Source organism: Kitasatospora sp. MBT66 (assembly GCF_000710405.2).
GTDB lineage: Bacteria > Actinomycetota > Actinomycetes > Streptomycetales > Streptomycetaceae > Kitasatospora > Kitasatospora purpeofusca.
The window spans coordinates 311,476-364,917 of the sequence record NZ_JAIY01000005.1; the positions used below are offsets into that span (position 1 = coordinate 311,476).

Below are 53,442 nucleotides of genomic sequence, written 5' to 3' on the forward strand. Positions count from 1 at the left end.
CACGCCGGGCGGCAGGTACGCGCTGCTGCAGCCCACGGTGACGGACCTCGGCAACACCGTGGTGTTCGCGAGCCTGACGACCGGCGGTGAACTGCACGTCCTCCAGGAGGGCGCGGTGACCGATCCGTCGGCCGTGGCCCAGTACCTGGCGGAGAACCGCATCGACTTCGTGAAGGTGGTGCCCTCGCACCTGGCGGCGCTGGGCGCGGCAGCCGGCCTGGCCGCCCTGATGCCGGCCGGGGCGCTGGTGCTGGGCGGCGAGGCGGCGTCGCCGGCGCTGGTCGCCGGACTGCTCGAAGTGGCCGGTGACCGCGGTGTGTTCAACCACTACGGGCCCACCGAGACCACCATCGGCGTGGTGGCCGGCCGACTCGACCGGAAGCCGGTCGCCGCGGGCGTGGTGCCGCTCGGGGTGCCGGTGGCCAACACCCGTGCCTACGTGCTGGACGGGTCGCTGAGCCCCGTTCCGGTCGGTGCGGCGGGTGAGTTGTACGTGGCCGGTCCGCAGGTGGCGCGCGGGTACGTGGGGCGCGCGGGCCTGACCGCGCAGCGCTTCGTGGCCTGCCCGTTCGGCCCGGCCGGCGAGCGGATGTACGCGACCGGTGACCTGGTGCGGTGGACCACCGACGGTGGACTGGTGCACCTGGGCCGTACGGACGAGCAGGTGAAGGTGCGCGGCTTCCGGGTGGAACCGGGTGAGGTGCAGGCGGCCCTGGCCGCCCACGAGTCGGTGGCACAGGCCGCCGTCGTCGTCCGCGAGGACTTCCCCGGCGACAAGCGCCTGATCGCCTACATCGTTCCCACCGCCGCCGCGCGGACGGCCGACGCCGTGCGACTGAGCCAGCTCGTGCTCGTGTTCCTGGCCGAGCGGCTGCCGGGGTACCTGGTGCCCTCGGCGGTGCTGGTGCTGGACGCGCTGCCGTTGACGGCCAACGGCAAGCTGAACCGCGCGGCCCTGCCCGCTCCGGACTACCTGTCCTCCACCGCCGAGGCCGTCGGCCGCGGTCCGGCGACGGTGCACGAGGAGATCCTCTGCGGCGTGTTCGCACAGGTGCTGGGGGTGGAGAGGGTCGGCGTCGACGACGACTTCTTCGCCCTGGGAGGCCACTCGCTGCTGGCGATCCGGCTGATCAGCCGGATCCGGACGGTCCTGAACGTCGAGTTGCCGATCCAGGTGTTCTTCGAGCTGCCGTCGCCGGCCGGGGTCGCGGCCTGGCTGGCCGGATCGGCGGTCACCGAAGGGCGGGCGGCGCTGGTGCCGGCGGAGCGGCCGGAGCGGGTGCCGCTGTCGTTCGCGCAGCGCCGGCTGTGGTTCCTGGGGCAGCTGGAGGGTCCGAGCGTCACCTACAACGCCTCGGTGGCGCTGCGACTGAGCGGAGAGCTGGACCGGGAGGCCCTCGCGGCCGCGTTCACGGACGTGATCGGGCGGCACGAGGCGCTGCGCACGGTCCTGCCCGCGGTGGACGGTGAGCCGTACCAGCACGTCCTGCCGGTGGAGGCGTGCGGGTTCGAGCTCGCGGTGGTCGAGGTGGCGTCGCAGGAGCTGGACGGCGCGGTGGCCGAGGCCTCGGGCTACGCGTTCGACCTGTCGGCGGAGATCCCGCTGCGGGCGACGGTGTTCGCGCTGGCGCCGCAGGAGCATGTGCTGGTGGTGCTGGTGCACCACATCGCGGGTGACGGTTGGTCGACGGCGCCGATGCTGCGGGACGTGTCGGCGGCGTACGCGGCACGGCTGGGCGGTGCGGCGCCGGTGTGGGAGCCGTTGCCGGTGCAGTACGCGGACTACGCGTTGTGGCAGCGGGAGCTGCTCGGTGACGAGCAGGACCCGGACAGCGTGCTGTCCGGGCAGGTGGCGTACTGGCGGGAGGCGTTGGCGGGGGCACCGGAGGAGCTGGAGCTGCCGACCGATCGCCGGCGCCCGGCGGTCGCCTCGTACCGCGGGCACGAGGCGCAGCTGGACGCCCCGGCCGAGCTGCACGCTCGGGTGCTGGAGGTGGCGCGGGAGCGGGGGGTGACCCTCTTCATGGTGCTGCAGGCGGCGCTGGCGGTCACCCTGAACCGGCTCGGCGCGGGCGCCGACATTCCGATCGGGTCGCCGGTCGCCGGTCGCACCGACGAGGCGCTGAACGACCTGGTCGGGTTCTTCGTCAACACCCTGGTGGTGCGGACCGACCTGTCCGGCGATCCGACCTTCGACGAGGTGCTGGAGCGGGTCCGGGAGGCCAGTCTCGGGGCGTTCGCGCACCAGGACGTGCCGTTCGAGAAGCTGGTCGAGGAGCTGTCGCCGGCCCGGTCGATGGCACGCCACCCGCTGTTCCAGATCGTGCTCACCCTGCAGAACACGGGGACGGCGCAGCTGGAGCTGCCCGGTCTGCGCGCCGGACGGGTGTCGACCGGTCTGGTGCTCGGCAAGTTCGACCTGGACCTGAACCTGAGCGAGGCGTTCGACGCCGACGGTGCGCCGGCCGGCCTGCGGGCTGTGCTCCTGGCAGCGGCGGACCTGTTCGATGCGGAGACCGTGCGGCGGATCGCGGGTTGGCTGCTCCAGGTCCTGCAGACGGTGACGGCGGAGCCGGGAACGCGGCTGAGCGCCGTGGAGGTGATGGGCGCGGACGAGCGTCGCCTGCTCCTGGAGGAGTGGGACGGGACGGCGGCCGAGGTGGCCTCCTCGACGCTGCCGGGGCTGTTCGCGGCGCAGGTGGCGCGGACGCCGGACGCGGTGGCGTTGGTGTTCGAGGGTGTCGAGCTCTCGTACGCGGAGCTGGACGCGCGCGCCGACCGGTTGGCGCGGTTGCTGGTGGGGCGTGGTGTGGGTGCGGAGTCGGTGGTCGGGGTGTGTCTGGAGCGCGGCGTCGAGTCGGTGGTGGCGCTGCTGGCGGTGGTGAAGGCGGGTGGCGCGTATCTGCCGATCGATCCGGCGTATCCGGACGACCGGATCGGGTTCACGTTGGGCGATGCGGGTGCGCGTCTGGTGCTGACCGGTGCCGAGTCGGCGGGTCGCCTGGGTGGCTTCGGCGTGGAGGTGGTGGTGCTGGACGAGCCCGCCGTGGTGGGGGAGCCGGCGGCGCTGGACGGCGGCCCGGTGGAGTGTGCGGTGCTGCCGCAGCACCCGGCGTACGTGATCTACACGTCCGGGTCGACGGGTCGGCCCAAGGGTGTGGTGGTGTCGCACGGCAGCGTGACCGGCCTGTTCGCGCAGACCGGGCCGCTGTTCGGCGGGTTCGGGCCGGACGACGTGTGGTCGTGCTTCCATTCGTTCGCGTTCGACTTCTCGGTGTGGGAGCTGTGGGGTGCGCTGCTGCACGGGGGCCGGGTGGTGGTGGTCCCGTACGCGGTGTCGCGTTCGCCGCAGGAGTTCCTGGCGCTGATCGAGCGTGAGCGGGTGACGGTGCTGAGCCAGACCCCGTCGGCGTTCTACCAGCTGGCGGCCGTCGAGGCGGAGCGTCCCGGGGCGGTGGCGTCGCTGCGCGCGGTGGTGTTCGGTGGCGAGGCGCTGGATCCGGGCCGGCTGGGCGACTGGTGGGCGCGTCGTGGCGACGGCGGTCCGCGCCTGGTGAACATGTACGGCATCACCGAGACCACGGTGCATGTGACGTTCCGCGAGCTGTCCCCGGCCGAGGCCGGCGCGGGCAGTGTGATCGGGCGCGGCATCCCGGGCCTGGGTGTCTTCGTGCTGGACGAGTTCCTGCGGCCGGTTCCGGTGGGTGTGACGGGTGAGATGTATGTCGCGGGCGGGCAGTTGGCGCGGGGCTATCTGGGCCGTCCGGGGTTGACCGGGGAGCGGTTCGTGGCGTCGCCGTTCGGGGTTCCGGGTGGGCGGCTGTACCGCACGGGCGACCGGGCGAAGTGGTCGGGCGACGGCGAGTTGGTGTTCGCGGGTCGTGCGGACGAGCAGGTGAAGATCCGTGGTTTCCGGATCGAGCCGGGCGAGGTGCAGGCCGTGCTGGCCGCTCACCCGGGCCTGGAGCAGGTCGTGGTGCTGGTCCGCGAGGACGTGCCGGGCGACAAGCGCCTGGTCGCGTACGCGGTTCCGGCCGACGTCGACCCCGACGCGGACGAACTCATTGCCAGCCTGCGGGAGTTCGCGGGCGAGCGGCTGCCGGCCCACATGGTTCCGTCGGCGGTGGTGGTGCTGGATGTGCTGCCGCTGACGGTGAACGGCAAGGTGGACCGCAAGGCGCTGCCGGCGCCGGAGTATGCGGCGGGTGCGGGTCGGGCGCCGGCGACGGTGCAGGAGGAGCTGCTCTGCCAGGCGTTCGCGCAGATTCTGGGCCTGTCGGCGGTGGGCGTGGATGACGACTTCTTCGCGCTCGGTGGACACTCCTTGCTGGCGATGCGGCTCGTGAGCCGGATCCGTTCGGTGCTGGGTGTGGAGCTGGCGGTCCGGGAGCTGTTCGAGGCACCGACGCCGGCGGGTCTGGCGGGACGGCTCGGGCAGGCCGGTGAGGGCCGGTCGGCACTGCGAGCGGCGGAGCGGCCGGAGCGGGTGCGGTTGTCGTTCGCGCAGCGCCGTCTGTGGTTCCTCGGTGAGTTGGAGGGCGCGAGCGCGACCTACAACACTCCGATGGCCCTGCGCCTGTCCGGGGAGGTGGACCGGGAGGCCCTGGAGGAGGCGCTGCGGGATGTCATCGGGCGGCACGAGGTGCTGCGGACGGTGTTCCCGGCAGTCGACGGTGAGCCGTACCAGCGGGTTCTCGGTGTGGAGGAGTGCGGGTTCGAGCTCTCGGCGGTCGAGGTGGCGTCGGAGGGGCTGGACGACGCGGTGGCCGAGGCGGGCCGGTACGCGTTCGACTTCTCGTCCGAGATCCCTTTGCGGGCGACGCTGTTCGCGGTGAGTCCGGTCGAGCATGTGCTGGTGGTGCTGTCGCACCACATCGCCATGGACGGCTGGTCGACCGCTCCGCTGATGCGGGATCTGTCGGCGGCGTACGCGACGCGGTTGGGCGGCACGGCTCCGGTGTGGGAGCCGCTGCCGGTGCAGTACGCGGATTTCGCCCTGTGGCAGCGGGAGCTGCTGGGCGACGAGCGGGATCCGTCGAGTGTGCTGTCACGGCAGGTGGAGTACTGGCGCAAGGCGCTGGCGGGGGCGCCGGAGGAACTGCCGCTGCCGTTCGACCGGCCGCGTCCGACGGTTGCTTCGCACCGCGGCCACACCGCGGAGCTGGACGTTCCGGCCGAACTGCACGCACGTCTCGTGGAGTTGGCGCGTGAGCGTGGGGTGACCGTGTTCATGGTGCTGCAGGCGGCCGTTGCGGTGACGCTCGGCCGGCTGGGCGCGGGGGCCGACATCCCGATCGGGTCGGCGATCGCCGGGCGTACCGACGAGGCGCTGAACGACCTGGTCGGCTGCTTCGTCAACACGGTTGTCGTGCGGACGGACCTGTCGGGGGACCCGACGTTCGAGGAGGTTCTCGGGCGGGTGCGCGAGGCGGGGCTGAGCGCGCTGGAGAACCAGGATGTGCCGTTCGAGAAGCTGGTGGAGGAGCTGGCGCCGGCGCGTTCGCTGGCCTGGCACCCGCTGTTCCAGGTCGTCCTGACCCTTCAGAACACCGGCCTGGTCACGGACGGCGGTGTGCTGGACCTGCCCGGCCTGGCGGCGGAGCCGTTGTTGCTGGGTCGGGCGGCGGCGAAGTTCGACCTCGATGTGATCGTGGGTGAGGCGTTCGGTGCGCAGGGCGCGCCGGCGGGGATCCGGGGCATGCTGACCGCGGCGGCGGACCTGTTCGACGAGGGTGTCGCGGGTCGGGTCGCCGGCTCTCTGGTGCGGGTGCTGTCGGCGATGGCCGACGACCCGCGGGCCCGGGTCGACGCGGTGGATGTGCTCGGTGCGGACGAGCGTCGCCGGGTGCTGTCGGAGTGGAACGACACCAGTGCGGCCGGACCGGGCCTGATGGTTCCGCAGGCGTTCGAGGCGCAGGTGGCGCGGTCGCCGGAGGCGGTGGCCGTGGTGTCCGGTGGTGTGCCGGTGTCGTACGCGGAGCTGGACGCGCGGGCGAACCGCCTTGCCCACTATCTGGTCGGCCAGGGCGTGGGTCCGGAGTCGGTGGTGGGCCTGGCGTTGCCGCGCGGTGCGGAGATGATCGCGGGGATTCTGGCGGTCTGGAAGGCAGGGGCGGGATACCTGCCGGTGGACGTGTCCCAGCCGGCGGAGCGGGTCGCGTTCACGGTGAAGGACTCGCGGGCGCAGCTGGTGCTGACCACCGACGAGGTGCTGGAGGACCTGCCGTCGGTTGGTGTGCGTCTGGTGGCGGTGGACGGCACGCTGACGGCGATGCAGTTGGCGACGGCGCCGACCACCTCGCCCGGCGTGGCGGTGGATCCGCGGTCGCTGGCCTATGTGATCTACACGTCCGGGTCGACGGGCCGTCCCAAGGGCGTGGCCGTGACGCACGGGGGTCTGGCGAACTACGTCTCCTCGGTGCCGGCCCGGGTCGGTTTCGAGGGCGGTAGGTATGCGCTGCTGCAGGCGCAGGCGACCGACCTGGGGAACACGGTGCTGTTCGCGAGCCTGCTGTCGGGTGGTGAGCTGCACGTCCTGGACGAGGAGGCGGTCACCGATCCGCGTCTGGTCGCGGACTATCTGGCCGAGCACGCGATCGACTTCCTGAAGGTGGTCCCCTCGCACCTGGCGGCGCTGGGCGCGGTGGGCGGTCTGGAGCGGGTGCTGCCGGGCCGCTCGGTGGTGCTGGGCGGTGAGGCCGCCTCGCCGGCGTGGGTGGCGGAGCTGCTGGCGGCCGCCGGTGAGCGGGACGTGTTCAACCACTACGGTCCGACGGAGACCACGATCGGTGTGGCGACCACCCGTCTGACGCCGGGCGGGGTGGTGCCGGTGGGTTCGCCTGTGGCCAACACCCGCTTCTACGTGCTGGACGAGCGCCTCGCCCCGGTGCCGGTGGGTGTGGCGGGTGAGTTGTACGTGGCGGGTGCGCAGCTGGCGCGCGGCTATGTGCGCCGTCCCGGCCTGACCGCGGAGCGGTTCGTGGCTTGCCCGTTCGGCCGTGCCACAGGGGTCTCCCCGGCCGAGGGCGGGGGGAGGATGTACCGCACGGGTGACCGCGCGAAGTGGTCGGACGACGGCGAGATCGTGTTCCTGGGCCGTGCGGACGACCAGGTGAAGATCCGTGGTTTCCGGATCGAGCCGGGCGAGGTGGCCGGTGCCCTGACGGCTCACCCGCTGATCGCCCGGGCGGCCGTGATCGCCCGCGAGGACACCCCGGGGGACAAGCGCCTGGTCGCCTACGTGGTCGCGGACGACCCGGAGGACGTGGACGACACGCTCGCGGACGGCGTGCGGACCTTCGTCGCCGCCCGGCTGCCGGAGCACATGGTGCCCTCCGCCGTGGTGGTGCTGGACGCCCTGCCGCTGACGGGCAACGGGAAGCTGGACCGCGGGGCGCTGCCCTCGCCGGACTTCGCGTCGGCGGGCGGGGTGTCGAGCCGTGGGCCGGTGTCGGTGCAGGAGGAGATCCTGTGCCGGGCGTTCGCCGAGGTCCTCGGACTGGAGAGCGTCGGCGTCGACGACGACTTCTTCGCGCTGGGCGGTCATTCGCTGTTGGCGGTGTCGCTGGTGGAGCTGTTGCGGGCGCGTGGGGTCTCGGTGTCGGTGAAGGCGCTGTTCCAGACGTCGACCCCGGCGGGCCTGGCGGTCGAGGCGGGTGCGGAGCAGGTGGTCGTGCCGGCGAACCTCATTCCCGAGGACGCCACGGAGATCACCCCGGAGATGCTGCCGCTGGTGGAGCTGACCGAGGCCGAGCTCGAGTCGATCGTGGCGAAGGTGCCCGGTGGCGCCGCGAACGTCGCGGACGTCTACCCGCTGGCCCCGCTCCAGGAGGGCATCCTCTTCCACCACCTGATGAAGGCCGGGCGTGAGGGTGAGCGGGATGTGTACGCCGGGCCGACGGTGCTCGGGTTCGACTCCCGCAGCCGGCTGGACTCGTTCCTGGACGCGCTGCAGCGGGTGATCGACCGGCACGACGTGTACCGCACGGCGATCGTGTGGGAGGGCCTGCGCGAGCCGGTCCAGGTCGTGGCCCGGAACGCCGAACTGCCGGTCCGGGAGGTCGTGCTGGACCCGCAGGGTGCGGACGCGGCGGAGCAGTTGATGTCCATCGGCGGTGCCCGGATGGAACTGGACCGCGCCCCGCTGATGGACGTGCACATCGCCGCCGAACCGAAGGGCGACGGCTGGCTGGCCCTGCTGCGCGTCCACCACCTGGTGCGGGACGACACGACGACGGACGCGCTGCTGGGGGAGGTGCGCGCCTTCCTGACCGGGCGGGGCGAGTCGCTGTCCAAGGGGCTGCCGTTCCGCGACTTCGTCGTCCAGGCCCGCCTCGGTGTGCCGCGCGAGGAGCACGAGCGGTACTTCGCCGGGCTGCTGGGCGACGTCACCGAGACCACCGCCCCGTTCGGCCTGCTGGACGTTCACGGGGACGGCACGACCGCGGTGTCGGTGCGTTCCTCGGTGGAGGCCGATCTCACGCTTCGACTGCGGGCAGTCGCGCGCCGGACGGCCGTGAGTCCGGCGACGGTGTTCCACCTGGCGTGGGCGCGGGTGCTGGCCGCGGTGAGCGGCCGTGAGGACGTGGTGTTCGGCACGGTGCTGTTCGGCCGGATGAACGCCGGAGCGGGGGCCGACCGGCTCCAGGGTCCGTGCCTCAACACGCTCCCGGTGCGGGTGCGGGTCGGTGCCTCCGCCGTGGGCGAGGCGCTGGCCGGGATGCGGGAGCAGTTGGCCGAGCTGCTGGTGCACGAGCACGCGCCGCTGGTGCTCGCGCAGCAGGCGAGCGGGGTGGCGGGCGGCAGCCCGCTGTTCACCGCCCTCTTCAACTACCGCAACGGCCGCGGTGCGACGGAGCTCGGCACGGGTCTGGGTGCCGGCCTGGAGGAGGTGCGGATCCTCGCCGCCGAAGGGCGCACCAACTACCCGCTGGTCGCGAATGTCGACGACGACGGGAACGGGTTCAGCCTGACCATCGACGCGGTGGCGCCGGCCGATGCGGAGCAGGTGGGCACGATGCTGCACAGCTGCCTCCTCCAGCTCGTGACCGCGTTGGAGGAGGATCCGCAGTCGCGGTTCGCGGCGCTCGACGTGCTGGGTGCGGATGAGCGCCGACTGGTGGTGGAGAAGTGGAACGACACGGCCCTCGAGGTGGCGCCGTCGACGTTGCCGGGGCTGTTCGCGGCGCAGGTGGCGCGGACGCCGGATGCGGTGGCGCTGGTCTTCGAGGGTGTCGAGCTGTCGTACGCGGAGCTGGACGCGCGGGCGAACCGGCTGGCGCGGTTGCTGATCGGGCGCGGTGTGGGCCCGGAGTCGGTGGTCGCGGTCGTGATGGAGCGCGGCGTGGAGCTGATGGTGTCGCTGCTGGCGGTGCTGAAGGCCGGTGGCGCGTATCTGCCGGTGGATCCGGAGTATCCGGCCGGTCGTATCGAGGCCGTCCTCGCCGATGCCGGGCCGGTGTGCGTGCTCAGCACCACCGCCCTGACCGAGGTGGTGCCGGACGGCGCGGCCCTGGTCGCGGTGGACGATCCCGCGGTGGTCGCGGAGTCGGCGGATCTGTCGGTGCAGGCTCCCGCGGTGCGGGTGCTGCCTGCGCATCCGGCGTATGTGATCTTCACGTCGGGCTCCACCGGGCGTCCGAAGGGCGTTGCGGTGCCGCACGAGGGGATCGTGAACCGGCTCGCCTGGATGCAGGAGATCCCGGGCGCGGCCATCGGTGCCGGGGACCGGGTGCTGCAGAAGACGCCGTTCGGGTTCGACGTCAGCGTGTGGGAGTTCTTCTGGCCGTTGGTGCAGGGCGCGGCGCTGGTGCTCGCCCGTCCGGGTGGGCACCGGGAGCCCGGCTATCTCGTCGAGCTGATCCGGGGCGAGAACATCACGGTGACGCACTTCGTGCCGTCGATGCTGGAGGCGTTCCTGCGTGAGCCGGCGGCTGCCGACTGCACCGGACTGCGGGCGGTGTTCTGCAGTGGTGAGGCGCTGCCGGCGCCGTTGCGGGACCGGTTCCTCGAACTGCTGGCGGGTGTGCCGCTGTTCAACCTGTACGGACCGACGGAGGCGTCCGTCGACGTGACCGCGGCGCGCTGTGCCGTCAGCGACGGTGCGGTGGCGCCGATCGGTGGGCCGGTGGCCAATACCCGGGTGTATGTGCTGGACGGTTCGCTGTCCCCGGTGCCGGTGGGTGTCGAGGGTGAGTTGTACCTGGCGGGTGTGCAGTTGGCGCGCGGGTACGCGGGGCGTGCCGGTCTGACGGCGGAGCGGTTCGTCGCCTGCCCGTTCGGCAGCGGCACGGGGGTCTCCCCGGCCGAGGGCGGCGGGAGGATGTACCGCACGGGTGACCGGGTCCGCTGGAACGCCGATGGCCGGCTGGAGTATCTGGGCCGTGCGGACGAGCAGGTGAAGATCCGCGGCTTCCGGATCGAGCCCGGCGAGGTGCAGGCCGTCCTGGCCGCCCACCCTGCCGTGGCCCAGGTCGCGGTTGTCGCTCGCAAGGACGTCCCGGGCGACATCCGCCTGGTGGCGTACGCCGTTCCGGCCGGCTCGGACACGTCGGCGGACGAACTCGGCTCCCTGTTGCGCGAGTTCGCGGGCGAGCGGTTGCCGGCCTACATGGTTCCGTCGGCCGTCGTGCTGCTGGACGCGCTGCCGGTGACGGTCAACGGCAAGCTGGACCGCAAGGCCCTGCCCGTTCCGCAGCACACGACGGGTGCGGGCCGTGCGCCGGTCGGCGTGCGGGAGGAGATCCTCTGCGAGGCGTTCGCCGAGGTCCTCGGACTGCCGGCGGTCGGGGTCGACGACGACTTCTTCACGCTGGGCGGCCATTCGCTGCTGGCGGTGGCCCTGGTGGAACGTCTGCGGGTGCGGGGTGTGTCCGTGGCGGTGCGGGCGCTCTTCGAGACGCCGACGGTGGCCGGGCTGGCGGCCGCGCAGGCCTCCGAGGGGGTCGTGGTGCCTGCGAACGCCATTCCCGCCGACGCTCGGGAGATCACGCCGGGGATGCTGCCGCTGGTGGAGCTGACCGGGGCGGAGATCGAGCGGGTCGTGGCCGCGGTCGAGGGCGGTGCGGCCAATGTGGCCGACGTCTACCCGCTGGCCCCGCTGCAGGAGGGCATGCTCTTCCACCACCTGATGGCGGACCGGGGCACCGAGGCGGATGTCTACATGCGGCCGTCGGTGTTGGGCTTCGACTCGCGGGAGCGCGTGGACGCGTTCCTGGACGCGCTGCGGGAGGTGATCGACCGGCACGACGTCTACCGCACGGCGTTCGTGTGGGAGGGGCTGCGCGAGCCGGTGCAGGTGGTGTCGCGCCGGGTGGAGCTGCCGGTCCAGGAGGTCGTGCTGGACCCGCAGGGCCCGGACCCGGTGGAGCAGTTGGTGGCCGTCGGCGGGTCCTGGATGGACCTGTCCCGGGCGCCCCTGATGACGGTCCACATCGCGGCGGAGCCGGGTGGTGACCGCTGGCTGGCACTGCTGCGGACCCACCACCTGGTGCAGGACCACACCTCGGTGGACGTGCTGCTCGGGGAGCTCCGGGCGTTCATGTCCGGTCGGGGCGACACCTTGCCGGCGCCGCTGCCGTTCCGCGACTTCGTGGCGCAGGCCCGCCTGGGTACGCCGCGCGAGGAGCACGAGCGGTACTTCACCGAGCTGCTCGGGGACGTCACCGAGACGACGGCGCCCTTCGGTGTGCTGGACGCGTACGGCGACGGCACTACCACCCGCCAGGCACGCCTCACGGTGGACGACGAACTGGCCCACCGGCTCCGTGAGTCGGCGCGGCGCAAGGGCGTCAGTGCGGCCACCCTCTTCCACCTGGCGTGGGCGCGGGTGCTGGGTGCGGTCAGCGGCCGTGACGACGTGGTGTTCGGCACGGTGCTGTTCGGCCGGATGAACTCCGGGGCCGGCGCCGATCGGGTGCCGGGCCTGTTCCTCAACACGCTCCCGGTGCGCGTGCGCTCGGACGGGCAGAGTGTGGGCGGGGCGCTGTCCGGGATGCGGCACCAGTTGGCGGGGCTGCTGGTGCACGAGCACGCGCCGCTGTCGCTGGCTCAGCAGGCGAGCGGATTGACGGGCGGCAGCCCGCTGTTCACCTCGATCTTCAACTACCGGCACAATCAGGCCGGCGCGCGGAACTTCGACTCCGGTTTCGACGGCGTCGGCGTGCTCTCCACACGGGACCTGACCAACTACCCCCTGAGCATTGCCGTCGACGACGATCAGAGGAGGTTCGGCCTGACCGTCGACGCGGTGGCTGCGATCGACCCGCAGCAGGTGGCGTCGCTGTTGCACACCTGCCTGGGCAACCTGGTCGCGGCCCTGGAGGACGCCCCGGAGCGGACGCGGCTGGGACAGGTCGGCGTCCTCGGCGAGGCGGAGCGGGAGCAACTGCTGACCGGCTGGAACGACACGGGCGTTGTTGCTCCTGTGCTGTCGGTGGCGGAGGTGTTCGCGGCGCAGGTGGCCCGGACGCCGGACGCGGTGGCGGTGGTCTGCGGGGACGTGGAGCTGTCGTACGCGGAGCTGGATGTGCGGGCCGGCGCGTTGGCGGGTGTGCTGCGGGACCACGGCGTCCGCGCGGAGTCGCTGGTGGGTGTGGTGATGGAGCGCTCGGTCGAGCTGTTCGTGGCGCTGCTGGCGGTGGTCAAGGCCGGCGGTGCGTATGTGCCGGTGGATGTGGACTACCCGTCGGAGCGGATCGCGTTCGTGCTCCAGGACGCGGCGCCGGTGTGTGTGCTGACCACGCGGGACACTGCCTCGCGGGTGCCAGGGTCGGTGGAAGCGCCGGTGCTGCTGGTCGACGGTGGGCAGGTGCCGGCCGGGTCCGCTCCGGTCGGCGAGGTCGCGGTGGGTTCGGAGTGCCCGGTGTATGTGATGTACACCTCGGGTTCGACGGGTGTGCCCAAGGGCGTGGTGGCCACGCAGCGGGATCTGGTGGAGCTGGCGTCGGCCTCGCACTGGGGTGTGGGGTCGGGGGACCGAGTGCTGTTCCAGGCCCCGCATGCCTTCGACGCCTCCTCGTACGAGGTGTGGGTGGCGTTGCTGTCCGGCGCGACGGTGGTGGTGGCGCCGACGGGTCCGGTGGATGCGAAGGTGCTGCGGTCGCTGCTGGTCGACTTCGCGGTGTCGCACGTGCATGTGACGGCAGGTCTGTTCCGGGTGGTCGCGGAGCAGGATCCGCAGTGCTTCGCAGGTGTGCGCGAGGTGTTGACGGGTGGTGACGTGGTGCCGGTGGGTGCGGTGCGCCGGGTGCTGGAGGCCAGTGCCGGTGTGGTGGTGCGGCATCTGTACGGGCCGACGGAGGTGACGCTGTGCGCCACGCAGCACGAGGTGGGTTCGCCGGAGGCGCTGGGTGAGGTGCTGCCGATCGGCGGGCCTCTGGACGGTACCCGGGTGTACGTGCTGGACGAGTACCTGCAGCCCGCACCGGTCGGTGTGGCCGGTGAACTGTACGTGGCGGGCGCGGGGTTGGCCCGCGGCTACCTGAACCGCCCGGGCCTGACGGGTGAGCGGTTCGTCGCGGACCCGTTCGGCGCGGCGGGCGGGCGGTTGTACCGTACGGGCGACCGTGTGAAGTGGTCGGCGGACGGTCGGCTGGTGTTCGCGGGCCGTGCGGACGATCAGGTGAAGATCCGCGGTTTCCGGGTCGAGCCGGCCGAGGTGGAGTCGGTGGTGGCCGCGCATCGACTGGTGGCGCAGGCCGCGGTGATCGCGCGTGAGGACGCGCCGGGTGACAAGCGCCTGGTCGCGTACGTCGTCGGGGACGGCGAGAGCGCCGAACTGGCGACCACGGTGCGTGAGTTCGTGGCCGGGAGGCTGCCGTCCTACATGGTTCCGTCGGCGGTGGTGGTGCTGGAGGAGCTGCCGCTGACCGCGAACGGAAAGCTGGACCGCAAGGCCCTGCCCGCCCCCGAGTACGCCGCCGGCGCGGGCCGGGCACCGGCCACGGAGCAGGAGGAACTGCTGTGCCAGGCCTTCGCGCGGGTCCTGGGACTCGACCGGGTCGGCGTGGAGGACGACTTCTTCGCTCTGGGCGGACACTCCCTGCTGGCTACCCGGCTGGTCAGTGAGGTGCGGGAGTCGCTGCGGGCCGAACTGCCGATCCGGGCGGTGTTCGAGGCACGGACGCCGGAAAGGCTCGCCGACTGGCTCGCCGGTCAGACCGAGACCCGGAGCACGGCCCGGCCCGCTCTGCGGCCGATGCGCAAGCAGGAGGACCACTGATGATTCCGTTGTCGTCCGCGCGGCGTCGGCCGTGGTTCCCGGGGCAGTCGGAGGGTCCGAGCGTGACCCGCGACATTCCGGCGGCGCTGCGGCCGACCGGGGACGTGGACCGGGAGGCCCTCACCGGCCGGCCCGCCAGTCAGATCAAGACCCAGAGCATTGCTAGGCCCACTCTGCGGCCGATGCGTAAGCAGGAGGACTACTGATGATTCCGTTGTCGTTTGCGCAGCGTCGGCTGTGGTTCCTGAGCCAGCTGGAGGGTCCGAGCGCGACCTACAACATTCCGATGGCGCTGCGGCTGACCGGGGACGTGGACCGGGAGGCCCTCGCCGAGGCGTTGCGGGACGTGGTGGGGCGGCACGAGGTGCTGCGCACCGTCTTCCTGGCCGAGAACGGGGAGCCGTACCAGCATGTCCTCAAGGTCGAGGACAGCGGGTTCGAGCTCGCGGTCGAGGCGGTCTCCCAGGAGTCGCTGTCCGGCGCCGTGAGCGCGGCGCTCGCGTACGCGTTCGACCTCTCCGCCGAAATCCCGGTGCGGGCAACGCTGTTCGCGGTCGGCCAGGACGACCATGTGTTGGTGGTGGTGGTTCACCACATCGCCGGGGACGGCTGGTCGACGGCGCCGTTGGCGCGGGACCTGTCGGTGGCGTACGCGGCACGGTCCGCGGGTCGGGTGCCGGAGTGGGAGCCGCTGCCGGTGCAGTACGCGGACTACGTGCTGTGGCAGCAGGAGCTGCTCGGCGACGAGCAGGACCCGGACAGCGTGCTCTCCCAGCAGCTGGCGTACTGGCGCAGGACGCTGGCCGGAGCGCCGGCCGAGCTGGAGCTGCCGACCGATCGGCCGCGTCCCGCCTCGGCCGGTCATCAGGGTCATGCGGTGGCGGTGGAGCTGTCGGCCGACGTGCACGAGCGTCTGGTGAAGGTGACCAGGGAGCGGGGGCTGACCCTGTTCATGGTGGTGCAGGCCGCGCTGGCCGTCACGCTCAACCGGTTGGGTGCGGGGAACGACATCCCGATCGGGGCGGCGATCGCCGGGCGCACCGAGAAGGCTCTGGAGGACCTGGTCGGGTTCTTCGTGAACACGCTGGTCATGCGCACGGACCTGTCCGGCGACCCGACGATGGCCGAGGTGCTCGATCGGGTACGGGAAGCGGGACTTGGCGCCTTCGCGCACCAGGACGTGCCGTTCGAGCGGGTGGTGGAGGAGTTGGCGCCGGTCCGTTCGTTGGCCAGGCACCCGCTGTTCCAGGTCATGCTCACGGTCCAGAACACGGCGTCGGCGGCGCTGGATCTGGCCGGGACGGGCTCGCTGTCCTCGGCTCCGGCGTCGTCACCGGGTGGGTCGGCGGCGAAGTTCGACCTGGAGGTGAGTGTTGGTGAGGTTTTCGACGAGTGGGGGAGGCCGGCGGGTGTTCGGGGGAGGTTGGTCGCGGCTGCGGATCTGTTCGATGCGGGGACGGTGGAGCGGTTCGCGGGTTGGTTGGTGCGGGTCGTGGAGGCGGTTGTCGCCGATCCGTTGACGCGGTTGTCGGCGGTGGATCTGCTGGGTGCGGATGAGCGTCGGCGGGTTGTGGAGGAGTGGAACGACACGGCGGTCGAGGTGGTGTCGTCGACGTTGCCGGGGTTGTTCGCGGAGCAGGTGGCGCGGACGCCGGATGCGGTGGCGGTGGTGTCCGGGGGTGTTGAGCTGTCGTACCGGGAGTTGGACGCGCGTGCCGATGCGGTGGCGCGCCGGCTGGTCGGGCTGGGTGTGGGTGCCGAGTGCGGTGTCGCGGTGCTGATGGAGCGGTCGGCGGAGTTGGTGGTGGCGTTGCTGGCGGTGGTGAAGGCGGGGGGCTTCTACGTTCCGTTGGACGCCCGGTATCCGCTGGCGCACCGTCGGACGATCGTCGGTGAGACGGGCGCATCGGTGGTGCTCACCGATGCGGGGCTGCGGGACCAGGCGGCCGACCTGGGCCTGACGGTGCTGGAGGTCGTGCCGGACCCGCAGGCCCCGGACCCGGTGGAGCCGGTGGCGGTTTCCGTTGGTGTGGAGGGTTTGGCCTATGTGATGTACACGTCGGGGTCGACGGGTCGGGCGAAGGGTGTGGCGGTGACGCATGCCGATGTGGCGGCGTTGGCGTTGGACGGGCGGTTCGCGGGTGGGGGGTTCGAGCGGGTGCTGCTGCATTCGCCGTACTCGTTCGACGCGTCGACGATGGAGCTGTGGGTGCCGTTGTTGACGGGGCGGCAGGTGGTGGTGATGCCGGCCGGTGATGTCACGGCGGTTTCGCTGGCCGGGGTGGTCTCCTCGTTCGGGGTGACGGCGTTGTGGTTGACGGCGGGGTTGTTCGCCCTGGTGGTGGAGGAGGATCCGGGGTGCCTGGCCGGGGTGCGTGAGGTGTGGGCCGGTGGTGATGTGCTGTCGCCGGTGGCGGTGGGCCGGGTGCGGGCGGCGTGCCCGGGCATTGTGGTGGTGAACGGGTACGGGCCGACGGAGGCGACCACGTTCGTGGCCACGCACACCGCGGTGGACGGCGAGGGTGCGCTGCCGATCGGGCGTCCGCTCGACAACATGCGTGCCTACGTGCTGGACGAGTTCCTGCGGCCGGTTCCGGTGGGTGTGGCGGGCGAGTTGTACGTGGCGGGTGCGGGGCTGGCGCGCGGGTACGTGGCGCGTCCGGGTCTGACGGGTGAGCGGTTCGTCGCGGATCCGTTCGGGCCGGCGGGTGGTCGGTTGTACCGCACCGGGGACCTGGCGAAGTGGTCGGGCGACGGTGAGTTGGTGTTCGCGGGTCGTGCGGACGAGCAGGTGAAGATCCGTGGTTTCCGGATCGAGCCGGGTGAGGTGCAGGCCGTGCTGGCCGCTCACCCGGGCCTGGAGCAGGTCGTGGTGCTGGTCCGCGAGGACGTGCCGGGCGACAAGCGCCTGGTCGCGTACGCGGTTCCGGCCGAGGTCGACACCGACGCGGACGAACTCATGACCAGTGTGCGGGAGTTCGCGGGCGAGCGGCTGCCGCAGTACATGGTTCCCTCGGCGGTGGTGCTGCTGGATGTGCTGCCGCTGACCGTGAACGGCAAGGTGGACCGCAAGGCGCTGCCCGCACCGCAGTTTGCCGTGAGTGCGAACGCCCCGCACGGCGCCGGCTCGATCAGTGCCTTCGAACAGACCGTGTGCGAGGCGTTCGCGAAGGTGCTGAGGTTGGAGAGTGTCGGGCTCGACGACGACTTCTTCGCCCTGGGCGGGCACTCGCTGCTGGCGGTGTCGCTGGTGGAGGAGCTGCGGTCGCGCGGTCTGTCGGTGTCGGTGCGCGACCTGGTCACCAACCCGACCGTGGCGGGACTGCTCGGCACGCTGTCCCTGTCGTCGGTCAAGGACGCGCTCGGCGGCATGCTCTCCATCCGGCCGAGCGGCAGCAAGCCGCCGTTCTTCCTCGTGCACCCCGGAAGCGGGTTGAGCTGGTGCTACCTGCCGCTGGCCCGGCACATTCCGCAGGAGTACCCGCTCTACGGGCTGCAGGCCGACGGGCTCGACGGCACGAGCGGACTCGCACCCCGCGCTGTGGACATGGCCGCGGCGTACATCGAGCAGATTCGTTCCGTGCAGCCGAGCGGCCCCTACCATCTGGTGGGCTATTCCTTCGGCGGGACGGTGGCGCACGAGATGGCGGTGCAGCTCCAGGCCGCGGGTGAGCAGGTGGCCGCGCTGGTCATTCTGGACACCTTCCCGGTGGAGCAGGACGCGGATACCGCCGCGGCCGGCGAGGCATCCCGCAACGCCGGGGAGGCGGACCGGTCCGACGGCCCGGCGGGCTCGTCGACGTCCGACGAGAACGACGGGCTCGTCCGGAAACTCCGGGATCTCCGGGCGGATGTGGGCCGTGTCCTCGGCGGGGTCTCGGACGAGGAGCTGATCCGCATCATGCACGTCTTCGACAACAACACGAAGCTGCAGGCGGAGCACCGGACCGCTCGGTTCGGCGGGGACGCCCTGGTGGTGGTCGCGGAGGAGGGCAAGGCGACCGATGTGCCGTGGGTGCAGCGGTGGGAGCCGTACATCTCCGGGGAGATCACCGAGGTGCGCCTTCCCTGCACGCACCACGACATGGTGCGGCCTCACACGCTGGGCCAGGTGTGGGCCGCCGTCGAGGGGTGGCTGGGCTCGGACCGGTCGTAGCGGTCTCCCACGGGCGCAGCGGTAGGAACGTCGTAGGCGAAGAGGAGGGCCGTCACCCGCACCGCGGGTGGCGGCCCTGCCGTTTCCCCGTTCCGTCCGCCGTCCTCACCGACAGGTGGCCGGTCACGGCCGGCGCGAAGCGAAGCGAAACGAGCTGATCCACCGGAGAGCGGGATGCCGGGAAACCGGCCCGTCCCGTTGGGGAAGGGGTCGGCGGGAACGCCGAAGCGCGGGTGTCGAGGCTGTGAATACAGCCTCGACACCCGCGCTGTTGGTCCGTGAGAGCCCCCCGGGGGGGGCGCGTCAGCGGGAGCTGAACGCCCCGGAGAGGGCCGGGATGTAGGTCGGAATCCGACTCCAGATCTCCGGCGTGTAGAAGTGGCCGCCGGGCAGGACATCGTGCCGGAAGTCACCGGTCGCGAGGTCCCGCCACTGCTCGCCGGCGTCGGGGTCGATCACCGTGTCCGTCTCCCCGGTCAGGATCTGCAGCGGCACGCCGACCTTCGAGCCGGGAACGTAGCGGAAGGTGTCCCGGACCCGGATGTCGGCCCGCATCAGCTCGACCGCGAGTTCCTTCAGGTCCGGGTCGTTGACGACGTGCTCGGGCATCATCCCGTGCATGGTCATCCAGCCGAGCAGCTGCTCGTCGTCGTCCTGCTGGGACGGGGACTCGTTGACGGTCAGTCCGCGGCTGGCCGCGTTGGCGGCGGACACCACGAGCGCCTCGGGCGCCGGGCCGCCGAGCTGCTCGATGCGCACGGTGACGTCGAAGGCCATCCAGCCGCCCATGCTGTGGCCGAGGAGCACATAGGGGCCCTCGGCCGCGGCGGAGAGCACGGCCCGGGTCGTGTCGTCGGCGAGGGCGTCCCAGGTCTGGGCGAAGTCCTCCATGAAGCGGCCTTCCCGGCCCGGGTAGCAGACTGCGGCGAGGTCGACGTCCGCCGGGAGCACGCCGCCCCACTGGTGGTACTGCCCGGTGCCGCCGCCGCAGAAGCCGAGGCAGATCAGGGTGCGGGCGGCGTTCTCGGTTCGGCGGGATCGGACGACGATGAGGTCCTGGGCGGTAGCCATGGGCGGGAGTCCTTGTGATGTGATGGGTCAGGAGGTCTCGGGTGCTGCGACGAGCTTGGCCTCGACGTACCCGGCCAGTTCGCGCAACTGCGGGTGCTGGTACACCTCTTTGGTCCGCACGGCGAGGCCGAGCTCGCGCTTCAGCCGGCCGACGACGCGCAGCGCGACGAGCGAGTGGCCGCCCAGTGCGAAGAAGTTGTCGTCGGCGCTGATCCGGTCCCGGCCCAGGACCTCCGACCAGACCTCGGCGAGCAGCTTCTCGACCGTTCCCCGGGGCTCGACGAACTGCTCGGCGGGTGCCGCCTGCGGCGTGGGCAGCGCCTCCCAGTCGACCTTGCCGTTGACGGTCAGCGGAACGGCGTCGACCGCCACGAAGACCGAAGGGACCATGAACTCGGGGAGCACTGCCGCGCAGTGGTCGCGCAACTCCGCGGCGCTCGGCGGCTCGTCGGCGACGTAGTAGGCCACCAACTGGTCACCGAGCGCGGGGTCCCGGTAGCCGGTCAGCACGGAGGTGGTCACCCGGGGGTGCGAGGAGAGCACGGCCTCGACCTCGCCGAGTTCGATCCGGTAGCCGCGGATCTTGACCTGGCGGTCGGCCCGGCCGAGGAAGTCCAGCGATCCGTCGGCTCGCAGGCGGACCAGGTCTCCGGTGCGGTACATCCTCCCTCCTCGCCCGCCGCCGGGCAGGAGAGGCCCGTCGCCGTTCGCGGCGAACGGGTCGGCGACGAAGCGCTCGGCGGTCAGGGCCGGCCGGTTGAGGTAGCCCAGGGCCAGGCCCTCGCCTGCCAGGTACAGCTCGCCCGACTCACCGGGGGCGGTCACCTGCCGGAGGTCGTCGCCGACCACGTACGCCCGGGTGCCCGGCAGCGGGTGGCCGATGTGCGCCTCCCCACCGGTGATCCAGGCACTGGTGGCGTCCACGGTGCACTCGGTCGGACCGTAGAGGTTCACCGCTTCGAGCAGCCCGTTCGCGGTCGCCTCGGACAGCTCCTGCCAGGTCCGCTCCGGCACCGGCTCCCCGCCCACGAACAGACGCGGCAGCGGGCCGTCGGCACCGCCGTCCAGCAGGCAGGTCCGCACCAGCTCCCAGAGGGAGGGGGTGAGGTCGAGGTCCTGGACGGCGTACGCGTCGAGCAGGGCCCGGAGCTGGACGGGATCGGTGCGCTGGTCCTCGTCGAGGACGGCGATGGTGTCGCCGCGACAGATCCGCGCCCACTGCTTCACCGAGGAGTCGAAGGAGACGCTGGCGTTCCAGCCGACGACCCGCGGCTCCTCGGCGTAGACGCCGGCCCGCTCCAGGGCCGTGACCAGGTCTGCGACGGACCCCCGTCCGACCTGGACGCCCTTGGGCCGACCGGTCGAGCCCGAGGTGTGGATCACGTACGCCGGGGCGAGCGGATCGGCGGCCACCGGCTTCGGGTCGGCGGCCTCGGGGTCGCCGGCCACGGAGTCCGGGTCGACGACGTCGAGACCGGATGCCCGCAGGACGTGACCCGGCGCCCCCACCAGCACCCGGATGCCGGCGTCCTCGGCCATGAACTCCAGGCGCTCGACCGGGTAGCTGGGGTCCAGCGGGAGGTAGGCCGCACCCGCCCGCCACACCGCGAGCAGCGATACGACCAGCTGGGTGGTGCGCGGCAGGCTGACCCCCACCAGGTCGCCGACGCCGATGCCGCGGGAGGCCAGGACACCGGCGAGCTGTGCGGTTCGCCGGTCGAGTTCGGCGAAGGTGAGCTCGCCGTCCGTGCCCCGTACGGCGATCCGGTCCGGGGCGTGCTGTGCGGCAGCGTGGAAGCGTGTTATCAGGTCAACCGGCTTCTGGGCGGGTTCAGTCACGGGAACGAGCTCCTTGTGCACAGGAATTGGGCATGGCGCGGCCGTCGGACCGACCTGGTCCGACGGGCGCCGGTCGGGTTCAGGCGAGCGCGGGCGCGGGCTCCACGGTCGGCCGGCACTCGGAGAGCTCGACCGGGTCGCCCATGGCCACCACGATCTTCCGGTCGCCGCGGAACGGATCCCGGCCGTGTGCGGTCAGGATGTTGTCGACCAGCATCACGTCGCCCGGCTGCCAGGTCTCGCGCACCGTGGCCGCGTCGTAGGCGGCCTGGATGGCCCGGAGGTCCTCGTTGCTCAGCGCGGCCCCGTCACCGAACTCGGTGTTGAACGGAAGACCGTCGCGTCCGAACTCGTCGACCAGCGCCTCCCGCAGGTCCTCGTCCAGCGCCCACTCGTTCCAGAAGAGCAGGTGGTTGAACCACACCTCCTCGCCGCTCGACGGGTGGGTGATGATGCCGGGGCGGATCTGGCTGGTCCGCAGGGTGCCGTCCTCGTACCACCGGTGGCCGACGAGGTTGTCCGCGCAGTAGCGCGCGACCTCGTCCACGTCATCGGTGGCGAACGCGGTCTGCCAGTCGGTGGAGATGTGCTCGGAGTAGCTGCGCGAGAGTCGCCACCCGGCGGTCCGGATCTTCTCGACCACCTGGTCGGGGAGCGCGTCGAGGACCTTCCGGCAGTCCGCGACGGGTGTCGCCCCGCCCTGCGACGGTGCGACCAGGCAGCCGAACAGCAGCCGGCCGGGGAAGGTCAGCGTGTAGCTGTTCTCGTTGTGCATCCGGATCGACTGCGCGGCCGGGAGGTCCGTCGAGGAGAAGACATCGTCGCCGAGCCGGCTGCGGGGAGTGGTCTTCTCCCGGTAGGGCGTCCGCTCGCTGATGAGCATGTCCCGGATCTGCGCGAAATCCTCGATGGTCGCCATCGGCAGACCACGCAGGTAGATCGCGCCGTATTCCCCCAGAGCCGCGGTCAGTTGCGGACGGACATCGTCGAGCCACGCGCGGACCTGTGTCATTCCGGTGAGACCGTCGACCTGCGCCATGGCAGGTTTTCCCTCAACGGCCTTCCATTCGAGCGTATATGACATTCAGTCAGGTCCTTTCCAGTTTCCTCGGACCGGTTGTCGGCCCAATGGTAGGAGGATCGGTTGCGCCGCGCTAAGGCGTTCAACGGGCTGATCGGCAGCCCGTGGACCGGGAGCTCTCAGTCCGCGGGCTGCGGACCGAGAGCTCCCGCGCTCCGCGCCCGGAGCTCTCAGTGCGACATGGCGACGAGGACCCGGCGGCTTCCGGTGAACGGCCTGCGCCCGTGTGCGACGGCGACGTTGTCGATGACCAGGACGTCGCCCTGCCGCCAGTCGACGTCAACGGCCAGCGCCAGGCCCTTCTCGCGGATCTCGAGCACGTACTCGTCGGGGATGGGGGAGCCGTCGGCGAAGGTCACCGACTGCGGAAGCTCGTCCGCGGGGACGATGGCCGCGAGCTCGCGCATGGTCTCCTCGCCCAGCGTCGCGGGGTGCCACTGGTCCGCCTGGTTGAACCAGACGTCCTGGCCGGTGACCGGGTGCCGGAGCGTCGAGGGCCGGACCTGACGCGTCCGCAGCGCATCGCCGGCGGTCCACTCCCAGCTCACGCCCGCCTCGGCCAGCAGCTTCTCGACCTCCGCCCGGTCGTCCGTCTCGAACGTCGCCTGCCAGCTCTTGCCGAAGCCCCTGCCACCGTGCAGGTACTGCCGGTAGCAGACACCGCCGGCGAAGTCCGCACGGATCCGCTCGTCGAGTGCCGCCAGCCAGGAGGCGCCGTCCAGCAGCGGAGTGGCGCCTCCCGTGGCAGCCGGCTGTACGCAGAAGAAGAGCAGCCGGGAGGGCCAGGCGTGGGCGTAGGAGAGCTCGCTGTGCATGGAGATCGCGTACTCGGGCGGGTACTCCGTCGAGGTGTAGACGTTGTCGGAGACCTTGGTCCTGGGTGTGTTGCCGTGCACGTACGCGAGGCGCTCGGGCAGCAGGGCGGGCATCACGTCCGCCAAGCTCGCCTCGGTGATGTCGAAACCTCGGAACAGTAGGGCCTGGTGGCGATCCAGCAGATCGCCGACGGCGACGGAGTCGAGGTACTCCATCAGTCCCCGGGCGGTCGCGTCGGCGCCGGTGCTCTCGGGCGTGAACCGTTGCGGTGCCCAGCCCTGCTGAACGCTCATGGGGGATATCTCCTTAGTGGTCGGGAGGTTGGGCGTCGAGGTGTCCAACCTGCGCCGTTCAACCTGCGCCGTTCAACCTGCGCCGTTCAACCGGCGCGCCAGCGCAGTTGAACGTCGGCCGTGGTGAGCATCAAGGATTGATCAGTCGCGCGGGCCTGCACCATAGTGAAGCGGGACGGCACGGTGGAACCGGGGCTCCTGGGCATCCGGAGGCCGGTGCGGGTGGGCCTGACCCGGCTTGTCGGTGGAGTCCCGTCCGGGAGCCCGGTCGAGGAGTTCCGGCCCCTGCGGCGCGAAGTGCCGGTTCGAGCAGGAACTGCCCCGTCCCGCCGCCCCACGCATTCGGATGCCGCGGACCGTGAACGGACTGTGGATCGAATACCTGATGAGAGAGGGAGTCCGATGACTGATCGGGAGGTGGGTGTGCGGGTGTCGGGTGAGGACATCGAGGGGTGGTTGACGGAGCGGGTGTCCTACTACCTGGAGACGCCGGTGGAGGAGATCGATCCGGGTGTCTCGCTCGCCGAGTACGGGTTGGAGTCGGTGTACGCCTTCGCGTTGTGCGGGGACATCGAGGACACCTTGGGTGTGACCGTGGAGCCGACCCTGGTGTGGGATGTCGACACGGTGGCGGCCCTGACCGTTCACCTGGCCGGCCTGGTGGCCGAACTGCCTGTGGCCTGAGGGGCCTTCAGGGCCTTGGTGCCTCGAAGGGCTCCCAGTGCCCGCGCGGGACCGGCCGCCCTCGGCCGTCCGAGCGCATCCCCGCGACGGAGGCCACGGGCCCTGCGGTCGTCCGACGCGACGACGCACGGGTTCCACCCCGTCGCCCGGTGTGAGACCGCCGCGCTCCTGGAAAACCCCCGTGCCGGGGGCGCGGCAACCAACTCCTCCGGTCCTCGTTCAACTGGCGCACGGCCATGGTTGAACACCCGTGCCGATCATTCGCACCGGGTTGAGCGCCCTGACCATCGCCGGTGGTTGGGGCATAGTGGTCTGCGCCGCCAGGAACCGACGGAGTTCGGCGAGGCCGGATTCCAGGACGTCAGGACGTCAGGACGTCAGGACACCTGGACCGGATCGAGGAACCGTGGGCAGAGCCGCGGCCGAACTGCCTCGTCGCGGCAGTCGAGAACGACACCACTCAGCCGCGCCGCGCGAGCCGCCGCGCTTTTCCGCGCGCCGCCCGGATCGACGCAGCGCCAAGCCCAAGGGGAAGCAATGGCCTTCGAGCTGACCGGCTACCGGAACCTCGGCGACGCGTTCGCCGCGTGCGTCGCCCAAGACCCCGACAAGACCGCGATCACCATCTACCGCGACTCCACCGAGGCCGTGCACGAAAGCCTCAGCTACGCCGAACTCGCCCGCCGGGCCGGCCTGCGCGCCGCCGACCTGGCGCAGCAGCTGGCTCCCGGCGAGCGCGTCCTCATCGCGCTGTCCACCGGCACCGAGTTCGTCGAGCTCTACCTCGCCTGCCTGCTCGCCGGCGTCACCGCCGTGCCCGCCCCGCCGGCGACCGGCTCCAGCAGCGCCGCCCAGCGCGTCGCCGCGATCGCCGCGGACTGCACCCCGGGACTGGTGTTCGCCGACGCCGGGGACCTCGACACGCTCGCCGAGCGCTTCCACGCGCAGGGCCTGGGTCGGGTCCCCGTCCGGGCCGCCGCCCCCGTACCGGCCGGTGAGGTGCCCCTCGCGGCGCTCCGGGGCCGCCAGGCCGACCACGACTCGCTCGCCGTCCTCCAGTACAGCTCCGGGTCCACCGGCACCCCGAAGGGCGTGATGCTCTCCCACGGGAACGTCCTGGCGAACCTCGAGGCCCAGTACTCCGTCGTGGGCCTGAACCGCGACGACTCGTTCGGCAGCTGGATGCCGCTGCACCACGACTTCGGTCTCTTCGTTCAGCTCAGCGGCGCACTCTTCTGCGGCGCGACATCGGTCCTGATGCCGCCGACGGTGTTCGCCCGCAGGCCCGTCGAGTGGTTCCGGATGATGAGCGAACTCCGGACCACCGCCACCTCCGCCCCCAACTTCGCGTACGGCATCGCGCTGCGGCTCATCAAGGACGAACACCTCGAAGGGCTCGACCTGTCGTCGCTGCGCTTCCTGATCAACGGTTCCGAGCCGATCCATGCCCCCACCATCGCCGCGTTCACCAAGCGATTCGCGCAGATCGGCCTGCGTCCCGAATCGGTCGCGGCCGGCTACGGCATGGCCGAGGTCACCGTCTACGCCAGCGGCACCCCCATGGATCGCGAGCCGACCGTCCTGGTCGTCGACGCCCGGCGCCTCGCTGACGCGGACCACCCCGCGCTGGTTCCCGCCCATGACGGCCGCAGCAAGGAGATCACCGGCGTCGGACGCCCCGAGGCCTTCGACGCCCTGATCGTCGACCCCGCCACCCGGCGCCCCCTGTCCGCCGGCGAGGTCGGCGAGATCTGGCTGCGCGGCGACAGCGTCGGCCGCGGCTACTGGGGCAAGCCCGACCTCACCGCCCGTTCCTTCCGGGCCCGCCCCGCCGGCGCCGACGACGCCGAACCCGGCTGGCTGCGCACCGGCGACCTGGGTGCCCTGGTGGACGGCGAGCTGTTCATCACCGGTCGGCTCAAGGAGGTGATGATCGTCCACGGCCGCAACCTCTACCCGCACGACCTCGAACACGAGGCGCGCGCCGCCCACCCCGCGCTGGAGAGGTTCGTCGGCGCCGCCTTCGGCGTCCAGGCCCCCGACGAGCGGATCGTGCTGGTGCACGAGGTCGGCCCGAACGTGTCGGCCGAGGAACTGCGCGCCGCGGCGGCGGCCGTCATCCGCCGCCTCACCGCAGCCACCGGTGCGCCGGTGCGCAACGTCCTGCTGGTGCGGCGCGGCAGTGTCCTCCGCACCACCAGTGGCAAGATCCAGCGCGCCGCGATGCGCGACCGCTTCCTGGCCGGCGAGATCACTGCCCTGCACGCGGAACTCGAAGCGGCGGTACGGCAGTTGACCGCAGGGCCCGAAACCCTGTGACGCCCACCCGGATCGGCACCGCACGCGGGAGCACGCACCGGTAGGCGTGGATGCAGGCCGCGTACGGGCTCGCGGGCGCGGATCGGGTGCTGCGGAGGACACCGTCCTCGGCAGCACCCGTTGCTGGTCACGCGACCGGCGGGCCGGCTCCGGTTCCTTGCGCAGCTTCCCGAGGACCGAACGCGACCTGTAACCACCGCGTGGTGCGGCGCCTGACCGGCAAGCCGGGCCATCGGGCACTCAGCGCGGCCCTGCGGGACGTGATCGGGCGCCACGAGGTGCTGCACCACGTTCCCACTGGTCGGCGCATCCGGCGACGGCGGCGACCGCGGCGAACTCGTGCCCGGCGATCGTTCTTCTCGTCCTGCCCTACCGTCGGCGCGGCACGAGTCCGGTGTCGAAGGCGATGATCGCCAGGTGGACGCGGTCTCGCGCCTCGAGCTTGGCGAACAGACGCGCGACATGGGTCTTCGCCGTCGCCACGCTGATCACCAACCGCTCGGCGATCTCGGTGTTCGACAGTCCCTGTCCGACCAGTGCCAGCACCTCGCGCTCCCGGTCGGTGATACCCGCGATGGGACTCGGGCCCGCGGCGGGCCCGGCGTTCGGTCCGGGGGCCGCGGGGCCGGACGTTCCGGCGAAGTCCGCGATCAGCCGTCGGGTCACGCTCGGCGCGATCAACGCGTCGCCGGCCGCCACCACGCGGATCGCTTCCAGGATCGCGTCCAGGGCCATGCTCTTGAGCAGGAATCCGCTGGCCCCGGCGCGCAGCGCACCGTAGACGTACTCGTCGTGGTCGAAGGTGGTCAGCACCAGGACCTTGGGCGGGTTCGGCTCGGCGGTCGCCTGTCGGGTCGCCTCGATCCCGTCCACGCCCGGCATCCGGATGTCCATCACCACGACGTCCGGCCGCAGTTCACGCACCAGGCGGACCGCCTCGCGGCCGTCGCCGGCCTGGCCGACCACCTCCAGGTCGTCGGTGTTGCCGATCAGGATCGCGAGCCCGACCAGCATCAGCGGCTGGTCGTCGACCAGCAGTACCCGCACGCTCATGCCGGGAGCCTCGCCGTCACCCGAAATCCCCCCTCCGGACGCTGGCCGGCGCTGAACTGGCCGGACAGCAACGTCACCCGCTCGCGCATTCCGAGCAGGCCGAAGCCGCTCCCGCCGGCCGCGGAGAGCTTCGGACGGCCCGGTCCGCCAAGACCGTCGTCCCCGTCGTCCACCACCTCGATCGTCACCCCTTCCGGCTCGTAACCGACCGCGACCCGGCACGTCCGTGCCCTGGAATGCCGCACCACGTTCGTCACCGACTCCTGGATGATCCGGAACGCCGACAGTTCGATCTCCGGCAGCAGTGGACGCCGCTCGCCCCGCCAGGTCACATGGACCCGCACCCCGGCGCCGGCCGTGAGTTCGGCGAGCTGCGGGACGTCGGCCAGGCTGCCGGCCGGCGCCAGCGGAGCGGCCTCCGGCATGGCGTCGTCCGGCTCGGCGCGGCGCAGCGCCCCGAGCATGCGCTGCAGCCCCAGCAGCGTCTCCCGGCTGGTGGTCTCGATGCCGGTCAGCGCCTGCCGCGTCTGCTCGGGCTTGGTCTCCACGACCCGCGCCGCCGCTCCCGACAGCACCGTGATGATCCCGATGCTGTGCGCGACGCTGTCGTGCAGTTCACGGGCGATCCGCAGCCGCTCGGCCATGACGGCGCGGGCCGCGGTCTGCTCCTGCAGGACATCGAGGTATTCACAGCGCTTGCGGTACACCCCCCCGAAGACCCACGCGACCGCGAACCACAACGCGAGCCCCCCGGCCCACTGGGCCGCGTCGCCGATGGACTGCCCGCTGACGTGGATGTCGCTGACGAACGCGGCCGCGACGCCCGCGACGGAGCCGACGGCGGCAGCCTTCGGCCGCCGGGCGGCGAGGTACCCGCTCAGGGCGACGAGCAGGATGAACACGATCAGGGGCCGCGCGCCGAAAAGGTCGCCGAGGGCTGATTCGCCCAGGAACGCCGCGAAGACGGTCGCCGGCAGACGGCGCACCAGCAGGATCGGAAGGGCGAGCACCACGCAGAGACCGATCCTGTGGTAGGTCCCGAGATCGGGGAACCCGAACAGGCCGTCGGCGGGGCTCGGCGTCGTCAGGGGGAGCATCAGCGCGTAGAAGCCGGCGGTGGCCAGCACCACGGCCTGTGATGTCAGCCAGGTCACGCGCTTCGATGTCGAGAGACGCTGGAGCAGCTCTTCCATACGGAGATCGTATTCCGTGGCGTCGGCCCGGTGCGTCGCCCCGGGGATGTATGCGCCGGTACACCGCCGGGCCGACGGCCCGGGGAGGGTTACATCTGCCGGCCGACGCGATGGATCATGGTCCGTTCCTAGGTTCGGGACCATGACGAACCCGCCGATGATCGCTCTCCAAGACGCGACAAAAAAGTATGACGAGGGCCCGCCCGCGCTGGCCGGTGTGACCTTGTCCGTGGCGTCCGGTGAGTGCGTGGCGATCCTCGGCCATTCCGGCAGCGGGAAGTCCACGCTGCTGAATCTGATCGCCGGCCTGGACAAGCCCTCCAGCGGCAGTGTCACCGTCGACGGCACCCGCGTCGACCAGCTCGGGGAGGCCGCTGCGGCGAAGTACCGCCGGGCCTCGATCGGCATGGTCTTCCAGTTCTTCAACCTGCTCGACGACCTGACGGTGCTGGACAACGTCATGATTCCGGCGCAGCTGGCCGGGATGGGCAAGGGCGAGACGAAGCAGCGGGCCGTCGAGCTGCTCGGTTCGCTGGGCATCGACCGGCATGCCAAGGCCTACCCGCAGCGGCTGTCCGGCGGGCAGCGGCAGCGGGTGGCGGTGGCCAGGGCGCTGATGAACAGGCCGGCGCTGCTGCTGGCCGACGAGCCCACCGGCGCGCTGGACTCGGGTTCGGCCGAGGACGTGCGCCAGCTGCTGCTGGACCTGAACAGCGAGGGCCAGACCATCCTGTTGGTGACCCACGACGTGCAGTTGGCCGCGAGCACCGCGAGCCGCACGATCGAGTTGATGGACGGCGCGGTCAAGCGGGACGTCGTCAACAACGGCGGCGGTGCCGGCCCGGCCGCCCGCACGCTGCTGACCCGTCCGGCGGGAGCGGTCGGATGACACTGCGCAAGCCGCCGATGCCCCGGCGCCTCCTGGAGCCCGGATTCCGGGCCGCGGCCCGCCTGCCGCTGGCGGTGGGCCGGTGAGCGCGCTGGGCAAGGTCGTACGCTCCGGCGTGGGCCGGCGTCGGCTCCAGTCCCTCCTCATGGCCCTGACGACGTTCGCCGCGGTGACGTCCTCAGTGCTCTCCCTCGGCCTGCTGACTGTCGTGCAGGCCCCGTTCGAGCACGCTTTCAGTGCTCGGAACGGGGCACACCTGGCGGTCCAGTTCGACAGCTCCAAGGTCACGGCCGCGGAGGCCGCCGCCACCGCGCACGCCGACGGCGTCACCGGGGCGTCCGGGCCGTACCCGATCGCCGCCGCCCTGGACACGACCGTCGGCACGGACTGCCCCAAGACCGATCTCGCCGGTACCGACAACCATCCGATCACCGTCACCACCCGGCCCGACCTGGGCAGTACCTCCGGGATGGACCAGCTGCTGCTGACCCGGGGGCACTGGCCGACCGGCCCGGGCGAGATCGCGCTGCCGTGGCAGCACTACGCCGTCGACTGCTTCGGCAGTTCGGTGGTGTTCTCCTCCCTGCCGGGCAAGCCGTCGTTCAAGGTCGTCGGCTTCGCCGACTCGGTGACCAGCAGCGCGACCGCCTTCGCCACCGCCGACGGTTTCGCGCGGCTGACCGCTGCCGGTGCCAAGGCCGACCGGCAGATGCTCTACCGCTTCGCCAAGGCCGGGACCGACGCCGACGTCGCCGCCGACAAGCAGGCGGTGGTCGCCGCCGCACCGGCCGGCTCGGCCGAGGCCGGGCAGTCGTACCTGACCGCGCGGCAGCAGGTGACCGGTAACGCCAAGGCCTATGTGCCGTTCCTGGTCGCCTTCGGGATCCTCGGGCTGTTCATGTCGGTGCTGATCATCTCGATCGTGGTCAGCGGGGCCGTGGCCTCGGGGATCCGGCGCATCGGGATTCTGAAGTCCTTGGGCTTCACCCCTTCGCAGGTGGCCCGCGCCTACACCGCGCAGGCCATGATCCCGGCGACGGTCGGCCTGGTGCTCGGCACGGCTTTCGGCAACCTCCTGGCGGTACCGATCCTGGACGGGGCCACCAAGCAGCTCGGCGCGGGCAGTGCCACGATTCCCTTGTGGGTCAGCGCCGCGGTGCCGCTGGGCACCCTGCTGATCGTCGGTGTCACGGCTCTGGTCCCGGCGCTGCGAGCCGGCCGGATGTCGACGGTGCGGGCTCTGGTCGTCGGCCGCGCCCCCAAGGCCGGCGGCGGTCGTGCGGCGCAGCGTCTGGCCTCGCGGCTGCCGCTGCCCCGGGCCGTGTCGTTGGGGCTGGCCCAGCCGTTCGCCCGGCCGGCCCGGACCGTGGTGGTCGGCGCGGCGGTGCTGTTCGGCGTGGTGAGTGTGACGTTCGCGGCGGGGCTGGAGTCCGGGTTCAACAAGTACCTGGACACCAGCACCGCAGGCTTCAGCGTCGCGTCGAAGATCGTGATCCCCACGGCCGAGGTAGGCGTGCCCTGGGGTCTCTACGGCCCCAACGACCCGCGCAAGGCGCACCTGGACGCCGCCGAGGTGGCCGCCGCGCTCGCCAGGACCCCGGGCACGAAGGCCGCGTTCGGCTGGGGCGAAAGCGGCGCGACCATCGTCGGCGCCCCGTCCGGCGGCGAACCGACGCAGGTGTACACGATCACCGGCGACATGTCCTGGACGCACCTGGAGCTGCTGTCCGGCCGCTGGTACTCGGCGCCCGGCGAGGCCGTGGTCGGCGACAAGCTGGCCACAGCGGTGGGGATCCACGTCGGTGACAACGTCACCGTGGTGCAGCAGAACCAGCAACTGTCGCTGAAGGTCGTCGGCATCAACTTCAACACCAACGCGGGCGACTACACGGTCATGACGGACGCGGCCGGCTTCAGCGCCGCCGGTCTGACCCCGCACATCGACCAGTTCAACGTCGAGCTGGCCGACAACGTGAACGGATCGGACTGGTCCGCCTCGGCCTCCGCCGCGCTGACCCCGGTCAACGCCTCGGTCCAGCCGCACGGAGACGGAGGCAAGAACATCATTGTGATCACCATGGGCGCCCTGGTGCTCACGCTCACGCTGATGATGGTCGCGGTCGCCGCGCTCGGGGTGCTGAGCATGGTTGTGCAGGACACCCGCGAGCGGGTTCATGACCTGGGGATCTTCAAGGCCCTCGGGATGACGCCCAAGCAGACCGTCGCGATGGTCCTGACCTCGGTGACACTCACCGGCCTGATCGCCGGTCTGATCGGGGTCCCGCTCGGGGTGGCGGTGGAGAAGGCGACGCTGACCCCGATGGGGAACGCGATCGGCCGGCACCTGCCGCCGAGCGTGTCCCACGTCTACACCACCGGGCTGCTCGTCCCCCTGCTGGCCGGCGGGATCGTGATCGCCGTGCTCGGCGCACTGCTGCCGGCCGGCTGGGCGGCGAAGACCCGGACCGCCACCGCGCTGCGGACCGAGTAGGACTGAGTAGGACCGAGTAGGACCGAGTAGGACCGAGCGGCGCAGAGAGTACTTGAAGCCCGAGGGGCACCGGACACATCCGGTGTTCCTCGGGCTGTCGTCGTGCCGGCGTCGAGCCCGTCGTCGCGCCGGAAACCGCGGACGGCGGCGGTGGTGGTCGGGCCGTCCGGACCCGCTGGACGACGCGGGCCGCCTCTCCTGCTGCACGACGCCGCCACCGGCGCCTCGGTCCCGTGCTCAGGGGCTGCACACCCCCGAGCACTGGTACCGTACCGGCGGCCGGGTCGCCCGGCGGGACGGGCGTGGTGCTCGCCGTCCCCCAACCGCGCGCCGGGCTCTCCCCGGCGGCGGTCCGCACCGGCCGGGACCCTGCGGCCGGAGCTGATCATGTCGGACCCGCGCTCCCGCCTGCCCGAGTGAACGATGCCCCGGCGCATCGCCGTGCTCGACGAGTTGCCCCCGAACACCAACGGAAAGATCGACCGACAGGCCGCGGCCGCCGCGATCGCCGATCGGCGTGACCAGCCACCGATCGGTGCGCCCGGCTGCCGAAGGCCGAAAGGAGCGTCATGAGGACCGAGGACCGCATACCGAGCGGGCTGAGCGTCTCAGCCGAGGAATACCGTCATGCCATCTCGCGGCTGCCGACCGCCGTCTCCGTGATCACCTCGGCCGGACCCGTCGGGTGCACGGCCAACGCGGTCATGTCCCTGTCCCTGGACCCGCCCACCGTGCTGCTGTCCCTCGCCACCACGAGCCGGACGCTGGCGGACATCCGGTCCGAGGGGCGTTTCGCGGTGAACGTGCTGTCCTGGTCGGACCGGCGGCTGGTCGCCCAGTTCGCCACCGGCACCGCGGCGGAGCGCTTCGCCGGCGTGCCCTGGCACGAGGTGGACGGGGTGCCCGTACTGACGGAGGCGTCGGTCGCCATGGTCTGCACCGTGCGGGAGACGGTGCAGCTCCTGGACCACGTGCTGATCGCGGGCACGGTGACCTGGGCCCGGGCCGACGACACACCGACGACCGTCCTGTTCGCGAAGCAGCAGTACGCCGTCGGCCCCGGCGCGACGGGAGACGTCCGTTGACGACATCGGCCCATCGCCCGCCGCGGCCGCGGCAGGTCCGCGGAACCCGTTGCCCGGAAAGCCGCGCCACCTGCGCCCGCACCTTTGCCGAAGTCGTCGGGCCCGGTCCGGCGGTGACCGGGGTGCTGAGCGGCACGGAACGCTGACGGCACCGGGACGCCGGGCCGTCCGCGGGCCCGCCGTTCCCCGCCCGGCCACCGGGCCTCCACGGGTCCCCCTCAATCCGGCGGTGTACCGGCAATCAATACGTGGGCTGATGTGCCCGGGGGGCGGCCGACCCTAGCCTCGGATCTGTTCAGCAGGCCGATCACGGGCGGGAATGTCCGGCCCGGACCGCCGCTTCGACCGGAGGGAGTGTCGTGCGCGTGACCGAGTGGGAACCCGGCCGCCGGAGGTGCGGGTCCGTCGACCGCGGGGCCGCGGTGCGGCCGTTCGGCCGGACCGACGGCGGGGCGAAGGGGTTCCGGTGGTCGGCCTGATGGACGCGACCGTCTACGGCGTCCTGGTCGCGGCGGCACTGCGCCGGGCCGCCGTCACCTGGACGAGCAGGGCCTTCCTGGGCCCCCTGGTGCGTCCGGGCGCGGTCTGTCTGGACCTCGGTACGGGATCGGGCCTCGACACCTGGCGGCTGTCCGCGCTCGCCGGGCGGCACGGCCAGGTGCACAGTGTGGAACCGCCGCGCGGCCGGACCCGGTGGATGCTCTCGCTGACCGCCCGGCTCGGCTGCGCCAATGTGGTCGTGCACCGCGCCGCGCGCGGCGGGCCCGCGGAGCCCGGCCCCGGCGGGCCGGGTCCGCGGCCCGGAAGCCGGCACCTGTACGTGATCGGTGGCACCGCGGCGCCGGACACCGGGACCGGTGGCCGCCCGGCCGACCTGACCGTGGACCGGCTCTGTCGCCAGGCGGGCCTGGAACGGGTGGATCTCATCAAGGTGGTCGTCGGCCGGGTCGAGCCCGAGGTCCTGCTCGGCGCCTTCGGCATCCTGCTGCGGGACCGCCCTTCGCTCCTGCTGGAGCTGGACCGGACGAAGCGTTCCACGGGGTACCAGCCGGGATCGACAGGCCTGGTACGCAGTCTGACCACCACACTCGGCTATCGGATGTACCGGTGGAAGCGAGGGGGCTGGCAGAGGGTGAGCACGGTGACGGACGACTGCCGCAGCTACCTCTTCAGTGTGCGGGCCCCGTCCGGTCCCGACCGTTGACGGCTCCGGTCCGGAGGGCGGTGCCGGCGGTAGCCCGGAGTGTCCAACTGCCGCCGGACCGCAGTTGAACGCGTCGTGGGTTCCGCCCCGGTCCCGGCCGACCGCCGCGGTCCGGCACGACGTGCCGAGAGGAGGATTGCGGGCGCCGGCAGGGCTCTCCGTCTCCGAACAGGGGTCGGAACAGAGTGATGTGATGTATCGACAGTCCTGCGGTGATCGGTGACCATGGACACGGTTGTTGAACGGTGGGGCCGGTGAGGATGCTGTGACTGGTGTGATGGGCGTGACGTCCCCTCCCCGGGCATACCGGCGGGGTGGGAAATGAGGGCCGGGTGGCCGGGAGTTCGACGGCGGCTGCCATGGCATGACCCTGTCGGGTGCGTCGCGGAACGGGTTGCGTCGCACCCGCCGTTCGTAGAAGCAGTGAAGAAAAGTCGGATGTCAAACGGGGGAGCGGGAAGTGGAACGGCCTGTTGTCAAAGTCCTGATACCGGTGAACGGCGGTCGGGCCGCGGACTCGTACTGTCCCGTTCGGCCCGCCGCGCCCCCGAAACGGGAGGTCATGGCCATCCCGATCGCGGTCCTGCTGCCCGGCGAGTCACCGCGCTCGGAGGGGCCGGACGCGGAACATGTCGCCAGGCTGGTGGAACTGGAGACGCCGCTCCCGCCGATCCTCGTGGAACGGCGCACCATGCGCGTGATCGACGGTATGCACCGCCTGATGGCCGCTTTCCTGAAGGGCCATGAAACGATCGACGTCGAGTTCTTCGACGGTACCAGCGAAGAGGCCTTTTTGCGGGCCGTTGAAGCAAACATTGCCCACGGTTTGCCTCTTTCCCAGGAGGACCGCCGGACGGCGGCCGCACGGATCGTCTCCACCCACCCACAGATGTCGGACCGCGCCATCGCACGGGCCTCCGGACTGGGTGCGAAGGCTGTCGCCGCCATCAGACGGCGGTCGACCGATGTGAGACAGCAGGTGAACGCCCGGGTCGGCCGCGACGGCAAGATCCGCCCGCTGAACAGCGTGGAGGGCCGGAAGCGGGCCGCCGAGCTGCTCGTCGAACGCCCCGAGGCCTCGCTGCGCGAGGTCGCGCGGCTGGCCGGCATCTCACCGGCCACGGTCGGCGACGTCCGCCGCCGCCTCGCGGCCGGTGAGATGCCCGCGACGGAGCACGCCGGGCCGGACCGCGCGGTCGGGGACACCGTCGTACCGGCCGTCGTGACGGTCCCGTCCGTCCCGCGCCAGACGGCCCGGAAGATGCGGCTGGTCGAACCCGACCCCGCCTCGGTGCTGGAGAAGCTGCTGCGGGACCCTTCGCTGCGGCACAAGGAGGAGGGTCGCCACCTGCTGCGCCTGCTGCGCCAGAACGCGATCGACACCCGGGAGTGGTCGAAGCTGGCGGCGGCGGTGCCGGCCCACTGCGGGGACCTGATCGTCGGCCTGGCGCGTCAGTACGCCGACATGTGGACGGAGTTCGCGCAGGACCTCGACCTCCAGGTCCGCGGCGGGTCCGCGGAGGCGAGCAGTCCGGCCGAGAGCTCCTGTTGACCTGCTGACCTGTTGACCTGCTGAGAAGCGTCATCGGTGCCGGACCGGCGGACCCCGCCGGTCCGGCACCGTCGTTTCCCCGGCCGCCGCCTCGGGCCGCTCCGGGTCGGCGGGTCCCTGCTTGCCGCCCCGGCCGCGTGCGTCGCCCTCCGCGCTGCCCGCTCCTCGTGCTCGCGCGTCGCTGTGTCCCACCGCCCGCTGCCGCCCGCCGTACCGTGTGCCCTGCTCCTCGCCCTCGGCCGGGCGCAGCCGACCGCCGCCGGCTGCGCCCCGCCGATCTCCCTGCTACCGATCTCCCTGCTGCCGATCTCCCCGGTGCCGGCACCGCTGCTGCCGGCACCGCTGCTCGGGCCCGACTACGAGTCCTGGTGGGCGAATTGGGTGTGGTAGAGGGTGGCGTAGAGGCTCTGGTTGGTGAGGAGCTCCTGGTGGGTGCCGGCCTCCTGGATGGTGCCGTCGGCGAGGACGAGGATGTGGTCGGCTTCGCGGATGGTGGAGAGGCGGTGGGCGATGACGATGGTGGTGGTGTTCCTGAGGGTGGTCCTGAGGGTGTGTTGGACGGCTGCTTCGGTCTCGGTGTCGAGGTGGGCGGTGGCTTCGTCGAGGATGACGAGGGGTGGGGTCTTGAGGAGGAGCCGGGCGAGGGAGATGCGCTGCTTCTCGCCGCCGGAGAGGCGGTGGCCGCGGTCGCCGACGATGGTGTCGAGGCCGTGGGGGAGTTGGGTGACGGTGTTCCAGATGAGGGCCTTTTTGCAGGCTTGGGTGAGGTCGTGGTCGGTGGCGTGGGGTTGGGCGTACTGGAGGTTGGCGCGGAGGGTGTCGTGGAAGAGGTGGGCGTCCTGGGTGACGATGCCGATGGTGTCGCGGAGGGACTGGAGGGTGAGGTGCCGGGTGTTGTGGCCGGCGATGTGGATGGTGCCGTGGCTGGGGTCGTAGAGGCGGGGGATGAGGTGGGTGAGGGTGGTCTTGCCGGCGCCGGAGGGGCCGACGATGGCCGTGAGTTTGCCGGCGGGGGCGTGGAAGGTGAGGTTGTGGAGGGTGGGGGCGGTGGGTCGGTCGGGGTGGGGTGCGGTGGGTCGGAGCGAGGCGAGGGTGGTGCGGGTGGTGGTGGGGTAGTGGAAGGTGACGTCGGTGAAGGTGACGTCGGGTGGGGTGGCGGTGGTGAGGGTGCGGGCGTTGGGGGTTTCGGTGATGAGGGGTTCGAGGTCGAGGACTTCGAAGACGCGGTCGAAGCTCACGAGTGCGGTCATGGCGTTGGTCTGGACGGTGGTGAGCTGATTGACGGGTTCGTAGAGGCGCAGCAGGAGGGTGATCAGGGCGACGAGGGTGCCGATCCGGAGGGTGTCGTTGATGACGAGGGTGCCGCCGAGGCCGTAGACCAGCGCCGTGAACATCGCGGTGATCACGGAGACGGTGACCAGGACGGCCCGTCCCTGGACGACCTGGGCCACGACGACGTCCCGGATCCGCCCGGCCTTGCCGCCGAACAGCGCGGACTCCTCCTCCGCGTTGCCGTACAGCTTGACGAGCATCGCCCCCGCCACGTTGAAGCGCTCGTTCATCAGCGACCCCATCTCGGCGTCCAGCTGCATGCCCTCCCGGATGAGCCGCTGGAGTCGGCGCACGATCAGCCGGACCGGCAGCATGAACAGCGGGATCAGTACGAGCGCCACGGCGGTGATCTGCCAGGAGAGGTAGAACATCGCACCGAGCACCAGCACCAGCGTCAGCACGCTGGAGACCGACTGCGACATCAGCGTCGTCACGGCCTGCCGGGCCTGCACCACGTCGGTGTTGAGCCGGCTGACCAGCGCGCCGGTCGGCGTGTGGGTGAAGAAGGCGATCGGCTGCCGCTGGACGTGGGCGAACACCTGGGTGCGCAGGTCGAGGACCAGCCCCTCGCCGGCCCGCCCCGAGCACCACGCCTGGGTGTACAGGGCGGCGGCGTCGACCAGGGCGAGTCCGGCGACCAGCAGGCAGAGCCGGATCACGGTCCCGGTGTTCCCGGCCAGGATGCCGTCGTCGACGATCATCTTCAGGATCAGCGGGCTCGTCGCGGTGATGACCGCGTCCACCACGGTCACCAGCAGCAGCAGGGCCACGGTCCGGCGGTACTGGAGGACGTAGGGGAGGATCCGCCGTACGGTGCCGGGCGCGACGCGCCGGCGGGCGGCCGGGTCCTCGCCGGGGCGGTCCTTCGGTGTCCTTGCTGCCCTCGGTGCCGTTGCTGCCATGTGAGGCCGCCCTGTCTCGGTGGGATGGGTCGGTTGACGGGACGGCGGGGCCGGGTGCTGACCGCGGTCGCTCGGGCGGCCGGCCCCGGGGGCCGGCGCCCCGGCCGGTGGGCGGAGCGGGCCCGCGCCGGAGCGGGCGCCGTCCCGGTGGCCGCTGCCTGTGCTGCCTGTGCTGTTCGGCGGCCTGCGCCGTCCAGGGGTCGCCGGGGCCGCGGAACGGCTCCGCGGCGCCCACGATGGCATCGTCCGGGAACGTCGATCAAGAGCGTCGGGCGTCCCGTCCAACTGCCGCACGGGTGCGGTTGAACGCGGCGGGAGCACGCACGTCGGTCCTGTTGACTGGCCACCGGACCGTTGGGCGATAGTGGGTCCCGGTGTGCGGGGCGGAGCACGAGGCGGCCGCCGAGCACGGTGACCGAGCACGAGGGTGCAGCCGACACCAGGACCCCGGTGACCGCCCGCCACCGGCGCGATCCCACATCACGTACCCGAGAGAGGACGACACGGTGACGAATCCGTTCGACGACCCCGATGCCAACTACCTGGTCCTGGTCAACGACGAGGGCCAGCATTCGCTGTGGCCGGTCTTCGTCGAGGTGCCCGAGGGCTGGGACACGGTGTTCGGCGAGGCCGCGCGTCAGGACTGCCTCGACTACATCGAGAAGTCCTGGACCGACATGCGGCCCAAGAGCCTGATCGCGGCGATGGAGCAGAAGTAGCCCGCACTCGCCCCGCCACGGCGCCCCTGACCCCGACCGGGAGTCAGGGGCGCCGGCGTGTGCGCGCCCGCGCCGCGCGGTCCGTCCCCGCCGTCGGGGCTCCGGTGTGCGGAGTGGTGGCCGGGCAGGCTAGTTTGCTCGGGTGAGTCTCCTTGATGATGTGGCCGAGCGCGACGGCTGGCGCTGCTGGGTGTGCGACGAACCGGTCGATCCCGGTATGTCGGTGAACGACCCCCGGGGGCCGAGTGTCGACAGCAGGACCGCCGATCGGAAGGCCAAGGTCGCCGAGCGGCTCGCGCACCGCGGGTGCAACACCCGCAAGGGCGCGGTGAAGGTCGTCATCGCCTGGCCGGAGCACCTGTACGTGGTCGAACCCGCGCCGCTGATCACCGTTGCCGGGAGGCTGGAGCGCAAGGGCGGCCGCGAGCTGGTGGGGCGGTGTCCGACCGAGCGGGACGCCCGGGAGGCGGCGGACTGGCTGGTGGACCGGTTCTCCCGGCTGGTGCCGGGACTGCCGGTGACCGCCGCCGTCGAGGCGGGTGGCGGGCAGTTCCTCGTCGTGCTGGCCACCGGCCGCCGCTGACCGGGGACCTGGATCGGGGAGCGATGCGCGGTACCGGAGCGGGGGCCGGCGGCAGGCGCGGGGTGTTCGCGGTGGACTCGACCGCCCAGGACGCCGCACCGCGGGGACTGGATGCCTTCCGGCGGGGATGGGAGACGCAGGTCGGCGACGACGTCTTCCGACTGCCGGACTTCAACGCGGACACGGTCGGTGACTTCCGGGTCAAGGGCACCGTGGCCAAGGTGCACGGTGCGGCGATCGCCGACCTGCACGCCGCGTCGGTGACCCGGACCGCGGACGTCCCGGGCGGCGATCAGGATCTGGTCGCCGTGTACGCCGTGCGGCGCGGTGCGTGGACGCTGGGCGGTCCGTCCGGTCGCGGCGACCGGACCGTGCCGGCCGGGCAGTTCCTGGTCCGGCACGTCGGGCGCCTGACGGCCTTCGAGACCTCGGCGAACCTCACGGCGAAGTTCCTCGTCCTGCCCCCCGGTGAGCTCAAGCCGCTGCTCGGGAACCGGGTCGTCACCGGGCCGACGGACTCGGCCGAGATGCGCCTGCTGACGGCCCTCGCGGACATGATCCACACAACCGTGGCCGACCTCGCCCCGGCCGGTGTGGTGGCTGCCCAGAACACCCTGGTCGAGTTGGCCAAGGCGGTGGTGAAGGGCCGGTTCGACGACGTGGAGCCCCGGTTGGCCCCCGCGCTCGTCCAGGCCGCCAAGGATCTCGCGGACCGTCTGCTGGCCGATGCCGAACTCTCGCCGGCCCTGCTCGCGCGGGAGCTCAATGTCTCCGTCCGCACGCTGCACCGGGCCTTCGCCGCGGTGGGTGAGCAGGTGACCGCCTACATCCGCCATCGGCGGCTGCACGAGGCGCGGCTCGCCCTGGACGAGCCGTCAGGACGGCTGAGCATGACGGAGATCGCCGCGCACTGGCAGTTCGCGGACGGCAGCCACTTCACCCGGGCCTTCAAGAAGCGCTACGGCCGGACGCCCACCGAGTACGCCCGGGCGGTCGCCGACCGCTGAGGCCGCTGAGCCCGCTGAGCCCGCTGAGCCCGCCGGTCAGCGGGCGATGGAGATCGCGAACGGGGTGAACCCCTCGGACCGGATGACGTGCGGCACGAAGAGGACGGCGGCCTCCGTGGCGCGGGCGGTCCGGATCCCGCCGAGGTCGGTGATCCATTCCGTGCGCCAGCCGAGGTCGGTGAGGAGTTCGCGGACGGTCTGCTTGGCCTGCGGGTCGTCGCCGGAGAGGAAGGCGGTCGGCGCCTGGGCGAGCGCGGCGGGCGCGGTCATCACGGGGAAGAGCATGGTGTTGAGCGTCTTGACGACGCGCGTCCCGGGAAGCGCCTCCTGCAACTGTTCGGCGAGGCTGGAGCCGGGGTGGAGAAGGTCGGCGGGCAGTCCGTCCGGGCCGTCGGTGGTGGCGTTGGAGACGTCGACGAGGATCTTGCCGTGCAACTCCTCGCGCAGGGCGGCGAGGCGCTCCAGCGAGCCGGCGCCGGGGGTGGCGTTGATGACGATCCCGGCTGCCCGGGCAGCGGCGGCGGCTTCGCCGGGCGAGCGGTCCACCGCGGTCACCTGATGGCCCGCCCGGGTCAGGGCGGTGGCCAGGTTGCCGCCGACGCGGCCGTTCCCGAGGACTGCGATCGTGGTCATGGTGATGTGCTCCTTGTGCGGGTGCGGGTGCGGGTGCGGGTGCGGGTGCGGTTGTGGTGGAAGGGCGGTCGGGCGGGTTCAGCGGGAGAGCGTGGCGACGGCCTGGGCGTGGACGCCGGGTGCGGTGGCGAGGAAGCTCCCGCTCTGCGGGGTCCAGGGGCGCCCCTCGGCGTCGGAGATCCGCCCGCCGGCCTCGGTGACGAGCAGCGCTCCGGGCAGCAGGTCCGCACGGGCGCCGGCGAACTGCCAGAAGGCATCGGTCCGGCCGGCGGCCACATTCGTCAGGTGCAGGGTCGCGGGCACCGAGGTGCGGACGACGAGGGCGTCGAACAGCATCGCGGTGATCGAGGCGCCGACGCGGCGCACCACCGTCTCGTCCTCGTCCGGCCGGGCCTGGCTGGTGGCCACGATGCTCAGGCCGAGGTCCACGGTCGCGGAGACGTTCAGCGGCCGTCCGTCGAGGTGGGCGCCGCCTCCGGCCGAGGCGGTGTAGGTCTCGCCGGTCAGAGGCAGGTGGACCGCGGTCAGTACCGGCCGGTTGTCGCGCACGAGGGTGGCGGTCACCGCCCACTCGGGCAGGGCGTGCAGGTGGTTGACGTTGCCCTCGGCCGGGTCCACCACCCACCACTCGCCGTCCGGCAGCGCCCCGCCGTCGAGCTCGTCCTCCACCCACCGGGCCTGCGGCCGCAGTCGGGTGAGGGCCGGGCGCAGGATCTCCAGGGCCGTGTCGTCGTTGGCGGCGAGCGCCCGCATCAGCTCTTCGCGGCTCTCGTGGCGAACCACGTCGCCGAAGCGCTCGCGCAGCGCCAGGCCGGCCTCGCGCACGGCGTCCGCGACCTTGTCGAGCAGGTCGGCGTCGGTGGCGAGGTCGGTGGTCGGAGGAGTTCCGGACATGGTGGTGCTCCTGTCTGAGGAGGGGTGATGGGGCCGGTCGGAGCCGAACTGCGCGTTGCTTCCTGCGCTTTCGTCTCGACGGTATACAGCCCCGTCATTGACTTCAACTGCATGTGAAGCACGGGAAGGATTACTCGCGTGCATCTTTTCCGGTCACCACCGAATCCTAGGAACAGCGGCACCGCGCGTACTTGGACCTGCGCGACAGGCGGCCGGGACCTCAGCGCCATGCGGAGGGACGCGGGCCGGCCCGCCGGTCGGCGGATCCCGGCGGCGACCGGGGCAGCACGAAGCCCCGAGGGGCACCGGACGAGTCCGGTGCCCCTCGGGGTGTGGTGGTGCCGGGTGGTCGTCAGCCCGTGAAGGTGACGTCCCAGTGGTTGCCCTCGTTGGCGTAGACGTTGCCCGAGGGGGCGGTGTAGAGGGCGGCGCCGTCGCCGCGGATGCCGCTGTAGGCGAAGTTGCCGGTGATGTGGTTGGTGAGGCAGCTCGCCATCGCGAAGTCCAGCTTGTAGCCGTTGGCGTGGCTGTAGGTGCCGGCGGCGTGGCCGGTCTCGGTGCCACCGGTGATGGTCAGGCCGCAGCCGCCGACGGCGTGCTTGAGCGCGACGGCGCCGTCCGCCGAGGCGCGGCGCAGGCCGTCGAAGGAGGTGCAGCTGCTGCTGTTGCGGTTGGAGCAGTTGCCCGAGGAGGACCAGGTGATGCCCGCGGAGGAGAGCAGGGAGGCGGCCTGGGACTGGCTGAGCAGGTCGCCGCCGTTGCCGCCGCCGGTGCTGCCGCCGCCGGAGAGCAGGGCGGACCAGGTGGCGGGGCCGACGATGCCGTCCACCGGGCTCAGGCCGGCGGACTGCTGGAAGCCGCGGACCGAGGAGTCGGTGCCGGCGCCGAAGGCGCCGTCCACGGAGAGGTTGGCGCCGCGGGCGTTCAGCTGGACCTGGAGCGCCTTGACGGCGTCGCCGTTGTCGCCCTGGCGGACGGTGACGATCAGCTTCGGCCAGGTGGCGCCGCCGACGATGCCGTCCGCCGGGCTCAGGCCGTTGGCGCTCTGGAAGCTCTTGACCTTGGCCTCGGTCGCGGGGCCGAACGCGCCGTCGGCGCCGGTGGCGTAGCCGCGGGCGTTCAGCAGGTACTGGACGGTGGACACCTTGGCGCCCTGGTCGCCGTTGCGGACGACGGGCCAGCTCGCGGCGTGGGCGGCGGGGACGGACAGCACTGCTGCCAGGAGGGCGGCGAAGACCGCGGCCACTGCGGCCGGGAAGCGCTTCACGGAGGTTCCTTACTTCTGCTGAGGGGAGGAGGAGAGAGGAGCGGAGAGCGAAAGCGGGTGGAGGCCGGGGCTACCAGGTCGGCAGGTTCTCCCAGCAGGTGTTGCCCCAGTCGTGCTCGTTGTGGACGATCACCTCGAGCAGCTGGGAGCCGGTCTGGACGCCGACGACCCCGTCCACGTCGAGGTGGTTGGCCTTCTGGAACTGGCGCACCGCGGTCTCGGTGCGGGCGCCCCAGATGCCGTCGGTCTGGAGGCCGGAGTGCAGGGAGGCGTTCAGCGCGAGCTGCACGCACTTGACGCCGGTTCCCCGGTCGCCGTAGGCGATCTCGCCGGCCGAGGGCCGGGCGCTGGCCGTGCCCGCCAGGAGGGTGACTGCGACGGCGGCGGTGGCCGTCACGACGGCGGCGCGCTTGATGACCGGGAACAGGGACATGGTGAGGCTCCTCGGAGAGGTGGGTGAGGGCGGCCGCAACGACCGTCGGCAGCCGACACTAGGAAGCCCCGGAGGCGTCCCGCGAACGTTTCGCGTCCCTGGGACGCCCTCCCTCGCGGGCGCCCCGGCCGGGGACGGCGGCGGCGCTGTCGTGCCTGGTCGGGAGGGCCGCTCGGCGGCTCCGTACCGCGGGCGGCGAGGGCGTCCCACGGCGCCCGCCCGAGGCCCGCGCTGTCTCAACCTGAGCCGTCCCGGTGTCTCAAACCGCAGCTCAGGGCGGTGGTATACGTCGTACCCGTCCCAAAATCGGGAAGATCGTGGATCTTCGTTCCGGGGATGTCACAGTGGATCGAGCCGTAGCACGAGACCCGGGGTGGGCCGTGCTGCGGGAGGGCGCACCGCGGGGGCGGGGGGCTCGGCCGCCGGGAGACCGGTACGGCCCGTGGGGACCGGCCGGCGGGAGTGCGGCACGGCACCCGGCTCCGTCGCGCGTTCTCGATCGCACAACGGAACGACCAGGGGGAAACAGAGATGGACCATGTTCTTGTGTCCGGCGGCGCGCCGAAGGACCCCGCCGACCGGCTCTCCGAGGAGCTCCAGTCGCTGAAGTCCTCGTCCGGCCTGACCTACGCCCGGATCAGCGAGCACACCCACTACGCGAAGTCCTCGTGGGAGCGGTGGGTGAACGGCAAGCAGTTCCCGCCGCGTGACGCCGTCGAGCGGATCGCCGCCGTCTGCCAGGCCGACGAACGGCGACTGCTGGAGCTGTGGGCCCTGGCCGAGGCCTGCCGCACCTCGCCCCCCGCGCCGGCGGCCGCGGCGGGTGCCACCGGGCGCTCCGGTGCGCCCGGCGAGGGGGACGCGGCCTCGCAGGACCGCCGGCAGATGGCCCTGTGGTCGCTGACCGTGCTGGCACTGGCCCTGACGGCGGGTCTGGCGCGGTCCGTCGCCCAGGGACGGGAGCTGCGGCGCGGCACCCTCCCCGGCGGCGGCCTGTAGGTACGACACCGGAAGGGCCCCACCCCGCCCGGGGTGGGGCCCTTCCCGCGTGCGGCTCGGCACCGGCTGCCGTTCGGTACCAGCTACGGCTCGGTACCGGTTGTGGCTCAGTACCAGTTGTGGGACTGCCAGAAGCTCCACGCCGAGCACGGGTCGCCGTAGCGCGACTTGATGTAGTTCAGGCCCCAGGTGAGCTGGGTGGCCGGGTTGGTCTGCCAGTCGGCGCCGGCGGACGCCATCTTGGTGGCGGGCAGCGCCTGCGGTATGCCGTACGCGCCGGACGAGGGGTTGGTCGCGTAGACCTTCCAGCCGCTCTCGTGGGTGTAGATCTGCTCCAGGCAGCCGAACTGCCCGCTCACGCTCCAGCCGAGGGCGGGGAACTTCCACTGCGCGGTGATCCGCACCGTGCGGGCGATCCCCATCGCGTTCATGGTCGCGGGGCCGGCGATGCCGTCGGAGCCGAGCCCGTGCGCCCGCTGCCAGGCGGCGACGGAGGAGGTCGTCCCCGCGCCGTACGCCCCGTCGGCGCCGGAGCCGGCCGCGCGCTGGACCTCGGCGACCTTGTTGTGGAGGGCGAGTTCGGTCCTGGGGCCGTACGCGCCGTCCTCGTCGAGCCCGTTGTCGCGCTGGAAACCGCGGACGGCGGCGGTGGTGGCCGGACCGTAGTCGCCGTCGACGCCGCTGCTCGCCAGGTAGCCGATCCCGACCAGGTTGCGCTGGATCCAGGTGGTCGAGTCGACGGCCTGCGCCTGTGCGGGGAGCAGGGCGAAGGCGACGAGTGCGAGCACGGCCACGGCGAGGCCGCGCAGGGCTGCGATGTGTTTCACGGTCATCCCTTCCGGTGCGCCTGTCGGACGATCAGGCGGTGCCGCTCACTCTCGGCCCGGGGACCGGCGTCCCACCACGGTCCTCGGCGATCCAGGGACGTCCCGCGACGAAGGGGACCGACTTTTTGGGGCGGATGCAGCGTCATGGCACCTGCGATGGATGCGGCGTGATGGAACGTCCGACAGGCGCTTCATCAATCGCTTCGTGCGACGCACAGCGGCGCCGCCCGCGGTGACCTGGTCCGCGGGCGGCGCCGGAGCCGTACGGCAGTGAGCGTCAGGCGAGCAGCCGGCTCCAGGTCCGGGCGTCGACCACGCCGTCGGCGGGCAGCGACGCCGAGCTCTGGAAGGACGCCACCCCGGACTGCGTCCCGGGGCCGAAGGCGCCGTCGACCGCCACCGAGATGCCGTGCGCGACCAGCTGGCTCTGCACGGCGGTCACCGCGCTGCCCGAGGCCCCGCGCGCCAGCGGCGCGACCGCCTGGCTCCAGGTCTGGTTGCCGGCGACGCCGTCCGCCGAGGCGTGCACCGTGTTCTGGAAGGCCGTGACGGCGCTCTGGGTGGCGGGACCGAACGAGCCGTCCACGGTCAGCGAGGCGCCCCGCTGCACCAGCAGGTACTGCAGGGTCTTCACCCGCTCGCCCGAGGCGCCGCTGCTCAGCATCGGCCACACTGGGCCGGTCGGGTCCCCGCCGATCTGGGCGGCCACGTCGCGGCGCAGCTTCGGTATCAGCGCGTACAGGCGGTCGCCGGGGCACTCGGTGTTGTTGAAGTCGCGGTGTCCGTAGATCTGGTAGGCCCGCAGCCCGTACTGGCGGCAGATGTAGGTGATGAGGGAGACCAGCGCCGCGTACTGCTCGCTGCGCGGGTCGACGGTGCTGTAGGTGCCCTCGTTCTCGATGCCGATCGCGACCGTGTTCTGCCCCGTGCAGTGGGCGGACTCCACGTGCTGGGTGCCGCCGGCCAGCGTGGACAGGCTGTTGTGCCGGCCTTCCGTGATGAACGCGCCGCGGCTGACGGTGAAGTGCTGGCCGGTGTCGATCCAGCCCTCGCTGTCCATCTGGTAGGTCTGCATCGACCTGGCCAGCGAGAACGCGGCGGACTGCGAGTAGTTGGTGACGTTGGCGGTCGCGGTGTGGTGCACGATCACCTTGTCCGGCGCGCCCGGCAGGATGTTGAGCGGGCCGGACGCGGCGCGGGCGCCCCAGGCGGCCGTGGAGGAGATGGTCGGGCCGGTGGCGGCGCGCGCCGCTCCGGCGGGGAGTGCGGCGGAGAGCAGCGCGCCGGTGCCGAGCGCGAAGGCGCCGGTGAGCACCGAGCGGCGCGCGAGGTGGGAGGTGGTGGGGTCGGTGGTCATGTCGAGGGCTACCTGGTCCTTCGGAGGGGAGGAGGAAGAGGAGGAGCTGAGCGGCGGGAGGTCCGGGGGCGCGGCGGAGCACCGCTGCCCCCGCGCCTGATGTGACGGCACGAGGGCAGCGGTGGGGCCGTCCGGATCCGGCGGGCGGGTCGTTCCGGCGGGCCGCCCGGACGGTGGGTAGGCCGGTGTGTCAGCTGGTGGGGATGACCGTGGGGCAGAACTCGATCTGGACCAGGTTGCCCGAGGGCTTGAGGTAGCCGTAGTAGAGGGCGTCGCCGGTCTTCGGACCGACGATGCCGTCCGCCGAGAGGCCGCGGTTGTGCTGGAAGTCGGTCAGCGCCGAGTAGGTCGCGTTGCCGTACTGGCCGTCCACCGCGATGTTGTACCCCGCGTTGCGCAGGCCCTGCTGCACGCAGGCGACCCCGTCGCCGCGCTGGCCGGGCTTGACGTACGGGACGCCCCGGTCGGCGTGGGCCACACCGGCGAGCGAGGTGACGGCGACGGCGACGGCGCCGAGGGTGACGGCTCCGCGCCGGACCACGTTCTTGATCATGGAAGGTTCCCCCATCTCGGAAAGCGGTCACGGGCCGCCCCGGCGGGACACCCCCGGGTCTGCGGTCCGTGACTCGGACAAGGCCCATGCTCGGCGCCGCATCACCCGTCCCACCAGGGCTTTCCCGTCCCTGGGACACCCCGGACCGGCCGGGGGAGAGCGGCCGGGGCGTCCCTCCGTCCCGCCCGTTTCCCGCCTCCGTCCCCCTCCTGTCCCGGTCCCCGGCGGGGGACGCGGAGCAGTTGTCCCGCCGACGGGCCTCCGCGCGGGTGCGGCGGGCTTCAGCGTCGGCCCAGCACCTCGGCGAGGCGGCTCGCCCCGTCGCCGCCGTGGCCGAGGGCGATGGTCCGGCGGACCAGGCCCTCGGCCGCGCGCATCATCCCGGACTCGATGCCGTGCGACTCCGCGGTGTGCACGACGTGGGCCATGCTGGAGACCGCCGAGGTGAGCGGGTTGGTCGCGCCCGAGTGGCTCCCGCTGTCGAAGTCCTCGGCGAACTGCGTGAACAGCGGCGGCAGGATCGCACCGATCCCCCGGGCGAACGGCGCCAGCTCGCGCCCGCTGATCCCCTCCGCCCCGGCCAGCGCCAGCGCGTGCACGTACCCGGCCGTCGCCGTCCAGAAGATGTCCAGCAGCGCGAGGTCGAAGGCGGCCGCCCGGCCGATCTCCTCGCCGAGGTGGGTGTGGGTGCCGCCGAGCAGTGCCAGCACCGGCGCGTACCGCCCGTAGAGGTCGGCCGGGCCGCTGTGGATGAAGACCGCCGCGGGCGTGCCGATGCTCGGGGCCGGTGTCATGACGGCGCCGTCCAGGTACCCGATGCCGTGCTCCGCCGCCCACGCGGCCGCGGACCGGGCCCGGTCCGGCGAGTCGGCGGTCAGACTGACCACCGTCCGGCCCTTGAGCGCGGCCTCGACCTCGGCGCGCCGCAGTACGGCGTCCGAGGCGTCGTAGTCCACCACGCAGACGACCGTCAGCTCGCTCGCGGCCACGGCCTCCTGCGCCGTGGCCGCGCCCACCGCGCCCCGGGCGAGCAACGCGGCGTCCCGGCCCGGGGTGCGGTTCCAGACCGTGGTGCGGACGCCGGCGTCCGTGAAGGCGCCGGCCAGGGCGCGTCCCATCGGCCCGAGGCCGAGCACGGTGACGGTGGGCGGGGTGTGGTTGGTGGACATACTTCATCTCCTGTAGACATGGTGGTGAACAACGACGAGTCCGGGGGGACCACATGACGCGCAGTCAGGCCGCGAGGACGAATGTGTGCGGGGTGACCGCCGTCGTCGCCGTGATCGACGGCAGGTGGAAGACGTCCCTGCTCTGGCTGCTGGAGTCCGGGCCGCAGCGCCCCGCCGAGATCCGCCGACGCCTTCCCGGCCTCAGTGAGAAGGTCCTCACCCAGGCCCTGCGCGAGATGGAGTCCGACGGCCTGGTGCACCGCGAGGTGCACGACGTCCTTCCGCTGAAGACGGTCTACTCCCTGACCGACTTCGGCCGACGGCTCTCCGACGCCCTCGGCCCGGTTTCCGACCTGGGCCACGAGCGCCTCGACCGGATGACGGCCGAGCGGGCCGAGCAGGCCGAGCGGGCCGAGCAGGTCGGACCGCCGGCCTCCCTGATCCGCTGCCCTCGCCTTCCGTGCTTCCGGCTGCCAAGTCTCGTCCCGCCGCACGCCGTTGCCCAGTACGCACAAAAAGGTGGCCACTGCGTCGGCAGCCGGCCGTGATCACCGATCAGGAACGAGGGACCGTGAACGTCGACTCCGAGCCCGTCCCGGCGGTTGCCGCTGCCAGGCCGGTGAGCGTATGGCGGCAGCGCAACTTCCGGGCCGTGTGGTCGGCGCACACCGTGAGCCAGTTCGGCACCCAGACGTCGTCTGGGGCACGCTGCCGGTCGGCGCGACGGCCGGCGGCTACCTCGCCTCCGCCGTCGGGACGCGCCCCACCCTGTGGCTGATCGCCGGGATCGGCCTCCTCTCCTGCCTGCCGTTGATCCTGACCAGGGAGGTCCGGGCGCTGCGCACCTTCCCGGCGCAGCCCGCCGAGTGACGGGGGCCGGACCTCCTCCGGCGCGGTCAGCCGTGGCGGGCGGTGCGGGCGGCGAGGACCTGGAGGGCGGTCTCGGACCAGCGGATGTTCTCGCGCTCGAAGGCCATGCCGCGCAGCAGGGTGAGGTAGGGGCCGACGCGCTCGGCCTCGGCGAGGTGCTGCTCCTCGGTGCGGCCGTCGAGGAGCTTGGCCTGCAGCCGCTCGTAGCGGGCGAGCTTGCGGCGGGCCCACTCCAGGCGTTCGGCCACGGCCGCGCGGACGGCTACGGCGTCACCGGCGTCGACGCTCTGGACCTTCACCATCAGCTCGTCGCGGATGGTGGTCGGCTTGTCGGTGTGCTCGGCGGTGTAGGCGTGGACGGCGGCGAGTCCGGCCTCGGTGAGGGAGAAGAGGCGCTTGTTGGGGCGACGCTCCTGCTCGACCACCCGGGCCGAGATGAGGCCGGCGGACTCCATCCGGTCCAGCTCCCGGTAGAGCTGCTGCGGGGTGGCCATCCAGAAGTTCGCCACCGAGGCGTCGAAGCCCTTGGAGAGGTCGTAGCCGGAGGCCTCGCCCTCCAGGAGGGCAGCCATCACCGCGTGCCGCAAAGCCATGCGGTCACGCTAGCAGCCACTAGTCAACAAGGCGACTAATGGCTATGGACAGTGCGTCACCGACCGCCCCATACTCGCCGGTACACCTACTCAATTCGATGACTAGGGACCGGAGGCCTCCCCATGCACCCCTTCCGCAAGGCGGTCGAGGACCGCGACGCCCAGGCCATGATCGATCTCCTCGCCGAGAACGTGGTGTTCACCAGCCCCGTCGCGTTCAAGCCCTACCCCGGCAAGGCGATCACCGGCGCGATCCTGCGCGGCGTGCTGCGCGTCTTCGAGGACTTCGCCTACGTCCGCGAGATCGGCGACCCCGACGGACGCGACCACGCCCTCGTCTTCACCGCCACCGTGGGCGGCAAGCAGCTCCAGGGGTGCGACTTCCTCCACCTCGACGAGGACGGGAGGATCGACGAGCTCACCGTGATGGTCCGTCCGCTCTCCGGCGCGCAGGCGCTCGCCGCCGCGATGGCCGCCGAGTTCGACCGGATCGCCGCCGAGGCAGCCGAGGCGGCGGAGTCGGACGCGGCCGGGCCGGCCGACCGGTGAGCGACTTCGACGCCGTCGTCATCGGCGCCGGCAACGCCGGGCTGACCGCCGCCACCAGCCTCCAGCTCGCCGGCCTGCGCACCCTGCTGGTCGAGCGGCACAATCTGCCCGGCGGCTGCGCCACCTCCTTCCGCCGCGGCCGCTTCGAGTTCGAGGTCGCCCTGCACCAGCTCTCCGGCGTCGGCGCCGAGGGGCAGCCCTTCACCCTCCGCGGACTCTTCGACCGGCTCGGCGTCAGCGACAAGCTGGAGTTCGTCGAGGAGCACGACCTCTACCGGGCCGTCGTCCCCGGCCGCTACGACGTCACCCTGCCCGCCGACTGGCAGGGCACGACCGAGGCCCTGGCGGCGGCCTTCCCCGGCAACCGGGACCGGATCGAGCGCTTCCTCCAACTGGTCAAGGACGTCACCTTCTGGCAGATCGCGGCGATCCGCGGCATGCCGCCCGAGCAGGTCGACCCGGTGCTGTTCCGGTACGGGCTGCGCCCGGTCAAGGACGTCCTCGACGAGTTCTTCGACGACCCCGGCCCGAAGTCTGTGCTCGGCACCTACTGGACCTACCTCGGCCAGCCGCCCTCCCGGCTCGCCTTCCAGGACCTCGCGCTCACCCTCTACGCCTACCTGGAGTACAAGCCCTGGCACCTCGTGGGCGGGTCCCAGGCGCTGTCCACCGCGATCCTCGACTCCTTCCTCGGCGCCGGCGGACAGGTGCGGTTCAACACCGCCGCCACCGCCCTGCTCACCGAGCACGGCCGGGTGACCGGCGTCCGGCTGGACGACGGCGAGGAGGTCACCGCCCGCGACGTCGTCTCCAACGCCTCGCTCCCGGTCACCTACGCGATGCTCGGCGAGGACGCCGTCCCCGCCGCCGTCCGCGAGGACCTCGCCACCCGCCGGACCGGCGTCTCCGGTGTCGTCCTGCACATGGGCCTCGCCGCCACGCCCGCCGAACTCGGCTTCACCACCAGCACCACCTTCGTCCACGCCGACGAGGACGAGGAGCGCACCTACGCCGCCACCCGCACCCTGGAACCCGCCCGCGGCATCTGCGTCACCTCCTACGACGTGGCCCCGATCGGCTTCGCCCCGTCCGGCGCCACCCACGTCAGCCTGATGACCCTCCAGTACGGGGAGCACTGGGCGAAGATCCCGCCCGCCGACTACGCCCGGACCAAGTTCGCCTACGCGCAGACCCTGCTCGACCGGGTCGAGGCGGTCGCCCCCGGCATCCGCGACGCGATCGAGGAGGTCGACGTCGCCACCCCGCTCACCATGGCCCGCTACCTCGGCCACCCCGGCGGCGCGATCTACGGCTACGACCAGGACCGCACCGAGGGCTGGCTCTTCCGCAACAGCGAACGCCGCAGCCACGTCCCCGGACTGCACCTGGCCGGCTCCTGGGCCGGACCGGGCGGCTTCCAGCCCACCCTCGAGGCCGGCGCCCGCGTCGCCCGCCGCCTGCTCCGCGCCAGGGACGCGGCCTGAGCCCGGCCCCTCTGCCCGCCCGCACCAGGTTGGAGAACGCCCGTGAGCCACCCCATCGCCCCCCACTTCGACGAGCACGACGCGGTGCGGGCCGATCTCGAAGCCCGCCCGCACCACGCCACCGACCCCGCCGCGAGCACCGCCGCCGTCGACGCCCACCATCCCCGGCGGCTGCGCCTCACCGTGGCCGAGATCGTCACCGAGACCGTCAGCACCAGCACCTTCCGGCTCCGCCGCCCCGACGGCGGCGACCTGCCGCCCTTCCTCGCCGGCCAGTACGTCGGGGTGTTCGCCGACGGCACCAACCGCCCCTACGCCATCGCGTCCAGCCCCGCCCGGGCCGACCACTGGGACCTGACCGTGCGCCGGGTGCCCGGCGGGCGGATCAGCAACCACCTGATCGACACCCTTGCGCCCGGCGACACCCTCACCACCACCGGTCCCACCGGGACCTTCCACCACAACCCGCTCTTCCACGGCGAGGACGTCGTCTTCCTCGCCGGCGGCTCCGGCGTCGTCCCGGCGATGAGCATGGTCCGCGAGATCGCCGACCGGGGCCTGTCCCGCCGCTTCCACCTGCTGTACGGCTCCCGCAGCGCCGAGGACATCGTCTTCCGCACCGAACTCGACGCCCTCGCCGCCACCCACCCGGACATCCACGTGCACCATGTCGTCCAGCACGCCGCCGCCGACTGGACCGGACCCACCGGTCTGCTCACCGGCGCCCTGGTCGAGGCCCTCGCCGGACCGCTCGCCGGCCGCACCGTCTACGTCTGTGGACCGCAGGCCCTCTACCCCTATGCCCTGCGCCAGCTCGCGGACCTGGGCCACCCCCGCCGCCGGATCCGCTTCGAGGCCAACGGCGCCCCCGCCGACCCCACCACCCAGCCCCACTGGCCGACCGGCACCGACCCGGCGACCGAGGTCGACGTCACCGCCCGCGGCCGGACCTTCCGCACCCGCCGGGACCGGCCGCTGCTCGACGCCCTGGAGGACGCCGGTATCCGCCCCGAGGCCGCCTGCCGCTCCGGTGAATGCGGCCTCTGCCGGATCCGGGTGGTCAAGGGCCACGTCCACACCGCCACCGAGGCCCGCCTCCGCCTGTCCGACGAACGCTTCGGCTACACCCACTCCTGCGTCGCCTACCCGATCACGGACACCGAACTCGACCTCTGACCCGCCGGCCCGGGCCCGTCACCGGCAGTGACTTGCCCTGACCGCGGGGGAGGGGTAGTGTTTTTAAGTCGCTCGACAGGGAGCACCGGACACGCAACCGCGCGGACGGTCCCGGGGCGGCCAATTCTCTGGAAATAACATCGTCACC

At 72.1% G+C, this 53,442-nt stretch carries 35 protein-coding genes and 2 pseudogenes (1 of these 37 only partly in view); 20 read left to right on the plus strand and 17 right to left on the minus strand.

What is annotated here, in order from left to right; translation table 11 throughout:
• From BI06_RS55095 to BI06_RS55100, 3 genes are all read left to right on the plus strand, one after another.
• Positions 1 to 14,221, plus strand: the 3' portion of a protein-coding gene (locus BI06_RS55095; RefSeq protein ID WP_055731124.1) for a non-ribosomal peptide synthetase. The gene continues 1,928 nt to the left of window position 1, outside the view; only the last 14,221 of its 16,149 coding nucleotides appear in the window; its start codon lies beyond the left edge, outside the window; it ends in the stop codon at positions 14,219 to 14,221.
• Positions 14,222 to 14,283: 62 nt separating this feature from the next.
• Positions 14,284 to 14,427: a hypothetical protein gene (locus tag BI06_RS50625; RefSeq protein ID WP_158516421.1), complete on the plus strand. Its 144-nt coding sequence runs from the start codon at positions 14,284 to 14,286 to the stop codon at positions 14,425 to 14,427.
• Positions 14,427 to 18,377, plus strand: a complete 3,951-nt coding sequence (locus BI06_RS55100) for a non-ribosomal peptide synthetase (RefSeq protein WP_051740848.1) — start codon at positions 14,427 to 14,429, stop codon at positions 18,375 to 18,377. The genes BI06_RS50625 and BI06_RS55100 overlap by 1 nt, the downstream gene beginning before the upstream one ends.
• Before the next feature lie 303 nt (positions 18,378 to 18,680).
• Here the strand turns inward: BI06_RS55100 and BI06_RS12400 are convergent, their stop codons facing one another.
• The 4 genes from BI06_RS12400 to BI06_RS12415 all read right to left on the minus strand — a co-directional run bounded on the left by BI06_RS12400 (position 18,681) and on the right by BI06_RS12415 (position 23,477).
• Positions 18,681 to 19,448: a thioesterase II family protein gene (locus BI06_RS12400; RefSeq protein WP_043467871.1), complete on the minus strand. Its 768-nt coding sequence runs from the start codon at positions 19,446 to 19,448 to the stop codon at positions 18,681 to 18,683.
• Between the two features lie 27 nt (positions 19,449 to 19,475).
• Complete coding sequence (locus tag BI06_RS12405; RefSeq protein ID WP_043467873.1) at positions 19,476 to 21,287, minus strand: non-ribosomal peptide synthetase; 1,812 nt, start codon at positions 21,285 to 21,287, stop codon at positions 19,476 to 19,478.
• A gap of 79 nt (positions 21,288 to 21,366) precedes the next feature.
• Positions 21,367 to 22,326: a TauD/TfdA family dioxygenase gene (locus tag BI06_RS12410; protein ID WP_233290119.1), complete on the minus strand. Its 960-nt coding sequence runs from the start codon at positions 22,324 to 22,326 to the stop codon at positions 21,367 to 21,369.
• A gap of 212 nt (positions 22,327 to 22,538) precedes the next feature.
• On the minus strand, positions 22,539 to 23,477 hold the full coding sequence (locus tag BI06_RS12415) for a TauD/TfdA family dioxygenase (protein ID WP_043467879.1): 939 nt from the start codon (positions 23,475 to 23,477) through the stop codon (positions 22,539 to 22,541).
• Positions 23,478 to 23,879: 402 nt separating this feature from the next.
• Here BI06_RS12415 and BI06_RS12420 point away from each other — a divergent pair, with 402 nt between their 5' ends.
• Together BI06_RS12420 and BI06_RS12425 are read left to right on the plus strand one after the other, a co-directional pair.
• Positions 23,880 to 24,161, plus strand: coding sequence for an acyl carrier protein (locus BI06_RS12420; RefSeq protein ID WP_051740852.1), 282 nt, complete (start codon positions 23,880 to 23,882; stop codon positions 24,159 to 24,161).
• A 537-nt stretch (positions 24,162 to 24,698) separates the two neighbouring features.
• Positions 24,699 to 26,480 carry a fatty acyl-AMP ligase gene (locus BI06_RS12425; RefSeq protein WP_043467881.1) on the plus strand — a complete coding sequence of 594 codons (1,782 nt, stop codon included), beginning with the start codon at positions 24,699 to 24,701 and terminating at the stop codon, positions 26,478 to 26,480.
• 369 nt (positions 26,481 to 26,849) lie between these two features.
• On the opposite strand, the gene BI06_RS12430 is transcribed toward BI06_RS12425, so the two are convergent.
• Together BI06_RS12430 and BI06_RS12435 are read right to left on the minus strand one after the other, a co-directional pair.
• Complete coding sequence (locus BI06_RS12430) at positions 26,850 to 27,533, minus strand: response regulator transcription factor (protein WP_043467883.1); 684 nt, start codon at positions 27,531 to 27,533, stop codon at positions 26,850 to 26,852.
• Positions 27,530 to 28,870 (minus strand): sensor histidine kinase, encoded by a 1,341-nt coding sequence (locus tag BI06_RS12435; RefSeq protein WP_233290120.1) that lies wholly within the window; start codon positions 28,868 to 28,870, stop codon positions 27,530 to 27,532. Before BI06_RS12435 ends, BI06_RS12430 begins: the two co-directional genes overlap by 4 nt.
• Here BI06_RS12435 and BI06_RS12440 point away from each other — a divergent pair.
• From BI06_RS12440 to BI06_RS49410, 6 genes are all read left to right on the plus strand, one after another.
• Positions 28,869 to 29,615, plus strand: coding sequence for an ABC transporter ATP-binding protein (locus tag BI06_RS12440; RefSeq protein WP_043467887.1), 747 nt, complete (start codon positions 28,869 to 28,871; stop codon positions 29,613 to 29,615). The genes BI06_RS12435 and BI06_RS12440 overlap by 2 nt on opposite strands.
• 145 nt (positions 29,616 to 29,760) lie before the next feature.
• A complete protein-coding gene (locus tag BI06_RS12445) occupies positions 29,761 to 32,106 on the plus strand; it encodes an FtsX-like permease family protein (RefSeq protein WP_199523280.1) in 2,346 nt (781 codons plus the stop codon).
• A gap of 569 nt (positions 32,107 to 32,675) precedes the next feature.
• The gene (locus tag BI06_RS12450) at positions 32,676 to 33,191 is read left to right on the plus strand and encodes a flavin reductase family protein (RefSeq protein WP_051740855.1); all 516 of its coding nucleotides are present in this window, start codon (positions 32,676 to 32,678) and stop codon (positions 33,189 to 33,191) included.
• A 466-nt stretch (positions 33,192 to 33,657) separates the two neighbouring features.
• Positions 33,658 to 34,395, plus strand: a complete 738-nt coding sequence (locus BI06_RS12455; protein WP_051740858.1) for a hypothetical protein — start codon at positions 33,658 to 33,660, stop codon at positions 34,393 to 34,395.
• Between the two features lie 562 nt (positions 34,396 to 34,957).
• Positions 34,958 to 35,947, plus strand: coding sequence for a ParB N-terminal domain-containing protein (locus tag BI06_RS12460; protein ID WP_063794959.1), 990 nt, complete (start codon positions 34,958 to 34,960; stop codon positions 35,945 to 35,947).
• Positions 35,948 to 36,130: 183 nt separating this feature from the next.
• Positions 36,131 to 36,337, plus strand: coding sequence for a hypothetical protein (locus BI06_RS49410; protein ID WP_149030355.1), 207 nt, complete (start codon positions 36,131 to 36,133; stop codon positions 36,335 to 36,337).
• Here the strand turns inward: BI06_RS49410 and BI06_RS12470 are convergent.
• On the minus strand, positions 36,304 to 38,181 hold the full coding sequence (locus BI06_RS12470) for an ABC transporter ATP-binding protein (RefSeq protein ID WP_051740861.1): 1,878 nt from the start codon (positions 38,179 to 38,181) through the stop codon (positions 36,304 to 36,306). The two genes, BI06_RS49410 and BI06_RS12470, sit on opposite strands and share 34 nt — an antisense overlap.
• A gap of 506 nt (positions 38,182 to 38,687) precedes the next feature.
• Between BI06_RS12470 and BI06_RS12475 the strand changes: the two genes are divergently transcribed.
• From BI06_RS12475 to BI06_RS12485, 3 genes are all read left to right on the plus strand, one after another.
• Positions 38,688 to 38,900 carry an MbtH family protein gene (locus BI06_RS12475; RefSeq protein WP_043467896.1) on the plus strand — a complete coding sequence of 71 codons (213 nt, stop codon included), beginning with the start codon at positions 38,688 to 38,690 and terminating at the stop codon, positions 38,898 to 38,900.
• A gap of 142 nt (positions 38,901 to 39,042) precedes the next feature.
• Positions 39,043 to 39,483: a hypothetical protein gene (locus tag BI06_RS12480; RefSeq protein ID WP_043467899.1), complete on the plus strand. Its 441-nt coding sequence runs from the start codon at positions 39,043 to 39,045 to the stop codon at positions 39,481 to 39,483.
• Positions 39,484 to 39,506: 23 nt separating this feature from the next.
• Positions 39,507 to 40,490 carry a helix-turn-helix domain-containing protein gene (locus tag BI06_RS12485; RefSeq protein WP_051740863.1) on the plus strand — a complete coding sequence of 328 codons (984 nt, stop codon included), beginning with the start codon at positions 39,507 to 39,509 and terminating at the stop codon, positions 40,488 to 40,490.
• Positions 40,491 to 40,526: 36 nt separating this feature from the next.
• Here the strand turns inward: BI06_RS12485 and BI06_RS12490 are convergent, their stop codons facing one another.
• The 5 genes and pseudogenes from BI06_RS12490 to BI06_RS12505 form a co-directional block, all read right to left on the minus strand.
• Positions 40,527 to 41,123 (minus strand): NADPH-dependent F420 reductase, encoded by a 597-nt coding sequence (locus tag BI06_RS12490; protein WP_043467901.1) that lies wholly within the window; start codon positions 41,121 to 41,123, stop codon positions 40,527 to 40,529.
• A gap of 78 nt (positions 41,124 to 41,201) precedes the next feature.
• Positions 41,202 to 42,017 carry a 3'(2'),5'-bisphosphate nucleotidase CysQ gene (locus BI06_RS12495; protein WP_043467903.1) on the minus strand — a complete coding sequence of 272 codons (816 nt, stop codon included), beginning with the start codon at positions 42,015 to 42,017 and terminating at the stop codon, positions 41,202 to 41,204.
• Between the two features lie 352 nt (positions 42,018 to 42,369).
• Positions 42,370 to 42,918 (minus strand): peptidoglycan-binding protein, encoded by a 549-nt coding sequence (locus tag BI06_RS53435; protein ID WP_369826110.1) that lies wholly within the window; start codon positions 42,916 to 42,918, stop codon positions 42,370 to 42,372.
• A 99-nt stretch (positions 42,919 to 43,017) separates the two neighbouring features.
• Positions 43,018 to 43,284: pseudogene (locus BI06_RS55485) on the minus strand (peptidoglycan-binding protein); the annotation flags it as partial.
• 70 nt (positions 43,285 to 43,354) lie between these two features.
• Entirely contained in the window at positions 43,355 to 43,717 is a 363-nt protein-coding gene (locus BI06_RS12505) for a peptidoglycan-binding protein (RefSeq protein WP_043467907.1), read from the minus strand.
• A gap of 531 nt (positions 43,718 to 44,248) precedes the next feature.
• Here BI06_RS12505 and BI06_RS12510 point away from each other — a divergent pair.
• Positions 44,249 to 44,716, plus strand: a complete 468-nt coding sequence (locus tag BI06_RS12510; RefSeq protein WP_082558443.1) for a helix-turn-helix transcriptional regulator — start codon at positions 44,249 to 44,251, stop codon at positions 44,714 to 44,716.
• A 107-nt stretch (positions 44,717 to 44,823) separates the two neighbouring features.
• Here BI06_RS12510 and BI06_RS46220 read toward each other — a convergent pair whose 3' ends face one another.
• The 4 genes from BI06_RS46220 to BI06_RS12530 form a co-directional block, all read right to left on the minus strand.
• Positions 44,824 to 45,543, minus strand: coding sequence for a peptidoglycan-binding protein (locus BI06_RS46220; RefSeq protein ID WP_233290121.1), 720 nt, complete (start codon positions 45,541 to 45,543; stop codon positions 44,824 to 44,826).
• Positions 45,544 to 45,820: 277 nt separating this feature from the next.
• Positions 45,821 to 46,900 carry an N-acetylmuramoyl-L-alanine amidase gene (locus BI06_RS12520; protein ID WP_043467910.1) on the minus strand — a complete coding sequence of 360 codons (1,080 nt, stop codon included), beginning with the start codon at positions 46,898 to 46,900 and terminating at the stop codon, positions 45,821 to 45,823.
• A gap of 190 nt (positions 46,901 to 47,090) precedes the next feature.
• Positions 47,091 to 47,453 (minus strand): peptidoglycan-binding protein, encoded by a 363-nt coding sequence (locus BI06_RS12525; RefSeq protein WP_043467912.1) that lies wholly within the window; start codon positions 47,451 to 47,453, stop codon positions 47,091 to 47,093.
• A gap of 281 nt (positions 47,454 to 47,734) precedes the next feature.
• Positions 47,735 to 48,622: an NAD(P)-dependent oxidoreductase gene (locus tag BI06_RS12530; protein WP_043467914.1), complete on the minus strand. Its 888-nt coding sequence runs from the start codon at positions 48,620 to 48,622 to the stop codon at positions 47,735 to 47,737.
• Between the two features lie 53 nt (positions 48,623 to 48,675).
• Between BI06_RS12530 and BI06_RS12535 the strand changes: the two are divergent.
• Positions 48,676 to 49,014, plus strand: a pseudogene (locus BI06_RS12535) (winged helix-turn-helix transcriptional regulator); the annotation flags it as partial.
• A 262-nt stretch (positions 49,015 to 49,276) separates the two neighbouring features.
• Entirely contained in the window at positions 49,277 to 49,492 is a 216-nt protein-coding gene (locus BI06_RS12540; RefSeq protein ID WP_043467916.1) for a hypothetical protein, read from the plus strand.
• A 26-nt stretch (positions 49,493 to 49,518) separates the two neighbouring features.
• Here BI06_RS12540 and BI06_RS12545 read toward each other — a convergent pair whose 3' ends face one another.
• On the minus strand, positions 49,519 to 50,085 hold the full coding sequence (locus BI06_RS12545; protein WP_043467918.1) for a PadR family transcriptional regulator: 567 nt from the start codon (positions 50,083 to 50,085) through the stop codon (positions 49,519 to 49,521).
• Positions 50,086 to 50,208: 123 nt separating this feature from the next.
• Between BI06_RS12545 and BI06_RS12550 the strand changes: the two genes are divergently transcribed.
• From BI06_RS12550 to BI06_RS12560, 3 genes are read left to right on the plus strand one after another with little or no spacing between them, the layout of a single operon-like run.
• Positions 50,209 to 50,634: a nuclear transport factor 2 family protein gene (locus tag BI06_RS12550; RefSeq protein ID WP_043467920.1), complete on the plus strand. Its 426-nt coding sequence runs from the start codon at positions 50,209 to 50,211 to the stop codon at positions 50,632 to 50,634.
• Positions 50,631 to 52,118 (plus strand): NAD(P)/FAD-dependent oxidoreductase, encoded by a 1,488-nt coding sequence (locus BI06_RS12555; protein WP_030398147.1) that lies wholly within the window; start codon positions 50,631 to 50,633, stop codon positions 52,116 to 52,118. The genes BI06_RS12550 and BI06_RS12555 overlap by 4 nt, the downstream gene beginning before the upstream one ends.
• A 42-nt stretch (positions 52,119 to 52,160) precedes the next feature.
• Positions 52,161 to 53,294 (plus strand): FAD-binding oxidoreductase, encoded by a 1,134-nt coding sequence (locus tag BI06_RS12560; RefSeq protein ID WP_043467922.1) that lies wholly within the window; start codon positions 52,161 to 52,163, stop codon positions 53,292 to 53,294.
• Positions 53,295 to 53,442: the final 148 nt, after the last annotated feature.

Coding starts and splice junctions, on each gene's coding strand:
- BI06_RS12410 (WP_233290119.1), bottom strand. CDS start 22,326: ATGGCGCAGGTCGACGGTCTCACCGGAATGACACAGGTCCGCGCGTGG.
- BI06_RS12490 (WP_043467901.1), bottom strand. CDS start 41,123: ATGACCACGATCGCAGTCCTCGGGAACGGCCGCGTCGGCGGCAACCTG.
- BI06_RS12485 (WP_051740863.1), top strand. CDS start 39,507: ATGCGCGGTACCGGAGCGGGGGCCGGCGGCAGGCGCGGGGTGTTCGCG.
- BI06_RS12450 (WP_051740855.1), top strand. CDS start 32,676: ATGAGGACCGAGGACCGCATACCGAGCGGGCTGAGCGTCTCAGCCGAG.
- BI06_RS55100 (WP_051740848.1), top strand. CDS start 14,427: ATGATTCCGTTGTCGTTTGCGCAGCGTCGGCTGTGGTTCCTGAGCCAG.
- BI06_RS12445 (WP_199523280.1), top strand. CDS start 29,761: ATGGCCCTGACGACGTTCGCCGCGGTGACGTCCTCAGTGCTCTCCCTC.
- BI06_RS12505 (WP_043467907.1), bottom strand. CDS start 43,717: ATGTCCCTGTTCCCGGTCATCAAGCGCGCCGCCGTCGTGACGGCCACC.
- BI06_RS12545 (WP_043467918.1), bottom strand. CDS start 50,085: ATGGCTTTGCGGCACGCGGTGATGGCTGCCCTCCTGGAGGGCGAGGCC.
- BI06_RS12400 (WP_043467871.1), bottom strand. CDS start 19,448: ATGGCTACCGCCCAGGACCTCATCGTCGTCCGATCCCGCCGAACCGAG.
- BI06_RS12510 (WP_082558443.1), top strand. CDS start 44,249: ATGGACCATGTTCTTGTGTCCGGCGGCGCGCCGAAGGACCCCGCCGAC.
- BI06_RS12530 (WP_043467914.1), bottom strand. CDS start 48,622: ATGTCCACCAACCACACCCCGCCCACCGTCACCGTGCTCGGCCTCGGG.
- BI06_RS12460 (WP_063794959.1), top strand. CDS start 34,958: ATGGCCATCCCGATCGCGGTCCTGCTGCCCGGCGAGTCACCGCGCTCG.
- BI06_RS12550 (WP_043467920.1), top strand. CDS start 50,209: ATGCACCCCTTCCGCAAGGCGGTCGAGGACCGCGACGCCCAGGCCATG.
- BI06_RS12520 (WP_043467910.1), bottom strand. CDS start 46,900: ATGACCACCGACCCCACCACCTCCCACCTCGCGCGCCGCTCGGTGCTC.
- BI06_RS12440 (WP_043467887.1), top strand. CDS start 28,869: ATGACGAACCCGCCGATGATCGCTCTCCAAGACGCGACAAAAAAGTAT.
- BI06_RS12425 (WP_043467881.1), top strand. CDS start 24,699: ATGGCCTTCGAGCTGACCGGCTACCGGAACCTCGGCGACGCGTTCGCC.
- BI06_RS12430 (WP_043467883.1), bottom strand. CDS start 27,533: ATGAGCGTGCGGGTACTGCTGGTCGACGACCAGCCGCTGATGCTGGTC.
- BI06_RS12435 (WP_233290120.1), bottom strand. CDS start 28,870: ATGGTCCCGAACCTAGGAACGGACCATGATCCATCGCGTCGGCCGGCA.
- BI06_RS12525 (WP_043467912.1), bottom strand. CDS start 47,453: ATGATCAAGAACGTGGTCCGGCGCGGAGCCGTCACCCTCGGCGCCGTC.
- BI06_RS12470 (WP_051740861.1), bottom strand. CDS start 38,181: ATGGCAGCAACGGCACCGAGGGCAGCAAGGACACCGAAGGACCGCCCC.
- BI06_RS12420 (WP_051740852.1), top strand. CDS start 23,880: ATGACTGATCGGGAGGTGGGTGTGCGGGTGTCGGGTGAGGACATCGAG.
- BI06_RS12415 (WP_043467879.1), bottom strand. CDS start 23,477: ATGAGCGTTCAGCAGGGCTGGGCACCGCAACGGTTCACGCCCGAGAGC.
- BI06_RS12495 (WP_043467903.1), bottom strand. CDS start 42,017: ATGTCCGGAACTCCTCCGACCACCGACCTCGCCACCGACGCCGACCTG.